The organism is Micromonospora sp. WMMD754 (assembly GCF_049315235.1).
Lineage (GTDB): Bacteria > Actinomycetota > Actinomycetes > Mycobacteriales > Micromonosporaceae > Micromonospora > Micromonospora sediminicola.
In genome coordinates, this window is sequence record NZ_CP186058.1 from 2304792 (window position 1) to 2360991 (window position 56200).

A 56200-nucleotide genomic window follows, 5' to 3' on the forward strand; every position below is an offset into this window, starting at 1 on the left:
CGGCGTGACCGACCTCGCCGGCGAGCACGGCGGTGAGCTGCGGGCCGTGCTGTCCGAGCTGTCCACCAACCGGGCCCGGCAGGGATTCAGCGCCACCGAGACCGCGATCAGCGTGTTCGCGCTCAAGGACGTCCTGCTGGAGCTGATGGAGGAGGGGCGGGACGACAACACCCTGCGCGACTTCGTCGCCTTCTCCGCGCTGATCGACCAGATGGGGCTGTTCACCTTCGAGACGTTCGTCCGCGCCCGGGAGAGCCTCATCGCCGACCAGGCGGAGCAGTTGCTGGAGCTCTCCACGCCGGTGGTCAAGCTCTGGGAGGGCGTGGTCGCCGTCCCGCTGGTCGGCACGCTCGACTCGGCCCGCGCCCAGGTGGTGATGGAGCGGCTGCTGCAGACGCTCGTCGACACCGGCTCGCCGTACGCGATCATCGACATCACCGGCGTCCCGGCGGTGGACACCCAGGTCGCGCAGCACATCCTCAAGACCGTGGTCGCCGCCCGACTGATGGGCGCCGACTGCATCATCTCCGGCATCCGGCCGCAGATCGCCCAGACGATCGTCGCCCTCGGCATCGAGTTCGGTGACATCGCCACCAAGGCGAGCCTGGCCGACGCGCTGCGGCACGTGCTGCGTCTGACCGGGGTCGAGACCACCGCCCGCCGCGCACGCCGGGAGGCGTGATGGAGCGGGTGCCGATCCTCAAGATCGGCGACATCCTGCTGGTCTCGATCCAGGTCGACATGTCCGACCAGACGGCGGTCCAGCTCCAGGAGGACCTGGCCGAGCGGATCGTCGCCACCGGCTGCCACGGCGTGATCATCGACATCACGGCGCTGGACATCGTCGACTCGTTCGTCGGCCGGATGCTCTCCACCATCGCGTCCATCTCTAAGGTGCTGGACGCCGAGACGGTGGTCGTCGGCATGCGTCCCGCCGTCGCCATCACCCTGGTCGAGCTGGGCCTGTCGCTCAACGGCATCCGTACCGCGCTGAACGTCGAGCGGGGCATGGAGCTGATCGCGGCCAGCCGCGCCGACGACTGGGACGAGGCGCCCGGCGACGAGGACGCCGAGACGACGGCGACGCCATGACCACGGGCGTCGACCTGGGGGTGCCGGCGACGCAGGCGATCCGTAGCGACGAGGACGTGGTGCGGGTACGGCAGTTGGTGCGTACCACCGCCGTCGCGGTCCGGCTCTCCCTGGTCGACCAGACCAAGCTGGTCACCGCCGCCAGCGAACTGGCCCGCAACACGCTGATCTACGGCGGCGGGGGCAGCGCCGAGGTGAGCACCGTCTCCGACGGCCGCCGGCGCGGGGTCCGCATCGTCTTCGCCGACCAGGGCCCGGGCATCCCCGACCTCGACCTGGCGCTCACCGACGGCTACACCACCGGCGGCGGCCTGGGACTCGGCCTCAGCGGCGCCCGCCGGCTCGTCGACGACTTCGACATCCGGACCGCCGTCGGCGAGGGCACGACGATCACCGTCACCAAGTGGTCGCGATGACCGCCGACGTGGTCCCCGACCACGGCGTCTGGTTCCGGGTCGACAACGGCGCGACCGCCGGTGGCGTACGCCGGGCGGCCGAGCGCCTCGGTCGCCAGCTCGAACTGAGCGCGGACCGCGTCGCGGACCTGGCCATCATCACCGCCGAGATCACCAGCAACCTGGTCAAGCACGCCCGCGAGGGCACGCTGCTGCTGCGCCCGGCGCGCCGCAACGGGCGGGCCGGGGTGGAGCTGGTGGCCATCGACGCCGGCCCCGGCATGGCCGACCTCACGCTCTCCTCGACCGACGGTCACTCGACGGTCGGCACGCTCGGCATCGGCCTCGGCGCCATCGTCCGGCAGGCGAGCCGGTTCGACGGCTATTCGCTCAGCGGCCGGGGCACCGTCCTGACCGTTCAGGTGTGGGACGGGCCGCCGCCGGAGCCGGACTGGGCCGCCGGGTTGGCCCGGCCGATCACCGGCGAGCAGGACAGCGGCGACGGGTACGCGGTGCGCGAGGTCGACGGCCGCCGGCAGGTGCTGGTCTGCGACGGACTGGGGCACGGGCCGCTGGCCGCCGCCGCCACCGGAGCCGCGGTCGCCGCGTTCCGCTCGGCGCCGGTCGGACCACCGGACGTCGTGGTGCGGCACCTGCACGCGAGCATCTCGCACACCCGGGGCGCGGCGCTCGCGGTGGCCGAACCGGACCCGGCGACCGGGCTGCTGCGCTACGCCGGCCTGGGCAACATCGCCGCCATGATCGTCGCGTCGGGCGAGCGGCGGCGGGGCCTGGTCTCGCTGCCGGGCATCGCCGGCCACCAGCGTCCGGCGGTACGCGGGTACGAGTACCCGTTCGCGCCCGGGTCGACCCTGGTCATGCACAGTGACGGCGTGGTGGACCGCTGGGACCTGGACGACTACCCCGGGTTGGCCGGGCGGGCGCCGCTGCTGGTCGCCGCCACCCTGCTCCGGGACGCCGGGGTCCGCCGTGACGACGCGTGCGTCCTGGTCGCCCGGGGCACGGCATGAGCGAACGCACCGAGCGGAGCGAGGGCCGTGAGGCCATGCCCGGTCGGCTCGGCATGAGCGAACGCACCGAGCGCAGCGAGGGCCGTGAGCGCATGCCCGGTCGGCTCGGCATGAGCGAACGCACCGAGCGCAGCGAGGGCCGTGAACCTCTTCTGCACCTGGCGCTCCGGGTCGAGCAGGACATCTTCCTGATCCGCCAGCGCGGCCGGGAGGTCGCCGCGGCCGTCGGCCTGGAACACCAGGACCAGGTACGCCTCGCCACCGCGCTCAGCGAGGTGGCCCGGGAGCTGCTGCGCGGGGTCGACGGCGCGGACGTCACGTTCGCGGTCGACCGGGACGTCGCCACCGGTCGGCGGGTGCTCCGGGTGGACCTGGCCCCGGTACGCCCGCTCCCCGACGGCCGGTACGAGCCGCAGTCCGGCGCGGTGGCGCGTCTGGTGGACACGTTGCAGGTGGTGACCGTCGAGAGCGATACCGTCGTGAGGATGTCCAGACGAGTACCGGACCACGCCGAGGAGCTGACGCCGGACCGCGTCGCCCAGCTCCGCGCCGAGCTGGCCGAGCGCGCTCCGGGCTCCGCGTTGGACGAGTTGGCCGCGCAGAACGCCCAGCTCATCGCCGCGCTGGACGAGGTGCGCAGCCAGCGGGACGAGCTGGCGGTGCTCAACTCCGAGCTGCAGGAGACCAACCGGGGCGTGATGGCGCTCTACAACCAGCTCACCGAGGAGCTGGAGGAGACCAACCGCGGCGTGGTGGCGCTCTACGCCGAGCTGGACGAGAAGTCCGCCCAGTTGCGGGCCGCCAGCGAGTCGAAGAGCCGGTTCCTGGCCAACGTCAGTCATGAGCTGCGCGCCCCGGTCACCGCGATCATCGGCCTGGGACGGCTGCTGGCCGACTCCGCCTCCGACCCGCTCACCGGTGAGCAGGCCCGCCAGGTGGGCCTCATCCGGTCCTCCGCGGGCGACCTGCTGGCCCTGGTGAACGAGCTGCTCGACCTGGCCAAGGCCGAGTCGGGTCGGATCGAGCCGGACTGGTCCGACGTCGACCTGCGCGCCGTGTTCGGGCAGTTGCGCGGCACGTTGCGGGCGCTGGCCACCCGGCCGGAGGTGGAGCTGGTGGTCGAGGAGCCGCCGGCGCCGGCGACGGTCCGCTCGGACGAGGTGCTCCTGGCCCAGGTGCTGCGCAATCTGCTCCACAACGGCCTGAAGTTCACCGAACGCGGCGAGGTGCGACTGCGCGCCGAGCGCCGCGACGGCATGTGGTCGCTGTCGGTCACCGACACCGGCGTGGGCATCCCGGCGGAGCTGCACGATCGGGTCTTCGAGGAGTTCTACCAGGTCCCGGGCACGACGCGGGTCGGCGGCACCGGCCTCGGCCTGCCGTACGCCCGGCGGTTGGTCGCCCTGCTCGGCGGGACGCTGGAGCTGACCAGCGAACCGGGCCGGGGCAGCACGTTCACCGTCGTCCTGCCCGTGGGCGGAGCGTGACGGTGGACGGCGGGCCGGCGACGGTGCTGGTGGTCGACGACAGCGGCCCCAAGCGGTACCTGCTGGTGAACTGGCTGAACCGGGCCGGCTTCGTCACCGTCGAGGCCGAGAACGGCACGTCGGCGCTGGACCTGGTGGCCCGGAAGTCGGTCGACCTGGTGGTGCTCGACGTCCGGCTGCCGGACATGAGCGGGTTCGAGGTGTGCGAGCGGATCAAGGAGGCGCACCCCTCCACCCCGGTCATCCACGTCTCGGCGCACGCGGTGGACGTGGTCGACCGGGCGCAGGGGTTGACCCGGGGCGCGGACGCCTACCTGGCCGAGCCGATCGAGCCGGAGGAACTGATCGCCACCGCGCACGCGGTGCTGCGCTACTACCAGGCCCGGCGGCGGGCCGAGCAGCTCGCCGAGCGGCTCGCCGCGCTGGCCGACGCCACCGTGGAGATGCACGCCGCACCGAACTTCGTCCGGCTGCTGGAGGCAGCCGCCAGTGGCGCCGCCCGGATCTTCCGGGCGCCGGCGGCGGTGGTCGCCGAGACGTTCGACGGGGACTGCCTGGCGGGCGTGGCCGCCGACCCGCACACGCCGGCCCGGATCGTGCCGTGGGTGGTGGACGACACCGGCGTGCCGATCGGCACCCGCGTGCGGGTCGACGAGCCGGGCGTTTGGGCGCTCGCCGACTGGCCGGACGGCGACACGGTGACCGTGGCCGCCTCCCGGCTGCGCGATGACCGGGCCCCGCTCTACGTGGTGGTGCCGACCGCCACCCAGACCGTCCGTACGCCGGTGTTGGTGCAGCTCGCCCAGGCGGTCGCCTCGGCGGTGGAGGCGCAGCGCTCCTTCGACGAGGAGCACCGGATCGCGGTGACGCTCCAACGCAGCCTGTTGCCCCGGCGGCTGCCCGAGGTCGCCGGCCTGGACCTGGCCGTCCGCTACGAGCCGGCGAGCGCGCAGACCGAGGTGGGCGGCGACTTCTACGAGCTGGTGATGCTCGACGGGCACCTGCTGGTGGCGATCGGCGACGTGGCCGGTCACTCGCTGCACGCCGCCACCGTGATGGCCGAGTTGCGGCACGCGGTGCGCGCGTACGCGGTGGAGGGGCACCAGCCCGGCGTGATCCTGGACCGGGTCAACGAGCTGATGCGCACCCTGCTGCCGACCGAGCTGGCGACGATCTGCGTGCTGCTGCTCCACCCGCCCACCGGGCTGGTCCGGCTGGCCAGCGCCGGTCACCTGCCGGCGTTGCTGAGTCGGGACGGGCGGGTGGAGTTCGTGACCCAGTCCGCGCCGCTGCTCGGCGTCCGCGCGCCGCGCCCGCCCGACCTGGAGTTCGTGCTGCCGCCCGGGGCCACGCTGGTGCTCTACACGGACGGCCTGATCGAGCGGCGGGACGCGACCATCGACGACGGCATGGCGGCGCTCGGCGTGGTGGCCACCCGGGTCGACGACAACCTCGACGACTTCTGCCAGCGGCTGCTGGTCGAGCTGGCCCCGCCGGAGATCCACGACGACGTCGCGGTCGTCGCGGTCCGCCGCCGCTGAGGCGGTCACCCGGCGGGCGTCACCGCCGGGCGGTGGCCAGCGAACGGGCGTACGCCGCGGGGGAGACACCGGCGACGGCGGTGAACTCGCGGACCAGGTGCGCCTGGTCGGCGTACCCGAGGTCGGCGGCGACCCGCGACCAGTCCAGCGGCCCGGCGGTGGCCTGCTCGATCGCCTCCTGGAGCCGGTAGCGACGGATCACCCACTTCGGACCGACGCCGACGTGGTCCAGGAACAGCCGCTGGAGCCGGCGGGTGGAGACGGCGTGCCGCCGGGCGAGGTCGGCCACCCGCAGCACGCTCCGGTCGGCGCGGATCTCCTCGGCCAGCGCGGTGACCTCGGCGGTGAGCGGGTCCGGGGCCGGTGACGCGGCGGCCAGCAGCTCGTCCAGCCGGCGGCACCGCTCGTCGTCGGTGCCGGGGCAGACCGGCCCGTCCGGCCCGGGCAGGTGCGTCGCGGCGAGCGGGACGCGGCGGCCGGTCAGCTCGGCCACCGGGCGCCCCCACAACGGGCGGAAGCCGCCGGGACGGAACTGGACGCCGGTGACCCGCCCGGCGCCGTGCAGGGTGACGGTGAACAGGCCGGTGTCCACACCGGCCACCACGCCGTGCTCGACCCCGCCCTCCTGCGCCTGGAACACCAGGTTGACCGCCGGGTGCGGCACCACCCGCTGGTCGAACGGCTCGGCCAGGTCCCAGTCGATCAGCCAGTAGTGCTCCACCCAGGGGCGCAGCGCCGGGGCGGGCAGTCGGCGCCGGAACCGGACCTGCCGCAGCAGCCGGTCGGGATCGAGGATCCCCCGGCTGTCCCGCCGCGGTTCGTGTCGCATTTCTTCAAGACCGTCCTCATACGCTGGCCCTATGAGCACGAAGACTAGTGAGCTGCTGTCCGTCGCGTCGCCGGGCACGACGGCGGTGGTGCGTGGCCTCGCCGACGACCAGCTGGACCTGCCCACCCCCTGCCCCGACTACACCGTGCGCGACCTGCTGAACCACGTGACCGACGTGGTGGTCAACTTCCAGGCGATGGCCCGGCGGGAGGAGGTCGACTGGTCGGGCAAGACCGACCACCTGACCGAGGGCTGGCGGGACCGGTTCGCCGCCGAGGCGGCGCGGCTGGTCGAGGCGTGGTCGGACCCGGCGGCGTTGGAGGGTGTCTCGCCCGGCCTGGGCCTGCCGCAGGAGACGGTCGGGCTGATGGCCCTGATCGACCTCACCGTGCACGGCTGGGACCTGGCCCGGGCCACCGGGCAGGAGCTGGTGGTGGACCCGTCCGTGGTGGCGGCGGGGCACGACTTCATGGACCGGATGGGCGACATGGGGCAGCGGATGGGCGCGTTCGGCGCTCCGGTGCCCACCGACGCGGCCCCGACCACGCTGGCGGCGCTGCTCGCCCGCACCGGGCGCGACCCGGCCTGGGCACCTCCTGCTTGACGGTCCTATTCACTGAGTGAATAGTAAGGGCGTGTCCACCCAGCACGTCCTGCTCGGGCTGCTCGCCGCCGGCCCACGCCACGGCTACGAGCTGAAACGCGCCCACGACGAGCGGCTGCCCCGGGCCCGGCCGCTCGCCTTCGGGCAGGTCTACGCGACGCTGGCCCGACTGCACCGGGACGGCCTGGTCGCCCCCGCCGGCCAGGCCCGCGAGGGCGGCCCGGACCGCACCGCCTACGCGCTCACCGGCGCGGGCCGGGCCGCGCTCGACCAGTGGCTGGCCACCGTCGAACCGCCGATGCCCTACGTGGCCAGCACGCTCTTCGCCAAGGTGGTGGTCGCGCTCCTGGTGGCCGACGCCGACCAGGCGCGCGCCTGGCTGGTCGCCCAGCGCCGCGCCCACACCGAGCGGCTGCGCGAGCTGACCGCGGTCAAGAGCGCACCCGGTGCCCGCCTCGACGAGGTGGTCGCCGCCGACTTCGCCATCGCCCATCTCGACGCCGATCTGCGGTGGCTGCACACCACCCTGGACCGGGTCGCCGACTGGCACCGGGAGGTGCACTCGTGACGTTCCTGCAAGCGCGCGGCGTGGTCCGGGCTTACGGCCCGACACCGGCACTGCGCGGCGTGACGCTCGACGTGGCCGAGGGCGAGATCGTGGCCGTCACCGGCCCGAGCGGCTGCGGCAAGTCGACACTGCTGCACTGCCTCGCCGGCATCCTGCGCCCCGACGCCGGTCAGGTCACCTGGCGCGGCGAACGGATCGACCAGTGGTCGGAGGCGGCCCGGTCCCGGCTGCGCCGCACCGACTTCGGGGTGCTGTTCCAGTTCGGCCAGCTCGTCGCCGAGCTGACCGCGGCGGAGAACGTCGCCCTTCCGTTGCTTCTCGCCGGCACGGGGCGGCGAGCGGCACGGACGGCGGCGCTCACCTGGCTGGAACGGCTCGGCGTGGCCGAGGTCGCCGACGCCCGACCGGGCGAGATGTCCGGCGGCCAGCAGCAGCGCTGTGCGCTGTCCCGGGCGCTGGTCACCGAGCCGCGGGTGCTCTTCGCCGACGAGCCCACCGGCGCGCTCGACACGCTCGCCGGCGAGCAGGTGCTCACCCAACTGGTCCGGCTGGCCCGCGACCAACGCACCACGGTCGTGCTGGTCACCCACGAGCCGCGGATCGCCGCGTACGCGGACCGGGAGGTGAGCCTGCGCGACGGGATGGTCGACCACACCGGGCTGGGCCTCGACCCGGCGGTGCCGGGCGGCACGCGGTGAGGCCGGCGACGCTGCTGCGACTCGCGCTCGCCGGCACCCGCACCGATGGCGCGCGGGTGGCGTTGACCGCGGTGAGCGCCGCGCTGGCGACGCTCGCCGGGCTGGCCGCGCTCACCGTGCTGGCCGTGGCCAAGCCGCCCGGCCACGCCTGGGTGAACTCGGACCAGTACACCAACGCCCTGCTGCGGGAACCGGGCCTGCGCCCCGGCGTCGCCTTCGCCCTGCTGCTGCTCTGCATACCGGTGCTCGGGCTGGCCGGGCAGTGCGCCCGCCTCGGCGCGCCGGGCCGGGACCGGCGGTTGGCCGCGCTCCGGCTGGTCGGCGCCACGCCCGGCCAGGTCACCCGGATCGCGGTCGCCGAGACCGGCGTGGCGAGCCTGCTCGGCACCGTCACCGGCCTCGCCGTCTTCCTGGTCGGGCGCCGGCTGCTGCACCGGCCCGACGCCACCGGCCGGCTGCCCCTGCCCACCGACGTGCTCCCGGCCCCGGCCGCCACGACCGCCGTCGTGCTCGGCCTGCCGCTGGTCGCCGCGCTGGCGAGCGCACTGCTGCTGCGGCGGGTCACCACCACCCCGTTCGGCGTCGTGCGCCGGGTCCGCACCCGCGCCCCCTGGCCGTGGCCCGGCGTGCTCATCCTGGCCGCGCTGGCCATCTTCGCGGCGATCCGCCCGGTCCTGCTCTGGTATGAGCGGCGCGACGTCGTCGAACCCGACTGGGTGGCTCCGCTGATGCTGATGGCCGGCGGGCTGACCGCGATGATCGGCGTGGTGTCCGGCACCGGCTGGATCTCGTACCAGACCGGGCAGGTGCTGCACCGGTACGGCCGCGGCGCCGCCGCGCTGCTCGCGGCGCGCCGGCTCACCGCCGACCCGTGGGCCGGCAGCCGCACGTTCGCCGCCCTGCTCGCCGCACTGATCGTCGGCGCCGGCGCCGCCGGGATCCGCGCCGACTTCCTGGCCCAGGCCGAGCTGACCCGCCGCACCGGCGCGGGGCTGTCCGACCCGGACTTCTACCTCAACGCGATGGGCCTGGTCGACCTGGCGATCGTGGTGGCGATGGCGATCGCCGGCGGTGGACTGCTCGTCGCCGTGGTCGAGGGCATCACCAGCCGGCGCCGGGCGTACGCCGCCCAGGTGGCCACCGGCGTGCCGCGCGCCACCATCGGCCGGTCGCTGCTCTGGGCGTCGCTCGCCCCGGCCGTGCCGGCGGTCGGGCTCGCGCTGACCGTCGGATACCTGCTGGTCCGGGGACTGCTCCCCGACCCGAGCGGCGGCGGCTACCGGACCACGGTCTGCGACGCCGGTCCCGACCTGTGCGGCGATCCGGCCACCAGCGCCCGCTACGCCCGTACCGAATGGGTGCCGGAGGTGGTCGTCCGGCCGGACGTGCCGTGGGAGCAGCTGGCCTGGCTCGCGGCGGGTGGGCTGGCGGCGGTGCTGGCCACCGTCGCCGCCGGCCTGCTGGTCCTGCGCGCCAGCACCTCGGTGGAGGAACTGCGCACCACCTGACGGCGGTCAGCGCCCGCCGAGCAGACCCGCGGACCCGGCCACGGCCAGCCCGATCACGGTGGAGCAGCAGCAGACCGCCAGCGCGGCGGCGACCACCAGGAGGATCAACCAGGTCGGCCCGCGCCGCGCCGCCGGCTGCTCCTCGTCGGTCATCCCGGCAGTCTAGGTGCGGGCAGGATGGTGCGATGGAGCTGATCACGATCGCTGACGTCCGGACCGCCGCCGACGACCTGACGGGCACCGTGGTGCGCACCCCGCTGCTGCCGGCGCCCTGGGACGAGGAGCTGTGGCTCAAGCCGGAGAACCTGCAACCGGTGGGGTCGTTCAAGCTGCGCGGCGCCACCCACGCCGTGGCCCGGCTCGACCCGGACGTCCGGTCCCGCGGCGTGGTCACCCACTCCTCCGGCAACCACGGGCAGGCGCTGGCGTACGCGGCCCGCGCGTTCGGAGTGCCCTGCGTCGTGGTGGTGCCCTCGGGCGCGCCCGAGGTCAAGGTGGCCCGGATGCGGGCGCTCGGCGCGAACGTGCGGACGGTGCCGCCGGCCCACCGGCTCGCCGAGGCGGAGCGGATCGCGGCGGAGACCGGGGCGGCGCTCGTGCCCCCGTTCGACCACCCGGCGGTCATCGCCGGGCAGGGCACCGTCGGGCTGGAGATCGTCGCCGACCTGCCCGACGTCGACGTGGTGCTGGTGCCGGTGGGCGGCGGCGGTCTCGGCTCGGGCGTCGCCACCGCGGTCAAGGCGCTGCGCCCGTCGGCCTCCGTCATCGGGGTGGAACCGGAGCTGGCCGCCGACGCCGTGGAGTCGCTCGCCGCCGGCGAGGTGGTGGTCTGGGATGTCGACCGCACCTACCGGACCTGCGCCGACGGGCTGCGGACCAACCTGTCCGCGCGGACGCTGGCCCACCTGCGGGAGCGGCTCGACGGCATCGTCACGGTGACCGAGGACGAGATCATGGCGGCCACCGGACGGGTGCTGCGGGACGCGCGCCTGGTGGCCGAGCCGAGCGGCGCGGTCGCGCTGGCCGCCCGGCTGTTCCACCGCGACGAGCTGCCGGGCGGGCGTACCGTCGCGGTGGTCACCGGCGGCAACGCCGACCCGGCAGTGCTCGCCGCCGCGCTTGCGATGTAAGGAAGGGCCCCTTCTTAACGTCTCCGGTAGAGGAAGGGCCCCTTGTTAACAGGCGCCTGGGCTGTTAACAAGGGGCCCTTCCTTGCACGGAGGGTCAGGCGCGGCCGAGGCGATCGAGGGTCCAGGCGTTGACGAACGCCTCCTCGCGCCAGGCGTCGTACCGGCCGCTCGGCCCGCCGTGCCCGGCGCCCATCTCGGTCTTCAGCAGGTAGTCGCCCTGCGGCGCGAGCGCGCGCAGCCGGGCGACCCACTTGGCCGGCTCGTGGTAGAGCACTCGGGTGTCGTTCAGGCTGGTCACGGCCAGGATCGCCGGGTAGTCGGCGGAGGTCACGTTCTCGTACGGGGTGTACGACTTCATGTACGCGTAGACCTCGGGGTCGTCGAGCGGGTTGCCCCACTCCTCCCACTCGGTCACCGTCAGCGGCAGCGACGGGTCGAGGATCGAGGTCAGCGCGTCCACGAACGGCACCTGCGCGACGATCCCGGCGAACGCGTCCGGGGCGAGGTTCGCCACCGCGCCCATCAGCAGACCACCGGCCGAGGCGCCCCGGGCGACCAGCCGGTCGCTCGCCGTCCAACCGGCCTTGACCAGGTGCCGGGCGCAGGCCACGAAGTCGGTGAAGGTGTTCTTCTTGGCCAGCAGCTTGCCCTCGTCGTACCAGCGCCGGCCCAGCTCGCCGCCGCCCCGGATGTGCGCGACCGCGAAGATGACGCCACGGTCGAGCAGGCTCAGTCGGGCGATCGAGAACCAGGGGTCCATGCTCGCCTCGTACGACCCGTAGCCGTAGATGACCGCGGGCGCGGAGCCGTCGCGCGGGGTGTCGCGGCGGCAGACCAGCGAGATCGGTACGCGGGTGCCGTCGTCGGCCAGCGCCCAGTCCCGGTGCTGCTCGTAGTCGGCCGGGTCGTACGCCCGCCCGTCCGGCCCGGGCCGTACCGGCTTCTGCCGGCGCAGCGTCAGCTCCCGGGTGACCAGGTCGTAGTCGTAGACCGAGTCGGGGGTGACCAGCGAGGTGTAGCGCAGCCGCACCGTGCCCGTGCGGTATTCCGGGTTCGCGTCCAGCCCGACGCTGTAGATCGGCTCGGGAAAGTCGATGTCCCAGCTGTCGTCGCTGCCGACCGGCAGTACGCGCAGCCCGGTCAGCCCGTTGGCGCGCAGCGAGACCACGAGATGGTTCTCGAACGCGTCGACCGCCTCCAGCCGGGTGCCCGGGGTGTGGGGGATCAGCGGCGTCCACTCGCCCGGCGCGTCCGCCGAGGTGTACGCCAGCGCGAAGTCCTCCGCACCGTCGTTGTGCAGGATCAGGAAGCGGTGGCCGTGGTGCTCCACCGCGTACTCGACGCCCTGACGCCGCGGGGCCACGACGGCGGGTTCGCCGGTCGGGTTCGCGGCCGGGATCACCCGGACCTCGCTGGTGATCTTGCTGTGGATGTCGACGACGACGAAGCGCTCGGACCGGGTCAGCTCGACGCCCACCCAGAACCGCTCGTCGTCCTCCTGGTGCACCACCACGTCCTCGCTCGACGGGGTGCCCACCGTGTGCCGCCACACCCGGTTCGGCCGCCACGCGTCGTCGACCGTCACGTAGAACAGCGTCGAGGCGTCGGCGGACCACGCCGTGCCGTAGAACGTGTCCGGGATCTCGTCCGGCCGCACCTCGCCGGTGACCAGGTCCTTGATCCGCAGCGTGAACCGCTCGTCGCCGGAGAAGTCGGTGGAGTAGGCCAACCAGCGCCCGTCCGGGCTGACGTCGAACGCGCCCAGGGAGAAGAAGTCGTGTCCCTCGGCGAGCTGGTTGCCGTCGAGCAGCACCTCCTCGCCGTCGAGCGGGGCGCCGTCCGCGCTGACCGGGGGCGCGGTCTCGTCCGGGCGGACCGCCCGCCGGCAGTGCACGCCGTACTGCTGCCCCTCGACGGTGCGGGTGTAGTACCAGTGGCCGTCCTTGCGGGTCGGCACCGACAGGTCGGTCTCCTGGGTGCGCCGGCGCGTCTCCTCGAACAGTTCCGCGCGCAGCCCGGCCAGGTGCGCGGTGCGCGACTCGGTGTGGGCGTTCTCGGCGTCCAGGTAGGCGATCGTATCCGGGTCGTCCTTGGCGGCGAGCCACGCGTACTCGTCGACGACCGTGTCGCCGTGGTGGGTCCGCTCGGCCGGAACGCGCTTGGCAACAGGTGGTGGGGTCGTGGTCACGGCGCCACGTTACCGGTCGGCGGGCCGCCGCCGGGCTAGCGCGCCGCACCGATCCGCCACCAGGTCTTTCGAACATGTGTACGATAACCGCCATGGCGGCTGCTGCACGTTCCACCGACCGACCCGGAGCCCTCGACATCACCCGGAAGCTGGCCGAGATCTGCGGTCCGCCGTTCGCCCGTTTCGCCGGGCCGGCCGACGAGGTGGCCGGCCGCACCGCCCGTTGGGTGGCCGTGCCGGGCGGCCCGCACGCCGCGGCCGAGGTGCTGCGGCTGGCCGCGGCGCACGAACTGACAGTGGTCCCGCGCGGCGCCGGCACGAAGATCGACTGGGGCGCCGCCCCGGGCCAGGTCGACATCCTGCTCGACACCGGCCGGCTCGCCGGGGTGTGGCACGAGCCGCAGGTCGCCACCGTGGCCGAGATTGGCGCGGGCACCCCGTTGCGGGCGGTCCAGGCCGCACTCGGCCGCACCGGCCGGCGGCTCCCGGTCGACGCGCCCTCGCCCGGCGCGACGCTGGGCGGCGTGCTCGCCGCCGACGAGGCCGGCCCGTTGCGCCACCGGCACGGCAGCCCGTGCGCGCAGCTCGTCGGCGTTCGCTACCTGGATGCCGACGGCGAACTGGTCAGCGTCGGCGAGTCCGGCACGGCGCGGCTCGGGCGGGCGGCGCCGGCGGGCGCCTTCGACGTCGGCGGCGGTGGCCCGCTCGCCGGAGGTTCGCCCGGCGGCGGCGGGGGGCCATTGGCGGGAGGCGGCGCGCTCGGCGAGGGTTCGTTCCGGGGTGCCGGGCCGGTGGCCGGCGGTGGCTCGCTCCGGGGTGGAGGTGCACCGGCCGGGGGTGGCCCGTTCGGGGGCGGTGGTGCCGGTGCCGGCGGTGATGCCGTGCTCGGTCGGGGTGACCTGGCGGGGCTGGACGTGGCCCGGCTGCTCTGCGGCTCGCAGGGTGGGCTCGGCGTGCTGGTGTCGGCCACCATGCGGGTGCAGGCGCTGCCGGCCGGCCGGCTCTGGGTGTCCCGTCCGGTGTGGACCCCGCTGGAGGTGCACGACCTGGTCCGTGCGGTGCTCGCTGCCGGCGTCGAGCCGGCCGCCGTGGAGCTGGACCTGCCGGTGCCGGTGCCCCTGCCCCGTCGTCGGATCCCGGCGAGCCACCCCTCGGTCGCCGGTCGACCCGACCACCCGGCGGTGACCGGCCGCCCCGCGGCGGGCAGCCTGGTGGTGCTGCTGGAGGGTGGTCCGGCCGACGTGACCGAACGGGCCCAGCGACTGACCGCCGTGCTCGGGGCCGAGGCCGTGGTCAACCACCACGCGCCCGAGTGGTGGGGGCGCTACCCGTTCGCCCCGGGCGACACCGCGCTGCGCATCGAGGTGCCGATCAACGACCTGCACGCCGCCGTCTACGCGCTGCGCGACGCGGCCGGCACACCCGTGCCGGTACGCGGCTCCGCCGGCATCGGCACCGTGCACGCCGCCCTGCCCGGCGCGCTGCCGCCGGGGCGGGTCGCCTCCATCCTCACCGCGGTCCGCAGCGTGCTGATCGCCCGGCAGGGCCGGTGCGTGGTGGTGGCGGCGCCCGCGCCGGTGCGCCACGCCGTCGACCTCTGGGGCGAGTTGCCGGCGCTGCCCCGGCTCCGCAGCGCCAAGGCCCACCTGGATCCGCACCACCGCCTCGCCCCCGGTCGGCTCCCGGGCGGCCTCTGATCACCGTGCTGCGTGCTCGACGGCCGCCCCGGCCTGCTCTCCTCCCGTGACCCGGCGAACGACCGCCCCACCCGCTCTGGGTGCCATCGACGTCTCGACGCACGTCAGTGGTGGTGGCGGGCTGACGCCACTCCGGCGGGGTGGTGGCACGCGCACGGTCGGCGGTGGTGGTCGCGCTCGCCGGGCCGGTGGTGCTGGTCGCGTGCGCCCGCTCAGTTCGGCGGTACTGGTCGCGTGCGCCCGCCAGTTCGGCGTGGTGGCGGTGTCCCGATGGTGGAGATGCCGCCGCTTCGGCGAAGTGGTGTCGGCTCGCGCAAGTTCGGTGAGGGCGGGCGGGTCGGACAAGAAGAGGTCCCTGGGTTCGGGGACCTCATGACGCTCGGTCTGGTAACCCGCAGATCGGCCGGAGCGCCGCCAACCACGGCTCGCACCCGCCCAGCCGCCCCCCGTGCCCCTTCCGCTCCTCCTCCCAGGACCGTGTTGATCAAGGAGTTCGCGTCAGCTTTTCGCGCCGTCCAGGACACAAACTCCTTGATCGGCAGGGCGGCCGGGTGTGAGCGCCCGGCGGGTCGTGCGGGGACGAAAGGGGCGATTCATGCGGCTAACTTCATGATCGACCGGCAGGGCTGGGTTGGGGCGGGACCGGGTGGGGTGGGCGGGGAGTGGGGCTGGTCAGGGGGTGTCGTTGCGGAGGACCAGGACGGCTATGTCGTCGCGGGGTGGTTCCACCGAGAACGCGATGGTGGCGGCGCGCAGCCGTGCCGCGACCACGTCGGCCGAGTAGCCGGCCAGCGGCGCCGCCGACTCGCGGAGCCGCTCGGTGCCGAACAGCTCCCGGCCGCGCCGCCGCTCGGTGACCCCGTCGGTGTAGAAGATCAACGAGTCACCGGGCTTGAGTGCCAGTTCGGCGGTGGGGGTGGTGATCGTGTCGAGCAGACCGAGCGCGGTGCCGCCGGTGCCGACGAACGTCGCGCCGCCACCGCCGTGCAGCAGCACCGGCCGGTCGTGGCCGGCCAGGTGCAGGGCCACGTCGAGCTGGTCGCCGTCGCCGGGCGCGACCGCCGCCAGGGCCAGCGTGCAGTAGCGCCCGCCGCCGCGTTCGACGAGTGTCTCGTTGAGCCGGCCGAGCACCTCCGGCAGGGGTTTGCCGTCGCCCACCAGGACCCGGATCACGTCCCGGACCAGGCCGGTCACGGCCGCCGCCTGCACGCCCTTGCCGGACACGTCACCGACGACCACCAGCCAGCGGCCGTCCGGCAACGGCACCACGTCGTAGAAGTCGCCGCCGACCTCGGCGTCGTCGCCGGTCGGGACGTACTCGGCGGCGAACCCGATGCCCTCGACCACCGGGAGCACCGGCGGCAGCAGCGACTGCTGGAGCGTCTGCGCGACGCGGCGGCGTTCGGCGTGGATGCGCGCGTTCTCGATGGCCAGCGCGGCCCGCCGGGCCACGTCCTCCAGCACCGAGACCTCGTCCGGGTCGTGCCGGTGCCGTTGGTGCCGGCCCACCGCCAGGGTGCCGAGTCGCTGGCCACGGGCGATCAACGGTACGGCGATGCCGTCCACCGGCCCGCCCAGCGGCACCTGCGCGGCGCTGCGGGACGCCTCGCGCAGCCGGGACTGGACCGAGTCCGGGCCGGTCTCCTGGAGCACCCGGTGCAGGTGGGGCAGCATCGCCTCGTCGGCGTGGCTGGACGCGGCGAGGCGCAGCCGCCCCCACTCGTCGGTGGTGTGCACCGCGCACCACTGGCCGAGCCGGGGCACCACGAGCTGCGGGACGAGCGCCATGGTCAACTCGACGTCCAGGGACTGGGCGAGCAGCTCGCTGGCCTCGGCGAGGAACGTGAGCCAGGCGGAACGGCGTACGTCGGCCCGGCGCAGCCGGTCGTTCTCCAGGTGCAGCGAGAGCCGCTCGGCGGCGAGCACGGCCAGCGGCCGGGCGTACGTCGACGGCGCCGCGTCCAGTTCCAGCTCGCCGGCGTACGGGCGGTGCACCGCGAGCGGGACGCGGAGCAGTTCGTTGCCCTCCCGGGGTTGCCGGCCGTAGCGGGCGAAGACCTGGGTGCCCAGCCCGTCGCCCCGGTCCAGCCGCACGGTGCCGCCGGCGGCGCCCACCATCTCGGCGACCCGGGTGAGCAGTCCGGTGGCGAATTCCGGCAGCGGGTCGTCGGCGTACGGGTCGGGGGTGGTCTGCATCAGCTCGCTCATGGCCGCGGCGCTCGGCGTACCGTCGTCGGACCGTTCCGACCCGGCGGTCGCCACCCAGGCCCGGGCGCCGGCCGGCCGGCCGGGTCCGCGCGGGCCGGGGCGGTCGAGCCGGAACCAGACGCCCTTGCCGGTGGGGAGGTAGGTGGTGCCCCAGCGGCTGGCGAAGTGGTCGACCAGCAGCAGGCCACGTCCGCGCGCGGCCACCTCGGTGATGTCGGAGGTGGTGTTGCGCACACCGACGGTCAGCTCGTCGACCGGCCCGGAGGCGAAGTCGGTGACGGTCACGGTGAGGCCGGCGCGGTCGGCCTCGACCTCGATGTCCAGTTCGGTACGCGCGTGTTCGACCGCGTTGGTGGTCAGCTCGGTGGTGAGCAGCAGGGCCTCGTTGAGCAGTTCGGGCAGACCGGCCTCGAGGAGCATGGCGCGGACCAGCGCCCGGGCGGCCGCGGGGGTGCGCCGGTCGGCGGGGAGGCGGACGCGTCGGACGTGCTCGTCCGTGCCGCCACTCAGGGTCGGCCCCACCTCCGCTGACATCTTCGTATCCTCTACCGCCGCCGCCCCGGGTGCCAAGCGCCCCGGCCGAACCGACCAGTCGGGCGAATACGGCGCGTGACGCGCTGTCGGCGGGCGGTGACCTCGACGGAACGCGCGGCACAATGATGGGATGGCCGCGTGTCGGCACGAGCCGGTGGGCCCCGAGCTGAGCGAGGAATGATGACCACGGCGAAACAGTCGGTGACCGCGGATCCGTCCGCGTCCGACCACGAGGTGCTCCTCGGCGAGCTGGTCGAGGCGCTGCAGCGGGTGGCCCGCGGTGACCTCCGGGTCCGCCTGCCCCGGCGGGCGGGTCTGTCCGGCGAGGTCGCCGACGCGTTCAACGACGTGGTGTCGATGCAGGAGCGGCAGCACCTGGACCTGCGCCGGATCAGCCGGATCGTCGGCCGGGACGGGCGGCTCACCGAACGACTCGACGACGAGGGGCTGGACGGCTCCTGGGCGGAGGGGCAGCGGGCGATCAACTCGCTGATCGACGACCTGGGTCGGCCGACCACCGAGATCGCCCGGGTGATCGTGGCGGTGGCCGACGGCGACCTCTCCCAGCACATGGCGCTGGAGATCGACGGGCGCCCGCTGCGCGGCGAGTACCTGCGCATCGGCCGGACCGTGAACACGATGGTGGACCAGCTCTCGTCGTTCGCCGACGAGGTGACCCGGGTGGCCCGTGAGGTGGGCACCGAGGGCAAGCTGGGCGGTCAGGCCGACGTGCGCGGTGTCGCCGGCACCTGGAAGGACCTCACCGACTCGGTGAACACCATGGCGTCGAACCTCACCGGTCAGGTGCGGTCGATCTCCCAGGTGGCGACCGCGGTGGCGAAGGGCGACCTGTCGCAGAAGATCACGGTCGGGGCGCGCGGCGAGGTGGCCGAGCTGGCCGACACGATGAACTCGCTCACCGACACGCTGCGGCTCTTCGCCGAGCAGGTGACCCGGGTGGCCCGTGAGGTGGGCACCGAGGGCAAGCTCGGCGGCCAGGCCGAGGTGCCGGGCGTGGCCGGCACCTGGAAGGACCTGACCGACAACGTCAACTCGATGGCGTCGAACCTGACCTCCCAGGTGCGCAACATCGCCCAGGTGTCGACGGCGGTGGCCAAGGGCGACCTGAGCCAGAAGATCACGGTGGCGGCGCAGGGCGAGATCCTGGAGCTGAAGGACACCGTCAACACGATGGTGGACCAGTTGTCCTCGTTCGCCGACGAGGTGACCCGGGTGGCCCGTGAGGTCGGCATCGAGGGGAAGCTGGGCGGCCAGGCGCAGGTGCGCGGCGTCTCCGGCACCTGGCGTGACCTCACCGAGAACGTCAACCAGTTGGCCGGCAACCTGACCAGCCAGGTCCGCAACATCTCACAGGTCTCCACCGCCGTGGCGAAGGGCGACCTGGGTCAGAAGATCACGGTGGACGCGCAGGGCGAGATCCTGGAGCTGAAGAACACCGTGAACACGATGGTGGACCAGCTGTCGTCGTTCGCCGACGAGGTGACGCGCGTGGCGCGCGAGGTGGGCACCGAGGGCAAGCTCGGCGGTCAGGCCCAGGTGAAGGGTGTCTCGGGCACGTGGCGGGACCTGACCGACAACGTGAACTCGATGGCGTCGAACCTGACCAGCCAGGTCCGCAACATCGCGTCGGTCACCACGGCGGTGGCGAAGGGTGACCTGTCGCAGAAGATCACGGTGGACGCCCGGGGCGAGATCCTGGAGCTGAAGTCCACGGTGAACACGATGGTGGACCAGCTGTCGTCGTTCGCCGACGAGGTGACCCGGGTGGCGCGCGAGGTGGGCACCGAGGGCAAGCTCGGCGGTCAGGCCCAGGTGCGCGGCGTGGCGGGCACCTGGCGCGACCTGACCGACAACGTGAACTCGATGGCGTCGAACCTGACCGCGCAGGTGCGGAACATCGCCCAGGTGTCGACGGCCGTCGCGAAGGGCGACCTGTCGCAGAAGATCACGGTGGACGCGCAGGGCGAGATCCTGGAGCTGAAGTCCACCGTGAACACGATGGTGGACCAGCTGTCGTCGTTCGCCGACGAGGTGACCCGGGTGGCCCGTGAGGTGGGCACCGAGGGCAAGCTCGGCGGTCAGGCCCAGGTGAAGGGTGTCTCGGGCACGTGGCGGGACCTGACCGACAACGTGAACTCGATGGGGTCGAACCTGACCAGTCAGGTCCGCAACATCGCGTCGGTCACCACGGCGGTGGCCCGGGGCGACCTGGGTCAGAAGATCACGGTGGACGCGCAGGGCGAGATCCTGGAGCTGAAGAACACCGTCAACACGATGGTCGACCAGCTGTCGTCGTTCGCCGACGAGGTGACCCGGGTGGCCCGCGAGGTGGGCACCGAGGGCAAGCTCGGCGGTCAGGCCCAGGTGAAGGGCGTCTCCGGCACCTGGCGCGACCTCACCGAGAACGTCAACCAGCTCGCCTCGACCCTGACCACGCAGTTGCGCGCCATCGCGCAGGTCTCCACGTCGGTGACCCGTGGCGACCTGACCCAGCGGATCAACGTGAAGGCGCAGGGCGAGGTCGCCGAGCTGAAGGACAACATCAACCAGATGATCGTCACCCTCCGGGAGACGACCAAGAAGAACGCCGAGCAGGGCTGGCTCGACTCCAACCTGGCCCGCATCGGCGGCCTGTTGCAGGGCCAGCGGGACCTGGGCGAGGTCTGCCGCATGATCATGCAGGAGGTGACGCCGCTGGTGGACGCGCAGCTCGGCGCGTTCTTCCTGGCGGACAGCTCCGAGGGCAGCATGCGGCTGCGGCTCACCGCCTCCTACGGGTACGTGGCCCGGGGCCACGACGTCACGTTCGGCCCCGGCGAGGGGCTGGTCGGGCAGGCCGCGCTCTCCCGCCGGACCATCCGGGTCAAGGCCCAGCCGGACGGGCGGCTGGTGGTGCGCTCCGGGCTGGCCGACACGCCGCCGGCGGACCTGGTGGTGCTCCCGGTGCTGTTCGAGGGCGAGCTGCTCGGCGTGATCGAGTTCGCCGGCGTGGCCACCTTCTCCGAGCTGCACCTGGCGTTCCTGGAGCGCCTGGTGCTCACCATCGGCGTCGCGGTCAACACCATCCAGGCCAACCGGCGTACGGAGGAGCTGCTGGCGCAGTCGCAGCGGCTGGCGCACGAGATGCAGGACCAGTCGGCGGAGTTGCAGCGCACCAACGCCGAGCTGGAGGACAAGGCGAAGCTGCTGTCGGAGCAGAAGGCCAACATCGAGACGCAGAACCGGGAGATCGAACTGGCCCGGCTCGGCCTGGAGGAGAAGGCGCAGCAGCTGACCCGGGCGTCGGCGTACAAGTCGGAGTTCCTGGCCAACATGAGCCACGAGCTGCGGACGCCGCTGAACTCGCTGCTCCTGCTGGCCCGGCTGCTGGCGGAGAACCCGGAGCGCAACCTCAGCGCGAAGCAGATCGAGTTCGCCCGGACCATCCACGGCGCCGGGTCGGACCTGCTGTCGCTGATCGACGACATCCTCGACCTGTCGAAGATCGAGGCGGGTCGGATGGACGTGGAGCCCACCGAGATCCAGTTCGCCGAGATCCGTGGCTACGTCGAGCAGGCGTTCGCGCCGCAGGCCGAGGAGAAGGGCCTGGACTTCCAGGTCCGGGTCAGCCAGGACCTGCCGCCGGCGCTGGTCACCGACGCGCAGCGGTTGCAGCAGATCCTGCGCAACCTGCTCTCCAACGCGGTGAAGTTCACCGACAACGGCGCGGTGACGTTGCGCATCGGTCCGGCGGCCGACAACGCGGTCTTCGACGTGCCGGCGTTGACCAACGCCCAGCGGGTCATCGCGTTCACCGTGATCGACACCGGGATCGGCATCTCGGACGACAAGCTGTCGCTGATCTTCGAGGCGTTCCAGCAGGCCGACGGCACGACCAGCCGCCGCTACGGCGGCACCGGCCTCGGCCTGTCGATCAGCCGGGACCTGGCCCGCCTGCTCGGCGGCACGATCACCGTGTCGTCCGCGCCCGGTCAGGGCTCGACGTTCACCCTCTTCGTACCGGACGTGCTGGCGCCGGACGCGGTGGTGGCGCCGGCGCCGCCGTCGCCGAGCCGCGCGGGCCTGCCGTCGTCGCTGCTCATGCCGATGGAGCTGCCGCAGCCGCAGGAGACGCCGACGACCCGGCGGCTGGACGGTGTGACCGTTCTGATCATCGACGACGACGTGCGGAACGTGTTCGCGCTGACGTCCGCGTTGGAACTGCACGGGATGACCGTGTTGTACTCGGACAACGGGGTGGACGGTGTCCGCCAGCTCGCCGAGCATCCGGAGGTGGACATCGTCCTGATGGACGCCATGATGCCGGACCAGGACGGGTACGAGACGACCGCGCAGATCCGCCGCAACCACCGCTTCGCGGACCTGCCGATCGTCTTCCTGACCGCCAAGGCGATGCCCGGCGACCGGGAGTCGGCGCTCGCGGCCGGCGGCAGCGACTACATCACCAAGCCGGTGGATCTGGACGAGCTGATCGAACTGATGGCGTCCTGGATCGGCCGGAGTCGAGGCGAGGAGAGCGCGTGACGCAGACGGCCAAGGCCCTGCTGGTGGACGACCGGCGGGAGAACCTGATGGCGCTGGAGGCGATCCTCCAGGGTCTCCCGGTGCAGTCGGTCGCGGTGGAGAGCGGGGAGGCCGCGCTCAAGCAGCTCCTGGTGGACGACTTCGCGGTGATCCTGCTCGACGCCCAGATGCCGGACATGGACGGCTTCGAGACCGCCACCCACATCAAGCGGCGGGAGCGGACCCGGCACGTGCCGATCATCTTCCTCACCGCGGCGGACAAGGACGCCCAGCTCGCGCTGCGCGGCTACGCGGTGGGCGCGGTCGACTACCTGACCAAGCCGTTCGACCCGTGGGTGCTGCGGGCCAAGGTGTCGGTCTTCGTCGAGCTGTGGGTGAAGACCCGGCAGCTCGCCGCCCAGTCGGACCTGGTGCGGGAGCGGGACCTGCAGTGGCGGCACCTCACCGACGCGGTCGACGAGGCGACGACGCTGCTGCGGACCGACGACGACCCGGCGACCCGGGAGCGCGCGGCGGACCTGCTGGAGCAGGCCCGCTGGGGCAACACCCGCTGAGGGCTCAGCCCTCGGCCGGGCCGCCGTGCCCGGCGGCGGCGCGTCGGGCCCGCCACCGGTCGCCGAGGGCCTCCACCTCCTCCTGGACGAAGAGGAAGAAGTCGCGCATCTCGGCGACCCGCTCGCCGGCCGGGGTGCTCCGGCCGCGCAGCGCGTCCACACCTCCGCCGGCGATGTCGATGAAGGTCTTGTAGAGCGTGGTCTTGGTGATGGTCGCCTCGTACCAGGGGTTGTCGGGCATCCGGTAGCGGTCGCGCCGGGAGCCCTTGACCGGCTCGCGGACCAGCATGGCGAACTGGGTGAGGTAGCGCACGGCGCCGCTCACGGCCGCCGCGCTCACGCCCAGTCGTTCGCCGATCTCGCCGGCGGTGAGCGGGTCGTCGGCGCTCATCACGGTGAACAGCACCCGGGCGGCCATCCGGGGGAAGCCGACGTCGGCGAAGGCCATCGCCATCCGCTCGACGAAGAGGTGGACCTCCTCCTCGTCGTGGTGCGACGGCTGGCTCATGGTCGTCTCCTCGGCGCTCATCCCCGCGATCGTCTCTCACGTCTCACTGTCTTCACAAGTTTATGAAATGAGCGTAGCTTCCGAAGCATGGAAACCACAATCGAGGTGTCCGGCCTGGTGAAGACGTTCGGCCGGACCCGGGCGCTCGACGGACTCGACCTGACCGTCCGCACCGGGGAGGTGCACGGCTTCCTCGGCCCCAACGGGTCCGGCAAGTCCACCACCATCCGGGTGCTGCTCGGTCTGCTGCGGGCGGACGCGGGGGCCGTCCGACTGCTCGGCGGTGACCCGTGGCGGGACGCGGTGGCCCTGCACCGCCGTCTCGCGTACGTGCCGGGCGACGTCACGCTCTGGCCCAACCTCAGCGGCGGCGAGGTGATCGACCTGCTCGGTCGCCTGCGCGGCGGGCTCGACCCGAAGCGCCGCGCCGAACTGCTGGAGTCGTTCGAGCTGGACCCGCGCAAGAAGGGCCGCACCTACTCCAAGGGAAACCGGCAGAAGGTCGGCCTGGTGGCCGCGCTCGCCTCCGACGTCGAACTGCTCATCCTGGACGAACCGACCTCCGGGCTCGACCCGCTGATGGAGGAGGTCTTCCAGCACTGGGTCCGCCGGGCCCGCCAGGACGGCCGCACCGTGCTGCTCTCCAGCCACATCCTGGCCGAGGTGGAGGCGCTCTGCGACCGGGTGACGATCATCCGGGCCGGCCGCGCGGTCGAGTCGGGCACGCTCGGCGACCTGCGTCACCTGCACCGCACCGCGATCGACGCCGAGGTCGCCGCCCCGCTCGACGGCCTGGCCGACCTGCCCGGCGTGCACGACCTGCGGGTGGACGGGCAGCGGGTGCGCTTCGACGTGGACGCCGCCGCGCTCGACGCCGCGCTGCGCCGCCTCACCGAACTGGGCGTCCGCAGCCTGGTCAGCACGCCACCGACGCTGGAGGAACTGTTCCTGCGGCACTACGAGACGACGCCCGAGGGGGTGGCCCGGTGAGCACGCTCACCGGGACCCGCCACCTGGCCCGGCTGATCCTGCGCCGGGACCGCGTCCTGCTGCCGCTCTGGGTGCTGGTCCTCGCCGCGCTGCCGATGTCGTACGCGGCCAGCTTCTTCGAGCTGTTCCCGACCGCGGCCGAGCGGGCCGCGTACACCGAGGGCACCGCCCGCAACCCGTCCATCGTCGCGCTGCTCGGCCCGGTCTACGGCGACAGCGTGGGCGCGCTGACCGCCCAGCGCAGCGGCTTCCTGCTGGTGATCGTCGGCCTGGCCAGCCTGCTCACGGTGATCCGGCACACCCGGACCGAGGAGGAGGCCGGCCGACGGGAGCTGCTCGGCGGCAGCGTGCTCGGCCGGTACGCCGGACTGACCGCCGCACTGCTGGTCACGTACGCGGCCGACCTGCTGCTCGGCCTGCTCACCGCCGCCGGCCTGGCCTCGGCCGGGCTGCCGGCCGCCGGCTCGTCCGCGTACGGCCTCGCCGTGGCGCTGACCGGGATGGCGTTCGCCACGCTCGGCGGACTGGCCGCGCAGCTCACCGAGACCGCGGGCGGGGCACGGGGGATCGGCATCGCGGGTCTCGGCGCCGCCTTCGGGCTGCGCCTGGTCGGGGACACCGCCGGCAACGACTGGCCGAGCTGGCTGTCGCCGCTGGGCTGGGCGGCGCGGGTGCGCGCGTACGAGGGGGACCGGTGGTGGGTGCTGCTGCTGCCACTGGCCGCCACGGTGCTGCTCGCCGCGCTCGCGTACCCGGTCTCGGTCCGCCGCGACCTGGGCGCGGGGGTGCTCCCGCCCCGGCTCGGGCCGGCCGCCGCGGGCGGCGCGTTGTCCGGCCCGTTCGGCCTGGCCTGGCGGCTGCACCGGGGGCAGATCCTCTGGTGGTCGGTCGGGTTCGGCCTGCTGGGGTTGATCCTCGGTGGCGCCGCCGAGGCGGCCGGCCGGTCGGTGGAGGGCAATCCGCAGCTGGAGCAGATCATGGCGCGGCTCGGTGGGGCCTCCGGGCTGGCGGACGCCTACCTCGGCGCCACGCTGAGCCTGGCCGGTCTGGCCGCGGCCGGGTACGGGATCCAGGCCGCGCTGCGGATGCGCGCCGAGGAGTCCGCCGGGCGGGCGGAGCCGGTGCTCGCCACCGGGACGCACCGGTCGACCTGGCTGCTTTCGCACGTGGTGTTCGCGCTGCTCGGCCCCGTGGTGGTGTTGGCGACGACGGGCCTGGCCACCGGCCTGACCTACGGGTTCAGCGTGGGTGACGTGCCCCGGCAGCTGGGCCGGATGCTCGGCGCGAGCCTGGCCCAGGTGCCGGCCGCGTGGGTGCTGGCCGGGCTCGCCGTGCTGCTCTACGGCCTGCTGCCCCGGCTCGCCCCGGCCACCTGGGCGGTGCTGGCGGTCTGCGTGCTGCTCGGCCAGCTCGGCGCGGTGCTGGAGCTGGACCAGTGGCTGCTGGACCTGTCGCCGTTCACGCACACCCCGCAGGTGCTGCGTCCCACCTGGACCGCGACGCCGTTGGCCGTGCTCACCGTCCTGGCCGTGACCCTGACCACCACCGGCCTGCTCACCTTCCGCCGCCGCGACCTCCCCGTCACGTGACACCAACCCCGCCGATCTTGCACTTGCCGCCCCGACAAAAGGGGTGAACGCCCCATGCTGGGGGCGCGAAGTGCAAGATCGGCGAGGGTTGGGGGATCGGCGAGGGCTGGGGGATCAGCGGATCATCAGGGCGCTGCGGAGGCCGGTGATGTCCAGGACGCGCAGCAGGAAGTCGCCGACGTTGGTGAGGATCAGCAGGCACTGCGTGTGGCTGGCCTTGCGGCTGAGCACCACGAGCGTGCCGAGGCCCTGGGAGTCGCAGAAGGTGACGCCGCCGAGGTCGAGCACGATGCGCGGGGGCGGATCCGCCAGCACCTCGTTGACCACCGTCGAGAGCTGGGCGGCCGTGAGCATGTCGATCTCACCGGCCAGGCGAAGCACGGCTTCGTCACCCGTCCGGTGTACGGTGATGGACAGTTCGGCACGATCCACCCGGTCAGCCTATCGCGATCTCGACGACCGGGCCTGTCGAGCGGTCCGCCGGTCGGTCCTCCACGCCGGCCCGACCAGGCGTGAGCCGGGTAACCCCCGTTGCGGGGTGGCTGCCGGCCACCGGCCGGGCGCTGACACAATGGCCACATCGTGACCGAGACCTTTTCCGCCGGATCCGGCCGTTACCCGGCCGACGCCCCGGCCTCCGAGGCCCTGTTCGACCGCGCCAAGGCCGTCGTGCCCGGCGGGGTGAACTCCCCCGTGCGCGCGTTCCGAGCCGTCGGCGGCACGCCGCGCTTCATGGTCCGGGGGGAGGGTCCCTGGCTCTTCGACGCCGACGGTCGCCGTTACGTCGACCTGGTCTGCTCCTGGGGTCCGTTGATCCTCGGCCACGCCCACCCGGCCGTGGTGGAGGCGCTGCGCGAGGCCGCCGCGCTGGGCACCAGCTTCGGCACGCCCACCCCGGGCGAGGTCGACCTGGCCGAGGAGATCATCGCGCGCACGCCGGTCGAGCAGGTGCGCCTGGTCAACTCCGGCACCGAGGCGACCATGTCGGCGATCCGGCTGGCCCGGGGCTTCACCGGCCGCGCCAAGATCATCAAGTTCGCCGGCTGCTACCACGGCCACTCCGACGCGCTGCTCGCCGCCGCCGGCTCCGGCGTGGCCACGTTCGGGCTGCCCGACTCGCCCGGCGTCACCGGCGCCGCCGCCGGCGACACGATCGTGCTGCCGTACAACGACCTGCGCGCGGTCGAGGAGGCGTTCGCCGCCGAAGGCCCGCACATCGCCGCGGTCATCACCGAGGCCGCCGCCGGCAACATGGGTGTGATCGCCCCGCGCGACGGCTTCAACGCCGAGCTGGCCCGGATCGCCCACGCGAACGGCGCGCTGCTCATCGTCGACGAGGTGATGACCGGGTTCCGGGTCTCCCGCGCCGGGTGGCACGGCCTCGACGCCTCCGACGCCGACCTGTGGACGTACGGGAAGGTCATGGGTGGTGGCCTGCCCGCCGCGGCGTTCGGCGGGCGCGCGGAGATCATGGCGCGGCTGGCCCCGGCCGGCCCGGTCTACCAGGCCGGCACGCTCTCCGGGAACCCGCTCGCCTGCGCGGCCGGGCTGGCCACGCTGCGGCTGGCCGACGACGCGCTCTACCGCCGGCTCGACGAGACGTCCGCGGCGCTGGGCAAGCTCGCCACCGAGGCGCTGTCGGAGGCCGGTGTGCCGCACCGCCTCTCCACCGCCGGCAACATGTTCTCGATCTTCTTCACCGACGCCGACGTGCGCGACTACGACAGCGCCCGCACCCAGCAGGTGCCGGCGTTCAAGGCGTTCTTCCACGCGATGCTCGCCGCCGGCGTCTACCTGCCGCCGAGCGCGTTCGAGTCGTGGTTCGTCTCGGCGGCCATCGACGACGCCGCGTGGGAGCAGATCGCGGCCGCCCTGCCGGGGGCGGCGCGGGCGGCGGCAGCGGCCGGACACGGGGGGTAACCAATGGCGGAGACGGTGGTACACGTGCTGCGGCACGGCGAGGTGCACAACCCGGACGGCATCCTCTACGGCCGGCTGCCCGGGTTCCGCCTCTCCGAGCTGGGCGTGCAGATGGCCAAGGCCGCCGCGCAGGCGCTGGCCGAGCGCACCGTGGTGCACGTGGTGGCCAGCCCGCTGGAACGCGCCCAGCAGACCGCCGAGCCGATCGCCGCCCAGTTCGGCCTCTCCGTCGGCGTCGACGAGCGGCTGATCGAGAGCGCGAACTGGTTCGAGGGCAAGAAGGTCTCGCCCGGCGACGGTTCCTTCCGCGACCCGCGCAACTGGTGGGTGCTGCGGGACCCGGTCACCCCGTCCTGGGGTGAGGCCTACCAGGTGATCGCCGAGCGGATGTTCGCCGCGCTGCACGCCGCCCGGGTGGCCGCCGAGGGGCGCGAGGCGGTGCTCGTCTCGCACCAGCTGCCGATCTGGACGCTGCGCCGGCACGTCGAGCGCAAGCGGCTCTGGCACGACCCCCGCCGCCGGCAGTGCGGTCTGGCCAGCCTCACCTCGTTCCACTTCGACGGGGCGAAGATCGTCGGCATCGGCTACTCCGAGCCGGCCGCCCACCTGATCGCGATCTCGCCGACCGCCCGGACGGCCAAGGGGGCCTGATGCTCACCCGGAGGCTCGCCGCCGCCCTGCTCGCCGCCGTCACCGCCGGTACGGCGCTGGTCGGCTGCTCCTCCGGCACGCAGGAGAGCCGGTGCACCGCCGACGGCTCCGTCGTCACCTGCGCCCCCGACCAGCGGTCGAAGACCCCGAAGGTCAGCGGTGAACTGCTCACCGGCGGCAGCTACGACATCTCCCAGGACCGGGGCCAGGTCGTGGTGGTCAACTTCTGGGGCTCCTGGTGCGCGCCCTGCCGGGCCGAGGCGGACGACCTGGAGGCCACCTACCAGGCCACCAGGGCCGCCGGCGTGACGTTCCTCGGCATCAACGTGCAGGACAGCAAGGACAAGGCGATCGCGTTCGAGGAGGGGCGGGTCACCTACCCCAGCGTCTTCGACCCGCCCAGCCGCCAGGCGCTCAACTTCGACATCCCGCCGAACACCACGCCGGCGACGGTGGTGCTCGACCGCGACGGCCGGATCGCCGTGGTGATCCGGCGCGCCGTGACCCGGGACGAGCTGCGGCCGATCGTGGAGAAGGTCGCCGCCGAGCGGCCGGCGCCGAACGGCTCCCGCTGATGGGCGAGACGTTCGCTGAGCTCGCGTCGTCCGGGCCGTTGCTGCTCGCGGTGGGTGCGGCGGTCCTCGCCGGCCTGGTGAGCTTCCTCTCCCCGTGCGTGCTCCCGCTGATGCCCGGCTACCTCTCCTACGTGACCGGCCTGGCCGGCTCCGACCTGGAGGGTGCAAGGAAGGGCCCCCGCTCAACGCCTCCGGTAGAGGAAGGGGCCCCGCTCAACACCGGCGCCGGCACCGGGGTGGGCGTCGTGGAACGGGCGCCGGAGCGGACCACCGCCGCCGTCAAGGGGCGGGTGCTCGCCGGCACGCTGCTCTTCATCGCCGGCTTCACCGCTGTGTTCGTCTCCACCGCGATCCTCTTCTCCGGCGTCGGCCGGCTCTTCTTCCGGTACGAGCGCACGCTGGAGATCGTCATCGGCGCGCTGGTGGTGGTGCTCGGGCTCGGCTATCTCGGCCTGGTCCCCGGCATGCAGCGCGAGTTCCGGATCCGCTGGCTGCCCGCCGCCGGTCTGCTCGGCGCGCCGGTCCTCGGCGCGGTCTTCGCGCTCAGCTGGCTGCCGTGCACCGGCCCGACGCTCGGCGCGGTGCTCGGCATGGCGGTCACCGAGGGCGGCACCGACCGGGCCGTGGTGCTCGCCGTGGCGTACTGCCTCGGGCTGGGGGTACCGTTCGTCGCCTTCGGGCTGGGCTTCCAGCGCCTGCTCGGGGTGTTCCGCGCCGTCCGGCGCAACAGCCGCTGGGTCACCCGGATCGGTGGCGCGCTGCTGATCGTGATCGGCCTGGCGCTGGTCACGGGCGGCTGGCAGAACGTGGTGATCTGGTTGCAGACGCACGTCGGGGTGGGCGAGGTGAGCATCTGATGACGACCGTGGACGACCGGCCGGCCACCCCGCCGGCCGAGGCGCCCCGACGACGGGTCAACCCGGTGCTGGCCCTGCTGCGCAACTCGTGGCGGCAGCTCACCAGCATGCGTACCGCCCTGATCCTGCTGTTCCTGCTCGCGGTCGCCGCGATTCCCGGCTCGGTGCTGCCGCAGCGCGGGGTCAACCCGGAGAAGGTCAACGAGTGGTTCGCCGACCACCCCGACCTGGCGCCCCGGCTGGACCAGATCGGCATGTTCGAGGTCTTCGGCTCGGTCTGGTTCTCCGCGATCTACCTGCTGCTGTTCACCTCGCTGATCGGCTGCATCCTGCCCCGGGCCCGCGACCACGTGCGCGCGCTGCGGATGCGCCCGCCGGCCGCCCCGAAGCGGTTCGACCGGCTGCCCCAGCACGCGGTGCTGGAGGCCCCGGCCGCCGCCGATCCCGAGGCGATCGCGGCGGTGCTGCGCCGCCGCCGGTGGCGGGTCACCGTCCGGGGCAACGAGGTCTCCGCCGAGAAGGGCTACCTCAAGGAGACCGGCAACCTGCTCTTCCACGTGTCGCTGGTCGCCGTCCTGCTCGGGGTGGCGCTCGGATCCTGGTACGGCTGGCACGGCAACCGGATCCTGGTCGCCGGCGCGGACAACGCGTTCTGCAACACCCGCCAGCAGTACGCCGAGGCGTCGCTCGGCCCCCGCGTGGACAGCGCCGACCTGCCGCCGTTCTGCCTCACGCTGGAGAAGTTCGAGGCCGACTACCTCGACTCCGGGCAGGCGTCCCGCTTCTGGGCCACGGTGTCGGTGGACGAGCCGGGCCGGGACGCGCGGAGCGCCGGTTTCTCGGTCAACTCGCCGCTGCGGCTCGGCTCGGCCAACGTCTACCTGCTCGGCAACGGCTATGCGCCGGTGTTGAAGTACACCGACCGGTACGGCAAGAGCCAGACCAGCGACGAGCCGTTCCTGCGCACCGGCGACCCGAACGCGACCGAGGAGGGGGTGGCGATCTTCCCGGACGCGAACATCGATCCGAAGACCGGCACCCGAGCTCCGGACCAGCAGGTCGCCTTCGACGGCCTCTACCTGCCCACCGCGCCGGAGAGTGCGCCGTTCGTCGCGTCGCGGTTCCCGGCCGAGCGGGACCCGGTGGTGAACCTGACCGCCTACCGGGGCAATCTCGGGCTGGACGCCGGCATCCCGGGTTCGGTCTACCAGCTCGACCAGCGGCAGGTCGCCAACGGCAAGCTCAAGCAGATCGGCACCAAGCTGCTCCGGCCGGGCGAGACGTGGACCCTGGACGACGGCAGCACGCTGGAGTTCGTCGGCACCGAGCCGTACGTCACGCTCGCCGTCCGGCACGCGCCCGGGCAGACGCTGCTGCTGGTGGCCAGCGGCACACTGCTGCTCGGCCTGATGGGCTCGCTGTTCGCCCGCCGCCGCCGGGTCTGGTTCCGGGTTTCGCCCCCCGAGGGTGGATCTCCGACGAGCGGTAGTAGTTTGGTGGAGGCCGGTGGGCTGCCGCGCACCGAGCACCCAGGGTTCGCCGACGAGTTCGCGCAGCTCGTCGCCGCGGTCAGCGGCGGCGGGTCGGACGACCGGCGGGCGCGAGAAGGAGACGAGTGATGTCCGCACTCTCCGACCAGCTGGTCACGTTCGCGATCCTGGCGTACCTGGTCGCGATGATCAGCCACGCCGTCGAGTTCGCGGTGGGCAACGCCCGCAAGGTGGTCGCGGCCTCCCCGGCCCGGGAGCTGGTCGGCGCGGGCGTCGGCGGCGCCGGTGGGACGGTGGACGAGCCGGTCGCGCCGCAGCGCCCCGACCGCTCGGCCGCGCGGGCCGCCCTGGCCGGGCGGATCGCCGCCTGGCTCACCACGCTCGCCGCCGCGCTGCACCTGGGCGCGGTGGTCACCCGGGGCCTCGCCGCCGAGCGGATGCCCTGGGGCAACATGTACGAGTTCGTGCTGACGGTCACCTGGATCGGGGTGGCCGCCTGGCTCGTGGTGCTCTGGAAGCAGCCGTCGTTGCGCCGGCTCGGGCTGTTCCTGACGCTGGTGATGGTGCTGCTGCTGGCGTTCGCCGAGCTGAAGCTCTATGTGCAGGTGCAGCCGCTGATGCCGGCGCTGCAGTCGTACTGGTTCATCATCCACGTCTCGACGATCATCTTCGCCTCGGGCATCTTCCTGCTGGGCGTGGTGCCCGCCGCCGCGTACCTGATGCGGTCCGGCTGGGAGCAGGGGCGGCGCAGCTTCCCGTACACCCTGGCCCGCCGGCTGCCGGCGGCGGCCGGCCTGGAGCGGCTGACCTTCACCCTGCACGCCTTCGCCTTCCCGATCTTCACCTTCGCGGTGATCGCCGGGGCGATCTGGGCCGAGGCGGCCTGGGGCCGGGCCTGGGGTTGGGACCCGAAGGAGACCTGGGCGTTCATCTCCTGGGTGGTCTACGCGGGTTACCTGCACGCCCGGGCGACGCCGAGCGTGCGGCGCAACGTGGCCACCTGGATCGCGATCGTGGGCTTCCTGACCGTGCTGATGAACCTGTTCGGGGTCAACTTCTTCTTCACCGGCCTGCACTCGTACGCCGGCGTGAACTGATCCCGCTCAGCACCTCGTCCACCCGGCGGGTGACCTGGTAGGCCACCTCGGGCAGGTCGGCCAGGTCGAGGCGGTCGGCCCGCAGCGCGAACTGGGCGTGCAGCTCGCGGGCCACCGCGTCGCGGATCTCGGCCTGGAGCGGGGTCAGGCCGTCCGGATCTCCCACCACGTACGCGTCGTCCATCCGTCCATTCGGCGCCCGCTCCGGACCGGCGGTCAAGGGGCGGAGGATTTCCTCACCCGCCGAACCAGCCGGGGACGTCGAGGCGGAACACGTCGGCCGGGACCATCCGGCGCAGGTCGTCCTCGATGGCCGTGACCCGGTCGGCGCCGAGCGTGGCGGCCCACCGCCCGCGCAACTGGTCGAAGACGGCCGCGGAGCGGTGCAGCCCGTCGCGGCCCTTCGCCGTCACCCGGACCAGTTTGCGGCGCGCGTCCGCCGGGTCGTCGCCCCGTTCCAGGTAGCCGAGCGCGACCAGCCGGTCCACCGTCTTTCCGGCGGCCTGCTTCGAGACGCCGAGGCGTTGCCCGAGGTCGGAGGCGGTGGTGCCGGCCGGGCCGACGGCCTGGAGCACGAAGCCGTGCGCCGGGCGCAGGTCGGGGTGCCCCTGGCGGGCCAGCTCGGCGTGCAGGTCGTCGACGAGCGTGCGGAAGCCGGCGAGCAGGAGCAGTGGCAGCGCGAAGCCGGGCCGGTCAGGCGTTGTCATGTTCGACAACCTCGTTTACTATTTCGTCAACCACGTTGACTATCTTACGAGAGGGGCCCTCCGATGTCCCACTTCACCGCGTACGAACTCGACACCGCGCCCGACGCCGCCCGTCCGGTGATGGCCGGCGTCCGCCGCGCCCTGGGCCACCTGCCCGCCGCCGTCGGCCTGATGGCCGGATCGCCCGAGCTGCTCAAGGGCTTCCTCGCCGCCAACGCGGCCTTCGAGGCCACCGACCTCGACCCGGTCGCCCGGGAGGTGGTCGTGCTGACCGTGGCCACCCGCAACGGATGCCACCTCTGCGTGGCCATGCACACCGCGACGCTCACCCGGCACGACGCCGCGCCCGAGCTGGTCGAGGCGCTGCGCGACGGCACGACGTTGCCCGAGCCCCGGCTGGAGGCGCTGCGCCGCTTCACCGTCGCCGTGCTCGACCACCGGGGCGCGGTCGCAGACGCCGAGCTGGACGCACTCCTCGCCGCCGGCTGGCAGCCCCGGCACGCGCTCGACGTGGTGCTCGGCGTCGGCACGTACACCATCTCCACGTTCGCGAACCGGCTCACCGCCGCGCCACTCGACGAACCCCTTCAGGAGTACGCCTGGACGCCGGCCGCCTGAGCCGGGACCGCTGCCCCGGCACTGACCTGCCCGGGCGCTCGTCAGCCCCGCAGGAAGGGCAGCAGCAGGGCGGCGAGCTTCGCCGGTTGCTCCTCGAAGAGCCAGTGGCCGCACTCCTCGACCACCTCGCCGGTGACCCTGTCGGCATAGCGGCGCACCTGCTCGGCCACCTGCCCGCCGAGGCTGGCCTGGGCGCCGACGGCGAGCACCGGCATCGGCAGCTTCGTGGCCCGGTACGCCGTGTTGTCCGCGACGTCCTGCCCGAAGGCGCGGAAGTAGGCGAAGCTGGCCCGCAGGTGCGCCTCGTCGCGCAGGTGGCCCGCGTACTCCTCGACGTCGTCCGGGCCCAGGCTGCCCTTGTTGACCATGATGGAGTCGGTGAAGCGGTCGACCCAGAGCGCCTCCCGGCCGGCGACGAGCTGCTCGGGCAGGCCGTTAAGGACGGTGAAGAAACCGAAGTTCCACACCGCCGGGCCGGCGGCGGTCAGCGCGGGGATCGTGTAGATGCTCTCATCGGGGATCGGCGCCTCGCTGAGCACCAGCCGGGCGACGGAGTCGGGGTGGGCGGCGGCGTAGGCGTACGCGACCATGGTGCCCAGGTCGTGGCCGACCAGCCGGATGTCCCCGGCCAGGTCGAGCCCGGTGAGCAGCCCGTGCAGGTCGGCGGCGACGGTCTTCTTGTCGTACCCGCCGGGCGGAGCGTCGCTGTCTCCGAAGCCGCGCAGGTCGGGGGCGATCACCTCGTACGACTGCGCCAGATCCGGCAGCAGGTGCCGCCACATGCGCCAGCACTGCGGATAGCCGTGCAGCAGCACCAGCGTGGGCCCCCGACCGCCCCGGACATAGTTCCAGGTCACCTCGCCGACCCGTACCTGCTGCTCGGTGAAGCCTGCTGGCACCCGTTCCCCGCCCATGCCGCGGACTACCCGGCTGACCCCCGTCCATGCGGTCGGGGTGTTAAGAGGGGGCCCCGCCTCTACCGCAGGCGTTAAGAAGGGGCCCTTCCTTGCACCTCAGGGAGGTGGGGGAGGATGGAGGTATGGCGCGTGGCTTCCCGTACACCGATCTCAAGGACTTCGTCGCGGCGCTGGAGCGCGCCGGGGAACTGCGGCGGGTGAGCGTCCCGGTCGACCCCACGCTGGAGATCAGCGAGGTGGTCACCCGGACCGTCCGCGACGGCGGGCCGGCGCTGCTGTTCGAGCGCCCCACCCGGGGCGAGATGCCGGTGGTGATCAACCTGTTCGGCACCGAGAAGCGGATGGCCATGGCGCTCGGCGTCGAGCGGCTCGACGAGATCGGCGAGCGGATCGGCGAGATGCTCAAGCCGGAGCTGCCGCAGGGCTTCGCCGGCATGATGGGCGGGCTCGGCAAGGTCATGCAGCTCAAGTCCATGCCGCCGAAGAAGGTGAAGACCGCCCCCTGCCAGCAGGTCGTCTACCGGGGCGACGACGTCGACCTGAACCGCCTGCCCGGGCTCCAGGTCTGGCCGGGCGACGGCGGCATCTTCCACAACTTCGGGCTGACCCACACCAAGCACCCGGAGACCGGCAAGCGCAACCTCGGGCTCTACCGGCTCCAGCAGCACTCGCGCAACACGCTCGGCGTGCACTGGCAGATCCACAAGAACTCCACCGCGCACCACGCGGTCGCCGAGCGGCTCGGGCAGCGGCTGCCGGTGGCCATCGCCATCGGCGCCGACCCGGCCGTCGCGTATTCGGCCAGCGCGCCGCTCCCCGCCGACATCGACGAATACCTGTTCGCCGGCTTCCTGCGCGGTGAGCGGGTCGAGATGGTCGACTGCCTCACCGTGCCGCTCCAGGTGCCGGCGCACTCGCAGATCGTGCTGGAGGGCTACCTGGAGCCGGGCGAGCGACTGCCCGAGGGGCCGTTCGGCGACCACACCGGCTTCTACACGCCGGTGGAGCCGTTCCCGGTGCTGCACATCGAGTGCATGACCACCCAGCGCGACCCGGTCTACCACTCGATCGTCACGTCCCAGCCGCCGCAGGAGGACCACGGCCTCGGCAAGGCCACCGAGCGGATCTTCGCGCCGCTGCTGCGCTTCCTGATCCCGGACATCGTCGACTACGACCTGCCGGCCGCCGGGGTCTTCCACAACTGCGCGATCGTGTCGATCCGCAAGCGCTACCCGAAGCACGCGCAGAAGGTGATGAACGCGATCTGGGGCGCGCACATGATGTCGCTGACCAAGCTGATCGTGGTCGTCGACGAGGACTGCGACGTGCACGACTACCAGGAGGTCGCCTTCCGCGCCTTCGGCAACGTCGACTACGCCCGCGACCTGATGGTCACCGAAGGGCCGGTGGACCACCTGGACCACGCGTCCTACCAGCAGTTCTGGGGCGGCAAGGCGGGCGTCGACGCGACCCGCAAGCTGCCCGAGGAGGGCTACTCCCGAGGCTGGCCGGAGGAGATGCGGATGTCACCCGAGGTGGTCTCGCTGGTCGACAAGCGCTGGAAGGAGTACGGGATCCGATGACGGCGGCAGTGCAGGAGCGGCCCGGCCGGATCTCGTCCTTCCTCAAACTCGTCGCCATCGAGCACTCGGTGTTCGCGCTGCCGTTCGCGTACCTGTCGGCGCTCACCGCGATGCGGCTCGACGGCGGGCGGGTGCGCTGGGGAGACCTGCTGCTGATCACCGTGGCGATGGTGGGCGCGCGGACGTTCGCCATGGCCGCGAACCGGATCCTCGACCGGCGGATCGACGCGCGCAACCCGCGTACGGCGAACCGGGAACTGGTCACCGGGGCGGTGAGCGTGCGGACGGCCTGGACCGGCGCGGCCGTCGCGCTGGTGGTCTTCCTGGCCGCCGCCGCCCTGCTCAACCCGCTGTGCCTGGCACTCGCCCCGCTGGCCGTGGTGCCGCTGGTGGTCTACCCGTACGGCAAGCGCTTCACCAACTGGCCGCACGCCATCCTCGCGGTGGCCCAGGCGGTCGGCCCGGTCGGCGCCTGGCTGGCGGTCACCGGCACGCTCGCCGGCTCCGGGCCGGCGTGGCTGCTCGGCGCCGCGGTCGGCCTGTGGATCGGCGGCTTCGACCTGATCTACGCCTGCCAGGACTCCGAGATCGACCGGCAGATCGGCGTGCACAGCGTCCCCGCCCGGTACGGCCGGCGGTTCGCGCTGCACGCCTCCACCGTCGCGCACGTGGTGACGTTCGCGTTGTTCATCTGGTTCGGCGCGCTGGTCGGCTTCGGCTGGCTCTGGTGGATCGGACTGGCGCTCACCGCGGTCGCCTTCGCCTACCAGCACCTGGTGGTCAGCCCCACCGACCTGAGCAAGGTCAACCGGGCGTTCTTCACCGCCAACGGCTTCGTCGGCATCGCGCTGTTCGTCCTCGCCCTGCTCGACCTCGTGGTGCGGCTCGGCCTGCGTCCGTGACCCGGCCGGCCGATCGACGGGTGGCTCAGGTCGCCACGGCGGCCGGGTAGCGGGCGCTCTCCAGCGTCCAGTCGATGGTGCCGCGCACGGCGGCGGCCACCCCGTCGAGATGGGCGGTGACCGCCTCGTCCAGCGCCGGGCCGAACGACGGGACCGCCGCGCGCAGCGCGCTGAACCGGCTCATCTCGGCACGCCAGTGACCCGCCACCAGGTCGACCGCCACCGGCAGCGGCACGCCCCGCTCGACGGCCACCGCGAGCACCAGGTTGTGCCCGCCGCCGGTGGCGCGGTCGCGTTCCAGCGAGGCGATGTCGTTGAACCACGACAACAGGTCGTTGGCCAGTTCGGCGAGGCGGCGCAGCGCCGGGTGGTGGTAGACCGCGTCGGGCAGCGGTCGCCGGGCGGCGAACTCGATCAGCGGGTACGACACGAACGCCGCCGAGGTGGCCCGGCGCAGCCGCACGTACTCGGCGACGCCCGGCGGCCGGCCCGCGGTGGTGGCCGCCGACTCCCGGGCGACGCCGTCGAGGTGGTCGGCCACGGCGTCGGCGAACCGCAGCCGCCAGCGCGCCGGCATCCGGCGACGCGGCTCGCGCCAGGCCTGGACCAGCAGCCGGCGCAGCGGGCCGGAGAAGCCGGGATGACGGGCCCGGGGACCCTCGCGCAGCAGCGCCAGCGTGCCGTCACGCAGCGCCCGGATCTGCTCCGGCGTCAGCCGGTCCGGTCCGTCGCAGGCGTCGTCGACGAGGAAGAACCAGGTGAACAGCGCGGTCAGCACCCGCAGGTCGGGCTCCGTGGCGTCCGGGTAGAGCCGGCCGGCGTAGCGGGCGAAGCCGGCGCGGACCAGCCGCTGCCGGGTGGCCGGGTCCAGCGGCAGGCCGAGCCGGTCGAGTTGACCGACCAGCCAGCCCTGCACGACGTCGGCGTGCGGCGAGATCCCGGGCGCGATGGGGCAGTCGGAGCGCAGCGCCCGCAGCACCGCCGCCGTCATCACCGGGCCCTTCCATGGATGTGGATCGCCGATCAGAGAATCCCATGCCGTGGAAAGGTCCGCCGACCCGGTGGACATCCGGGCCGGGCACGCCGAAAGCGGGACGGTCCGGGCCGCCGTTCCGGGGCCGCCTTCCGGCGGTCCCCGGCGACCAGGCAGGCTTGACGGCATGCGCGAACCATGGGTGGTGGGCGTCTCCGGCGCCTCCGGCACACCGTACGCGGCGGCGGTCGTGCGGGGCCTGCTCGACGCCGGCCAGGCGGTGGACCTGATCGTGTCGCGGGCCGCCCGGCTGACCGTCCTGGACGAGACCGGCCGGCCGTTCCGGGACGCGCACTGGGCCGAGGACCTGGCGGCCTGGCTCGACCGCGACCTCACCGGCTCGGACCTGCGGCACTGGCCCGCCGGTGACCTGGCGGCCGGCCCGAGCAGCGGCTCCTACCCGGTACGCGGGATGGCGGTCGTGCCGGCCAGCACCGCGGCCTGCGCCGGCATCGCGATCGGGCTCTCCAAGGACCTGCTCCAGCGCGCCGCCGAGGTGAACCTGAAGGAACGCCGGCCGGTCGTGGTCGTGCCCCGGGAGACCCCGGTGACCCGCAGCCACCTGGAGCACCTGATCGCGCTGCACGACGCCGGCGCCGTGGTGCTGCCGGCCAGCCCGGGCTTCTACGGCGCCGGGGCGGCGGCCTCCGCCGCGCAGCTGGTCGACTTCGTGGCCGGCAAGGTGCTCGACGCGCTCGGCGTCCCGCACACACTGTTCCGGCGCTGGTCCGGTGAACTGGCCGCGGCCCGGCGGGACGCCGACCCGGCCTGACCGACCCCGCGGACACCGGACGGGGCGCGGCCCGGCCCACCGGCCGCACCGCGCCCCGCTCGTTCAGTACATGCCGGCGTTCGCCGGGCCGGGGCCGGTGGAGGCGGTCGGACCCATGTTGCGGGCCTTGCCCATGTCGTCCGCCTCGTCCAGCATGCCCTCCCCTTCCAGCAGGGCTCGCACCTCGGATTCCCGAAACCGGCGATGCCCGCCTGGAGTCCGGATGCTGCCTATCCGGCCGGCCGCTGCCCATCTGGTCACGGTCTTCGGGTCAACCCGAAACAGCGCAGCGACCTCACCCGGTGTCAGCAGGCGATCTCCAGTGTCCACAGCCCCCTCCTCGCGTCGACGAAGCCCCCGGCTGAACACACTGCCCCCGGCCGGTGCGAGCCCAGAGCCGTCATGAGGGACGTATGGCAATTACAGCACCAGCGACCGGGCGTGTCCGCCAAACGCGAAAAACGCACACACTGAGAAGTTAGTAAATGGTACCGGCGTAGAACCCCCGTGACCGCACGTTTGTGAATGGCGACGTGACGTCATGTTCAACGGGTGCCGACCGCGTCCGGTGACGCCCAAACGGATAGGGTCACTCTCCGTGGACACGATCGACCTGAGCCTCGTGGAGCTGCTGCGGGGCAACGCCCGCCTGTCGTACGCCGAGCTGGCCCGGCAGGTCGGCCTCTCCGCCCCGGCCGTGCACGAGCGGGTCGGCAAGCTGGAGTCCAGCGGGGTGATCCGGGCCTACCGGGCCGAGGTCGAGCCGGAGGCGATCGGGCTCGGCGTGACCGCGCTGATCGGCATCATCGAGGACTCCGACGCGGACACCGACGACGTGCTCGACGCGTTCCGGCAGATCCCCGAGATCGAGTCCTGCTACTTCATGGCCGGCGTCGAGTCCTTCCTGCTCAAGGCCCGGGTGGGCACCATCGCCGAGTTGGAGCAGCTGATCGTCCGGCTCAACCGGACCCCGGGCGTCGCCTCCACCCGCACCGGCATCGCGCTGTCGACGAAGTGGGAGAACCGCCCGCAACCACTCGAACCGCCGCCCGCCTGACCGCCACCCCTGGCCCGGAGGCGGTGCGGACGGCTACGGTGCGCCGATGACGACCTCGGGGCGGGGCGCCGCCGTGGTGACCGGGGCGGCCGGCGGGCTGGGTCGGGCGACCGCCGCCGCGCTGCACGCCGACGGCTGGCGGGTGCTGCTCACCGACGTGGACGCCACGGCCGTGGCCGCCGCCGCCGAGCCGCTGGGCGGCTGGTCCCACCCCCTCGACGTACGCGACGAGGCCGCCTGCGCGGCGGTCGCCGCCGAGGCGGCGGACGCGCCGGGTGGCCTCGCTCTGTGGGTGAACAACGCCGGCATCCTGGTCACCGGCCCGTCCTGGGCGCACGACGCGCCGACCCGCCGACGGGTGGTCGAGGTGAACACGCTCGGCGCGATGAACGGCACCCAGGCGGCGCTGGCGGTCATGCGGCGGCAGGGCCACGGGCACGTGCTCAACATCGTCTCGCTGGCCGGGCTGATCGCCGCGCCCGGGGAGACGGTCTACGCGGCCAGCAAGCACGCGCTGCTGGCGTTCAGCCTCGGCACCCTGGCCGACCTGCGGATGGCGGGCGTCCGGGGCGTACACGTGTCCTGCCTGTGCCCGGACGGGATCTGGACGCCGATGCTGCACGACAAGCTGGACGACCCGGGCGCGCTCGCGTCCTTCACCGGCGCGCTGCTCACACCGGAACGGGTGGCCGCCCGGGCCGTACGGCTGGCCCGCCGGCCCCGCCCGGTGGTCAGCCTGCCGCGCTGGCGCGGCGCGCAGGTCCGTCTCCTCGACACCTTCCCCCGGTTGGCCCTGGCCCTCACCCCGGTGGTGCGGGCGGCGGGTCGGGCCGGCCAGCGGCGGCAGGCCCGCCGGGTCCCGGCCGATCCGAGCCCACCTCGCTTGTAACGTTGCCGGCGTGACTCATCTCGACCGGTGCGACGAGGCCAGCCGGCGCTGGGTGACCGAGGCGATCGCCGCGGTCGAGGCGGACGCCAACCGGTCCGCCGACACCCACCTGTTGCCCTTCCCGCTGCCGCGCGAGTGGGGGATCGACCTCTACCTCAAGGACGAGTCGGTGCACCCCACCGGATCGCTCAAGCACCGGCTGGCCCGCTCGCTGTTCCTCTACGGGCTGTGCAACGGCTGGATCGGCCCGGACACCACCGTCGTCGAGGCGTCGTCCGGTTCGACGGCGGTCTCCGAGGCCTACTTCGCGCGGATGCTCGGCCTGCCGTTCATCGCGGTCATGCCCGCCTCCACCTCGCCCGAGAAGATCGCCCAGATCGAGTTCCAGGGCGGGCGCTGCCACCTGGTCGAGGATCCGGGCAAGGTGGTGATCGAGGCGCGTTGGCTGGCCGAGGACGCCGGCGGCCACTACATGGACCAGTTCACCTACGCCGAGCGGGCCACCGACTGGCGGGGGAACAACAACATCGCCGAGTCGATCTACGCCCAGCTCGCGCTGGAACGGCACCCGGTGCCGGCCTGGGTCGTGGTGGGAGCCGGCACCGGCGGCACCAGCGCGACCATCGGCCGGTACGTCCGCTACCGCCGGCTGCCCACCAAGCTCTGTGTGGTGGACCCGGAGAACTCCGCGTTCTATCCCGCCTGGCAGGCCCGCGACTGGTCGGTACGCACCGACCGCGGCTCCCGGATCGAGGGCATCGGGCGGCCCGGCGTCGAGCCGTCCTTCCTGCCCAGTGTGGTCGACCGGATGGTCCAGGTGCCGGACGCCGCGTCGCTGGCCGCGATGCGGGCCGGCTCGACGGTGCTCGGCCGCCGGGTGGGCGGCTCCACCGGCACCAACCTCTGGGGCGCCTTCGGGCTGATCGCGGAGATGCGCGCCGCCGGCCGCACCGGCTCGGTGGTCACGCTGATCTGCGACCCGGGCGACCGCTACGTCGACACCTACTATTCCGACCGGTGGGTGGCCGCGCAGGGGCTCGACCTCGCCCCGCACCTGGCCACCATCGACCGGTTCCTGGCCGACGGCGTGTGGCCGGCCTGACCGCTCAGCGCGGGTCGGCCCGCTCGGCGAGCCCGGGATAGCGCACCACGAAGCCCTCCGGGTCGACCTCCAGCTCGGCGGTGAAGCCGTCGCCGGCGTACCGGACCCGGCCCGGACCGAGCGAGGTGTAGACCTGCTCGGCGGGGATCACGGCCAGGGAGGGCAGCAGCACCCACGCCACCTTCACGCCGGTGGCCAGGTCGGCGGGGAGCCGGCCCAGCCCGATCCGGCGGATCGGCAGCGTGTTGGTCAGCGGGGAGCCGCCCAGGTCGACGTCGAGCGCCTCGGCCAACCGGCCCGGGTCGTCCGTGCCGGGCAGGCCCGCCGTGGGATGCCCGGCCGCGCGCAGCGCCGCGTCCAGGTCACCCTCCTCACCGGTGCGCACGCGCCACCCGTCGCCGGCCCGCTCCAGGCGCACGCTCCGCGACCAGCCGGCGCCGTCGGCGTCGACCTCCAGCCGGCTGGTCGACCAGTCCGGCGCGAGCGTCAGGCGGTAGCGGCAGGTGTAGGGGATCGGGTCCACGGCCAGCGCCACACCGTGCGCGGTCAACCCCTGACGCTCGTCGAGCACGACGTGCTCGGAGCCGGCGGTGTCGGTCCGGACCCAGAAGAGCGACTTCGGCATGCTCCGGACGTTACGCGAGCCGGCCGGCACCGGCAGCGGATGCGCCAACGCCGCCGCCGAGCGGGTGCTCGACGGCGGCGTTCGCGGTGGTGTCGGTCGTCAGTGGGTGCGGGCCGGCGGGCGCCCGCCGAATCCGCGCCGGTCGTCGCGCGGCCGGTCGTCCCGACCCCGCCCCTCCGGCCGGAATCCGCCCCGACGCTCCGCCGACCGGAAGTCGCCCCGGTCGCCGTAGCGCCGTTCGCCCTGGCCGTCCCGGTCGCCGAAGCGCCGCTCGCCCTGCGGGCGGTCCTCGTGGCGGCGGTCGCCGAAGCCGTGCCCACCGCTCGGCCGGTCGTCACGCCGCCGGTCGGTGCGGGCGTCCCGGTCGTAACCGGGCCCGCCCGCCGGACGGTTCCGGTCGCCGCCGAACGGACGGTCGCCGCCGGCCCGGCCGCGCTCCGCCCGGTCGCCGAAGCGCCGGTCGTCGGACTGCCGGGCGCCGAACCGGTCGTCGGGCCGCCGATCGCCGAAGCGGCGGTCGTCGCGGGCGGGCCGGTCGCCGAAGCGCCGGTCGTCCCGACCCTCGGTCCGGTCGAAGCGGCGGTCACCGCCGAAGCCGCGCTCGCCGGTGGAGCGGTCGTCGTAGCGCCGCTCACCGGTCGGCCGGTCGCCGTAGCGTCGCTCGCCCGTGGGCCGGTCGCCGTAGCGTCGCTCGCCCCGCCCGTCCCGGTCGCCGGCACCGCGGTCGAAGCCGCGTCCGTCGCGATCGCTGCGGCCGAAGCCGCGCCCGTCGCGGTCGCCCCGGTCGAAGCCGCGTCCGTCCCGGTCGCCGAAGCGGCGCGGGCCGCCCCGCCGCGGCTCCGGCTCCTCCCGGACCGGCACGCCGCTGGGCTCGCGGGCGCCGGTCAGCTCGGCCAGCGCCGCGTCGCCCGCGCGGACCCGGGTCTGGGCCGGCTCGACGCCCGCCTTCTCCAGCATGGCCAGCGTGGTCCGGCGCTGCTTCGGCAGCACCAGCGTCGCCACCGCGCCCGACTCACCCGCCCGGGCGGTGCGGCCGGCCCGGTGCAGGTAGTCCTTCGGGTCCTTCGGCGGGTCCACGTGCAGCACCAGCGTGACGCCGTCGACGTGGATGCCGCGGGCCGCCACGTCGGTGGCGACCAGCACGTTCGTCCGGCCCTCGCGGAACTCGGCGAGCGTCTTGGTGCGCATCCGCTGGGTCTTGCCGCCGTGCAGCCCACCGGCCCGCACACCCACCGCGGCGAGCTGCTCGACCAGCCGGTCGACGCCCAGCTGGGTGCGGGCGAAGAACATGGTGCGTCCCTCGCGGGCGGCGATGGCCGCGGTGACCGCGAACTTGTCGTGCGGCGGGATCAGCAGCAGGTGGTGGTCCATGGTGGACACGGCGGCGGTCGCCGGGGCGGTCGAGTGGGTGACCGGGTCGGTCATGAACCGCTTGACCAGCGTGTCGACGTCGTTGTCCAGAGTGGCCGAGAAGAGCAGCCGCTGGGCGTCCGCCGGCGTCTTCGCCAGCAGTTCGGTGACCTCGGGCAGGAAGCCCATGTCGGCCATCTGGTCGGCCTCGTCCAGCACCGTGATCTCGACGTCGTCGAGCCGGCAGACGCCGCGCTGGATCAGGTCGCCGAGCCGGCCCGGAGTGGCCACCACGATCTCCACGCCGCGGCGCAGCGCATCGATCTGCCGGTCGTAGGGCACGCCGCCGACCGCGGTCTTGAGGAAGATGCCGACCGCCTTGCCGAGCGGCATCAGCGCGTCGTTGACCTGCATGGCCAGCTCACGGGTGGGCACCAGGACCAGCGCGCGGGGGTGCAGCGGCCGGGCCCGGTTGCGGTCGGCGAGCCGCGCGATCACCGGCAGGCCGAAGGCGAGCGTCTTGCCCGAGCCGGTCTGGCCCCGACCGAGCACGTCGCGGCCGGCGAGCGCGTCCGGCAGCGTGGCCCGCTGGATCTCGAACGGGGTGGTGATGCCCTGGCGGGCGAGCGCCTCGACCACCGGCCGGGGCAGGCCGAGGGAGGCGAAGTCGGTGACCTCGAGGATCGGGTCGGTGGACGGGGACGTGCCGGGGGCAGCGAAGGTGGTCAAGAAATGCCTTTCGAGCGGGGCGCATCTTCGCGATGGCCGCCGCGGCAGTCATGCCGTCGAATCGCCCGCAAGATCGCCCATGGGCGCGCAGTCGGTCGCGCCGGGTCAGTGATCCCGACAAGTGTACGGCGCTCCGCCGAACCGGCCACCTCGACGCGAGGTGGTAGTGGGCGGACTCACCCCCGGGGTCAGCCGGTCAGCCCGCTCAATGCGTCGTTGGCCAGGAAGACCACGAGCAGGCTGATCGCGATCAGCATGGTCAACGCGACGGCCAGCACGATGATGACCTTGGTGTTGCTGGCCCGGGTGGTCGGGGAGTCCTCGGCCCAGCCCTGGGCCAGGATGTGCCCGGTCAGCGAACCGGAGGTCTCCGTGGGACCGCCCTGCGGCAGCGAGACGGTGGCGAAGCCGGGGCCCTCGGTGCCGCCGTACACGGTCGAGGCCAGGTCCTGAACACCCGACTGCTGGCGCACCGGACGGGTCGGTGCGGCCTGGTGGGCGGCCGGCGGCGGCCAGGTCGGCAGCGCCGGCGCCGGCACCACCGGCGACGCGGCGGGTGGTGGCGGCGCCGACACGGGCGCGACGGCCCAGGCCGGCTGCGCGCCGGCCATGGCGGGCGGCGGCGGGAACGGCGGCGCGGGCATCGGGCCGGGCGGCGGCGGGGGCGGAGGTACGGCCGGCCCCGGCGGCGGCGTCGGCGGCCCGGGGAGCGGCGGGACCGGTCCGGGCGGGTTCGGCCCCGGAACGGGCGGCGCGGGCACCGGCGGCACCGGCGGCGCGGGCGTGGGCGCCGGGGGTGCGGGCAGCGGCGGCTCCGGACGCAGCGGCGGCTCCGGCTCGGGCCCGGGCGGCGCGGGCGAGGGAGGCGTCGGACCCGGTACCGGGGTCGGCGCCGGCTCGGGCTCCGGGCCGTGCGGTGTCGGGGGCTCCGCCGGCTCCGGCGGCTGTGCGGGCTCCGGCGGTTCCGGGTTGACCGGTCCCGCCCGGTAGATCCGCGCGGCGGCGGGAGCGGCCGCCACCGAGGCCGCGGCCTCGTCGGCCGAGACGGGACTCAGGCCGGGCACCGAGACGCTGGCCCGGGCGTGCGCGACGCCGGTCGCCGGCGGGGCGGTGGGGCCGGCGGGCGACGGGGCCGTGGGGCCGGCGGGCGGCGGGGCCGTGGCGGTGGGGCCGGCCGGCTCGGGCGACGGGTCGCGTCCGGCCGGCACCTCGGCGTCGGCGGAGGTGGCCGGTTCGGCCGGCCGGTCGGCGGCACCCCCGGCACCCGCCGGGCCGTCCCCCGCGCCCGGGCCGCCGGTCGGGGTCTCCGTCCGCGGCGCGGGCACCCGGGCCGAGGCGGAGGCCCGCGGTGGCGGGACGGCGGCGGGCGGGTCGTCGGGTGTGCCGGCCGGGTCGGCGGGCGGCTGGTCGGCCGACTCGGTGGGCGTGGCCGGGCGGTCGGCCGCCGCGAAGGCGGACCAGCTGGACGGCGGAACCGTCGCACCGGGGCGGCGCCGGTCCAGGGGCGGCGGCGCGTCCGCCGGGGCGCCGGCCCGGTAGGTGGTGGCGGTGGCCGGCGGCGCGGGCAGCTCCTCGTCCGGCGGCGGCACGGCCGAGCCGGCGACGCTCACCCGGGCCCGGGCGACGGCCACCTGGCCCGGCTGTGCCCGTTCTGCCTGGTCAACGGCGGGGTCGGGCGTGGATCCCGGGTGGACCGTCTCCGCCGGAACCTCGTTATCGCCCATCTCGCCCTCCGCACCCGCGCTCGGCCCCGACCATGGCGTCGGCCGGAACTGCCCGGATCTCACCGTGCCACATTCCGGCCCGGGAGCACAGCCGGAGTGGACGGTTGGGTCAGTCGGCGCTGCTCGGGCTGGCGGATCCGCTGCCGGACACGGTGCGCGACGGCGCGACGCTGCTCGTGCTCGGTTCCGCCGCGCTGCCGGTCGGCTCGGCCCCGGCGGTGCGGCTCGGCGTCGGGCTCGGCGAGTCGGACGGGCTGGCCGGCGGCGTGGTGCTGGTCGACGGCGTGGGCGACGGGCTGGAGGTGGTCGGCGTCGGCTTCGGCGTGTCGGTGGGCTTGGGCGAGCCGGTGGGCTTGGGCGAGCTGGTCGGCTTGGGCGTCGCCGTCTTCGTCGGCTTCGGCGTCGGGGTGGGTTTGGCCGGGGTGGTCGGCGCCGTCGGCACGGTCGGCGGCGGCACGGGCGTGGCCGGGGCGGGCACCGCGCCGACCACGCGGGTGGCGGCGTAGAGCCGGGACCAGCGGACCACCGAGATCTTGACGACGTCGCCGGTGCGCGGCGCCTCGACCATCTTGCCGTTGCCGACGTACATGGCGACGTGGTGGATGCTCGTCCAACTGCCGCTGGAGGCGAAGAAGAGCAGGTCACCGGGGAGGAGGGCGTTCGGGTCGACGGTGCGGGCGCGGGTCGCGAAGTATTGGTCCCGGGAGACCCGGGGCAGGCCGCGGTAGCCGGCCGACTGGTAGGAGGCGAGCACCAGGCCGGAGCAGTCGAAGCGGTCCGGTCCCTCGGCCGCCCAGAGGTAGGGGTCGCCGAGCTGGGCCAGCGCGTAGCGCACGGCGGCGAGCGCCCGCGGGTCGGCGACCATGCCGGCGATGCTCTGGTTGACCACGTACGAGTTGCCGAGCCGCTGCTCGGCCACGTCCTCGCGGCGCTCGATGTCCAGCAGCTTGGCGGCGTTGTCCCGGCGGAGCTTGAGCAGCGCCGCCTCCTGCTTGTGCAGGTCCGTCTCGACCTTGGTGTATTCCGCGGTCTTCTCGGTGACCCGCCGCTGGACCGCGTCGTGCGCCTCGCGGGCGACCTGCTCGGCGGTGGTGGCCCGGAGCAGCTCTCCGGTCACCGACGTGGTGGCCGCGCCCTCGGCCCGGTCGCCCCGGGTGATCCGCTGGAGGTTGGCGAACTCACGCAGGCTGCTGCCGAACTCGCCGGGCGGCAGCGCCGCGTCGGCCTTGACCGCGTCGGCGGCGGCGCTCTTGGCGTTGTCCCGGGCGCGCACGAGCGCGTCCTGCGCCTCCTTGAGCCGGCCGGCGGCGGCGGTCAGTTCGGTCTGCGCGGCGTCGCGCTCACCCTTGACCCGCAGGAGGTTGTCGCCGAGCTGGGCGACGAGCGCGTCAACCTGGTTGATCTGCGCGACGAGCGGGCCGTCGGCGGGATTGGTGACGCCGGTCGTGGCGCCCGGGAGGCCCGGGGTGCGGCCCGGGCCGGTGGCGCCGGGCAGGCCGGGAACGGCGCCGGGCTGGCCCGGAACCGCGCCGGGCGCGGTGGGCAACTGGAGCGTGCCGGTGACCTGAGGCCGGGAGCCGGTGCTGGGCACGGTGTCGGGGAGCGGGTCGGCCCAGGCGGGGGTGGCGAGCGCCGCGGCCGCGACCGCCCCCAGGAGGGCGGACCAGAGCGCCGGGCGCAGGACCGGTGAGATCACCGGCTGCCGACCTCGTCGCCGTCGGGCCTTGGTGCTGTCGACCATTCCGCTCCCCGTCCGGTCTGGTGCGCGCCACGCGTCGTGGGCGTGTTGGGACAGGACGGCCCCGGTGTGTGTTCCGCCCCACCCTGTCTTACCTCACCGACGCAGCGATGTCGATGTGCGGAGGGTGACGGGAGGTGAACCGGGTCGCTGCCGCCGACCGCGTGGGCGGTCCGTCCGACCCGCGACGTACGCTCGATCGGTACCCCAGGTGGAAGGACGTGGCTTTCGGATGGACGCCGGACTCAAGCGCGAGCTCGAAGCGAAGGTCTACGCGGGGGAGCGCCTGACCCGCGAGGACGGCATCGCCCTCTACGAGAGCGACGACCTGACCTGGCTGGGCCGGCTCGCCCACCACAGGCGTACGGAGCTCAACGGTGACCGGGTGATGTTCAACGTCAACCGCCACCTCAACCTGACCAACGTCTGCTCCGCGTCGTGCGCATACTGCTCGTTCCAGCGTAAGCCGGGCGAGAAGGACGCCTACACGATGCGGATCGACGAGGCGGTGCGCAAGGCCAAGGAGATGGAGGACGAGCAGCTCACCGAGCTGCACATCGTCAACGGCCTGCACCCGACGCTGCCCTGGCGTTACTACCCCAAGGTGCTGAGCGAGCTGAAGGCCGCGCTGCCGAAGGTCAACCTCAAGGCGTTCACCGCGACCGAGGTGCAGTGGTTCGAGAAGATCAGCGGGCTCACCGCCGACGCGATCCTCGACGAGCTGATGGACGCCGGCCTGGAGTCGCTCACCGGCGGCGGCGCGGAGATCTTCGACTGGGAGGTCCGGCAGCACATCGTCGACCACGCCTGCCACTGGGAGGACTGGTCGCGGATCCACCGGCTCGCCCACTCCAAGGGCATGAAGACCCCGTCGACGATGCTCTACGGCCACATCGAGGAGCCCCGGCACCGGGTCGACCACGTGCTGCGGCTGCGGGAGCTGCAGGACGAGACCGGCGGCTTCCAGGTCTTCATCCCGCTGCGCTACCAGCACGACTTCGTCGACTCGGCGGACGGGAAGATCCGCAACCGGATCCAGGCCAGCACCACGATGGCCTCGCCGGCCGAGTCGCTCAAGACCTTCGCGGTCTCCCGGCTGCTGTTCGACAACGTCCCGCACGTGAAGTGCTTCTGGGTCATGCACGGGCTCTCGGTGGCCCAGCTCTCGCTCAACTTCGGCGTGGACGACCTGGACGGCTCGGTCGTCGAATACAAGATCACTCACGACGCCGACTCGTACGGCACGCCGAACACCATGCACCGGGACGACCTGCTCCACCTGATCTGGGACGCCGGCTTCCGGCCGGTGGAGCGGAACACCCGCTACGAGACCGTCCGCGAGTACGACGCCGCGCCGTCGATGGCCGAGCGTCGCTCCGAGCCGCAGCAGGTCTGGGCCTGACCCGGCGATGAGCACGCCGGAGCAGCAGCGCGCGTTTCCCCGGCGGGACGCCGAGGGGCGCATCCTCACCCTCGGCGACCTGCTCGGGGTGACCCTCGCCGGCCTGGTGATCGGGCTGCTGGCGCTGCTGCTCTTCGAGTGGGCGTTCGCCACCGTGGGCGCCGGCGGTTTCGGGCGCACCAACGGGTGGCTGGCGGTGATCCTGCCGCTCTGGCTGTTCTGGGACGACTTCCGGGCGTGGGAGTTCGGCGCGGCCCGGGTGCTGGCCGCGCTGGTCGGCATCGCGGTCGGCGTCCTCGCCGGTCTGCTGGTGGCCGGGCTGGCCGCCGGCCTGCCGGCGCTGTTCACCGGCGCGCTGGCCGCGGCGGTGTTCACCGTGGTCTACGCGGTCATCTGGTTTCATGGCGTGCACTGGTTGGCCCGGCGGACGGGCTGAGGCGCGGAGAGAGTGGGAATTGCGGGCATGAGCGCGGCGGTCAAGTACACGCTGGGCCGGATCGGGCTGTTCGTCGCCGTGCTGGCAGCCCTCTGGTTCGTCGACATGAACATGTTCCTGCGGCTGATGCTGGCGTTGGTGTTCTCCGCCGCGCTGTCGTTCTTCCTGCTCAAGGGCTGGCGGGACCAGATGGCCGGGGAGATGGCCGACGCGTCGGAGCGTCGCCGCGCGGAGAAGGACCGGCTGCGGTCCGCGCTCGCCGGTGACGACCAGGCCGCGCCGGAGGGCGAGCGCCGGGACGGCTGACGCGCCGCCCGCCCGGAAACGGGGCAGCGGCTGCCCGACCCGGCCGCTAGGGTCAGCCGCCGTGAGTTTCCTGAACAAGATCGACGGATGGCGGACCAAGGTGTTCGTCTGGATCGGCCTGCCGGTGATCGCCGGCATCGGGCTGATGATGGGTGCGACCGACCTCCTGCCCACCTGGCAGGCGCACAACGGTGGCGGCACGGCGGGCACGTTCACCGCCGTGTACGAGGACTGCGGCCGGCGCAACTGCGAGTGGCGCGGCACCTTCGCCGCCGACCAGGGTGACGACCGGCGCGCCGACGTCATCCTCTACGACGCCCCGGACGGCCTCGCCGTGGGCGGCACCGCCCCGGCGCGCGACACCGGCGCCCGGGCCGGGGTCTTCTCCACCACCGGCGGGTCGACGTACCTGCTGGTCACCGGGCTGACCCTGGCCGGCGTCGCCGCGCTGGTGGCGTGGGTGGTGATCATCGTGCGGACGGTGCGCAACCGCCGCGCCAAGCCCGAGGGCGAGCCTGTCTCGTTCGCCCCGTCCCTCTGACAGCGACGCACCGGGGCCCGGCGCGGGGAACGCGCCGGGCCCCGGTCCGGGTCACCAGTTGGTCGAGCCCGGGACCACCGGCCACCGCCGGTCGGTCGGCTTGATCAGGTACGCGATGCCGCCGGAGCCGGAGGCCACCGTGCCGTTGGCCCGGTAGCGCTTGGTGCGCAGCCAGATCTGCTCGAACTGCTCGCGCTGGTAGACGTTGCGGACCGCCTCGTTGGAGGAGGACGCGGGGTCGTTGACGATCACGTCACCGTCGGCGGTGAAGCCGACGATCACGAACAGGTGCCCGGAGGTGCCGTAGTTGGCCCCGTCCAGCTCGCTGGCCAGGAACGACTGCGAGGTGACCACCGGGATGCCGGCCTTGATGAAGCGCTCGGCCTCGTCCAGCGAGTGCAGCCGGGTGACCCGCCCCTCCAGCCCGGGGAAGCTCGCCGCGTACGCGGTGTTGAACGGCCAGTTGCCCGCGCCCTCGTACTCGTGGTCGTAGGTCATCCGGGCGGCGTGGTCGACGGTCGGGTCGGGGTAGGAGGGGTCGACCCAGGCGGTGTCCTCGGCCGAGGGCTTGCGACCCCAGTACTCGACCACCATCTCGGTGGAGGTGGGGGAGCACCACGCCTCGCCGCCGCCGTCGTACTCCGGGTACTCCCCGATGTGGACGTTCTGCGAGTAGCGCGGCACGGCCAGTTCGGTGCCCCAGGCGATGCCGCCCCGGCTCGGGGTGACGGTGAACCGGTCCGGCACGTTCGAGGCCATCGCGCCGACCATCCGGACCTGCGGCGCGGCGGCCTGCCCCGGCGCGCGGTAGAGGGTCAGCCGGAGCTGGTACGAGCGCAGCAGCACCCCTGCCGCAGCGTCGTCGATCGAGAACGTGTCGGTCCAGATGCTCGACCAGGGGTCACCCTGACCGTCCAGCGTGGCGCGTTTGATGTCCTGGTCGCCGGAGGCCCAGCGGCCCATGACGTACCACGGGGTCTGCGCGCCGGTGTTGTAGGTGCCGTGCAGCTCGACCTGGATCCAGGTGCCGGTCGGGGTGCTGGCGTTCCACGACGCGACCAGTTCGGTGGCGTCGAACCCGATCCGCCGCTCCGGCGAGGTCCAGGTGGCGTACTCCCAGGTCCGGGTCGTGCCGGTGTGTTCGTCGGTGAACTCGGTCGTGCCGGCGGGCCGGGCGATGGTCAGCGCGGGGTGGCGGCCCGGGACGGCCCGGGTGCCCTGGTGGGAACCGCCGCGCCAGTCGGGGTAGCGGGAGAACTCCTGGAACGTGATCTGTTCGTCGTGGGTGACACCCGGCCGGTGGCCGTGCGCCTGGGCGGGCGCGGTGGTGCCGAGGAGAGTGAGCGCGGTGAGGCCGGCGAGGGCGACCGCGCGCAGGGGTCTTCCGAACATGGCAGCTCCACAGGGAAACGGCATCGTTGCCGTTCACTGTCGCGCTTGGCGGGAAGTTTCGCCAGATGTTCAGGCATGGAAAATCATTGCCGGCGTGACGATCCGGTCGGGATGCCCCCACAAAGAGACAGATGTTGATATGACCATGTGACTCCTGGTGAAGTGTGCGGACAACGGGATCTCCCGTACCCCCAGGAGGTTGTCGATGGCCTTCCGCACATCCCCGCTCCGCCGCCGGCTGGCGCTCGCCGCCGCCGTCGGCCTGACCCTCGTCACCGCGGCCGCCGGACCGGCCGCCGCCCGCCCGGCCCCGGAGCGGTCCGGTGAACCAGCCGCCGTCGCCTACCGGGTGCTCGGCCCGCGTACCGTCGCCGACCGCAGCGCGGTCGCCCGCACCGGCGCCGCGATCGACTACTCCGAGCACGGTGTGCTGCACGTCACGGCCACCAGCGCCGAGGCCGCCGCGATCAACCGGCTCGGCTTCCGGCTGGAGGAGGACGTCGCGCCGGCACCGGCCGGCGGCGCGACCGCGTACGCCTTCCCGCCCGCCGACTCCAACTACCACGACTACGCCGAGCTGACCACGGTGGTGAACCAGGTGGTCGCCGACCACCCGAGCATCGCCCGCAAGCTCAGCATCGGCACCTCCTACCAGGGCCGGGACCTGATGGCGGTGAAGATCTCCGACAACGTCGGCACCGACGAGAGCGAACCGGAGATCCTCTTCAACGCCCAGCAGCACGCCCGCGAGCACCTGACCGTCGAGATGGCGATCTACCTGCTCAACCTGTTCACCGACAACTACGGCACCGACTCCCGGATCACCAACATCGTCAACTCCCGGGAGATCTGGATCGTCCCCACGGTCAACCCGGACGGCAGCGAGTACGACATCGCCACCGGCTCCTACCGCTCCTGGCGGAAGAACCGGCAGCCCAACAGCGGCTCCTCGTACGTCGGCACCGACCTGAACCGCAACTGGAGCTACCAGTGGGGCTGCTGCGGCGGCTCGTCCAGCTCGAAGTCGTCGGACACCTACCGCGGCCCGTCCGCCTTCTCCGCCCCGGAGACGGCGGCGCTGCGCAACTTCGTCAACGGCCGGGTCGTCGGCGGCGTGCAGCAGATCAAGGCGAACATCGACTTCCACACCTACTCGCAGCTGGTGCTCTGGCCGTACGGCTACACGTACAGCAACACCGCCACCGGGATGAACGCCGACCAGTACAACACCTTCGCCACCATCGGTCGGCAGATGGCGGCGACCAACGGCTACACCCCGGAGCAGTCCAGCGACCTCTACATCGCCGACGGCACCAGCATCGACTGGATGTGGGGCGCCCACAAGATCTGGGCGTACACCTTCGAGATGTACCCCGGCTCGGCCTCCGGCGGCGGCTTCTACCCGCCCGACGAGGTGATCCCGGCGCAGACCTCGCGTAACCGCGAGGCCGTGCTGCTGCTGTCCGAGTACGCCGACTGCCCGTACCGGGCGATCAACAAGCAGAGCCAGTACTGCTGACCTCACCACGAGGTGGGGATCCCGGTTCCACCCCCGCCGGGGTCCCCACCCACCCCGCCCGTCCGGACGATCTCCGCTGCTCGTGCGCTACCGTGGCACCGACCGTGCCACAGCGAAGCCGGTGCGAAACCGGCGCTGTCCCGCAACTGTGATGCCCCGTACGCGCGGCGTCGGCCTCCCGCCGGCGCCGACGGACGTGGGACGAGCCAGGTCGCCTGCGGCCCGGTCGCGACACGCGCTCTCGAGGAAGGGCGCCTCGCGGACGGGCCTTCCCTCCTGTCGGCGAAGCACCACGCTCCTCGACCGACAGGAGGATCGATGTCCCGACGTACCCCCCGGCTCTTCGCCGCCGCGCTCGCGGCCGGCGCGCTGCTGCTCGGCGGCTGCGCCGAGAAGACCGCCACCGACACCCCCGCCGCCGGCGGCTCCGGTGGCGCCTTCCCGGTCAGCGTGGGCAACCTGACGCTGGAGAAGCGACCCGAGAAGATCGTCTCGCTCTCGCCGACCTCGACCGAGATGCTCTTCGCCATCGGCGCGGGCAAGCAGGTCACCGCCGTCGACGACCAGTCGAACTACCCGGCGGACGCGCCGAAGAGCGACCTCTCCGGCTACCAGCCCAACGCCGAGGCGATCGCCGGCAGGAACCCCGATCTCGTGGTGATCGCCAACGACACCAACAAGATCGCCAGCCAGCTCGTGGCGTTGAAGATCCCGGTGCTGCTCGCCCCGGCGGCGAGCACGCTCGACGACACCTACCGGCAGCTCACCGACCTGGGCAAGCTCACCGGCCACCCGGCCGAGGCGGACGCCGTGGTGCGCAGGATGAAGGACGACATCACCGCGCTCACCAAGGACCTGCCCAAGCGCGCCGAGAAGCTGACCTACTACCACGAGCTGGGTCCCGAGCTGTACAGCGCGACCAGCAAGACCTTCATCGGCACCATCTACGCGCTCGCCGGCCTGGAGAACATCGCCGACCCGGCCGACGCCGACGGGAAGAACGGCGGCTACCCGCAGCTGTCCCAGGAGGTCATCGTCAAGGCGAACCCCGACTTCGTCTTCCTCGCCGACACCAAGTGCTGCCAGCAGAACGCGGACACGGTCAAGGCGCGCAGCGGCTGGGGCGGCGTCACCGCGGTGAAGAACAACCAGATCGTGGCGCTGGACGACGACATCGCGTCGCGCTGGGGGCCCCGCGTGGTCGACCTGCTCAAGGTGATCGTCGACGCCACCGCCAAGGTCCCGGCCTGACCGTGGCCCTGCGACCGGTGGACGCCGTGCCGGCCGGGACGCCCGACGCGTCCCGGCCGGGCGGCCGGCTGCCCCGACCCGGCCGAGGCGGACCACGACCCGGCGCGGTGGCGGCTCCGGCCCGGCCGGCCGGGCTGCGCAAGCGGTGGCTGCTCGCCGGCTTCGCCGCGGTCCTGGTCGCGCTGGTGGCCGGTGTCTCGCTCGGCCCGGTCAACCTGCCGCCCGGCAGCGTCGCGGCCGAACTGCTCAACCTGCTGCCCGGCGTGCACCTGGACAGCGGGCTCACCGAGCGGGAGGTCGCCATCGTCACCGAGCTGCGGCTGCCCCGGGTCGTGCTCGGCCTGCTCGTCGGCGCGCTGCTCGCCCTGGCCGGCGGCTGCTACCAGGGCGTCTTCCGCAACCCGCTGGCCGACCCGTACCTGCTCGGGGTCGCCGCCGGGGCCGGGTTCGCGGTCACCGTGGCGATCGTGCTCGGCGCCGGGGCCGGCGGCGCGCTGACCGGGCTGCCGGTCACCATCCCGCTCGCCGCGTTCGTCGGCTCGCTCGGCGCGGTCGTGCTGACGTACCTGCTCGGCGCGGCCGGCGGGCGGGACCGCTCACCGGCCGCCCTGATCCTGGCCGGGGTGGCGGTCTCGGCGTTCTTCTCCGCCGGGCAGACCTACCTGCTGCAACAGCACTCCGACACCATCCAGCAGGTCTACTCCTGGCTGCTCGGCCGGCTCGCCACCGCCGGCTGGCACGACGTACGGCTGGTCCTGCCCTACTTCGCGCTCACCGCCGTGGTGGTGCTGCTGCACCGGCGCGAGCTGGACGTGCTCTCCGTCGGCGACGACGAGGCCAGCAGCCTCGGGCTGCACCCGCAGCGCTCCCGCTACCTGCTGATCGCCGCCGCCTCGCTCGGCACCGCCGCCGCCGTGTCCGCGTCCGGCCTGATCGGCTTCGTCGGCATCATCGTGCCGCACACCGTCCGGCTGCTCGCCGGCGCCAGCCACCGGGTGATCCTGCCGCTGTCGATGCTCTTCGGCGGCGCGTTCCTGGCCCTGACCGACGTGGTCGCCCGCACCGCAGCCGCCCCCGCCGAGATCCCGATCGGCGTGGTCACCGCCGTGCTCGGCGGACCGTTCTTCGTCCTCATCCTGCGTACCGCCCGTCGGGTGGGCCAGTGAGCGCGAGGAGTGAGCCGGGTTTGCGAGCCCCGCAGTCGCGAACGGAAGGTGGCTCTGTGAGCGCGAGGAGTGAGCCGGGCTCGCGAGCCGAGCCCGCCGCCGCGGTGCGGGTCCGGGACCTGCGGGTCGAGCTGGGCGGCAGCCCGATCCTGGCC

General features: G+C 73.5%; 52 protein-coding genes, 1 pseudogene and 1 riboswitch (2 of these 54 only partly in view). Of the genes and pseudogenes, 37 read left to right on the plus strand and 16 right to left on the minus strand.

The features are described 5' to 3' along the window. The 6 genes from ACN27B_RS11230 to ACN27B_RS11255 all read left to right on the plus strand — a co-directional run. On the plus strand, positions 1–682 hold the 3' portion of the coding sequence (locus ACN27B_RS11230; RefSeq protein WP_099162976.1) for an STAS domain-containing protein. Its footprint begins 179 nt before the window's first position; the window shows 682 of its 861 coding nt (coding positions 180–861); its start codon lies beyond the left edge, outside the window; its stop codon occupies positions 680–682. Continuing rightward, entirely contained in the window at positions 682–1092 is a 411-nt protein-coding gene (locus tag ACN27B_RS11235) for an STAS domain-containing protein (RefSeq protein WP_091565353.1), read from the plus strand. The genes ACN27B_RS11230 and ACN27B_RS11235 overlap by 1 nt, the downstream gene beginning before the upstream one ends. Continuing rightward, a complete protein-coding gene (locus ACN27B_RS11240; RefSeq protein WP_098744079.1) occupies positions 1089–1508 on the plus strand; it encodes an ATP-binding protein in 420 nt (139 codons plus the stop codon). The genes ACN27B_RS11235 and ACN27B_RS11240 overlap by 4 nt, the downstream gene beginning before the upstream one ends. Continuing rightward, positions 1505–2518, plus strand: coding sequence for a SpoIIE family protein phosphatase (locus tag ACN27B_RS11245; protein WP_099164824.1), 1014 nt, complete (start codon positions 1505–1507; stop codon positions 2516–2518). Before ACN27B_RS11240 ends, ACN27B_RS11245 begins: the two co-directional genes overlap by 4 nt. A gap of 110 nt (positions 2519–2628) precedes the next feature. Beyond that, positions 2629–4005: a sensor histidine kinase gene (locus tag ACN27B_RS11250; protein WP_422745916.1), complete on the plus strand. Its 1377-nt coding sequence runs from the start codon at positions 2629–2631 to the stop codon at positions 4003–4005. A 2-nt stretch (positions 4006–4007) separates the two neighbouring features. Further along, the gene (locus ACN27B_RS11255) at positions 4008–5546 is read left to right on the plus strand and encodes a SpoIIE family protein phosphatase (RefSeq protein ID WP_422745919.1); all 1539 of its coding nucleotides are present in this window, start codon (positions 4008–4010) and stop codon (positions 5544–5546) included. 19 nt (positions 5547–5565) lie between these two features. Here the strand turns inward: ACN27B_RS11255 and ACN27B_RS11260 are convergent, their stop codons facing one another. Further along, entirely contained in the window at positions 5566–6375 is an 810-nt protein-coding gene (locus tag ACN27B_RS11260; RefSeq protein WP_422744837.1) for a DUF6597 domain-containing transcriptional factor, read from the minus strand. Between the two features lie 31 nt (positions 6376–6406). On the opposite strand from ACN27B_RS11260, the gene ACN27B_RS11265 reads away from it, so the two are divergent. Genes ACN27B_RS11265 through ACN27B_RS11280 form a run of 4 tightly spaced genes read left to right on the plus strand, consistent with a single transcriptional unit; the run spans position 6407 to position 9753 of the window. Beyond that, complete coding sequence (locus tag ACN27B_RS11265) at positions 6407–6979, plus strand: TIGR03086 family metal-binding protein (RefSeq protein WP_422744839.1); 573 nt, start codon at positions 6407–6409, stop codon at positions 6977–6979. A 31-nt stretch (positions 6980–7010) separates the two neighbouring features. Then, on the plus strand, positions 7011–7547 hold the full coding sequence (locus ACN27B_RS11270) for a PadR family transcriptional regulator (protein ID WP_098744074.1): 537 nt from the start codon (positions 7011–7013) through the stop codon (positions 7545–7547). Beyond that, positions 7544–8245 carry an ABC transporter ATP-binding protein gene (locus ACN27B_RS11275; protein ID WP_099162971.1) on the plus strand — a complete coding sequence of 234 codons (702 nt, stop codon included), beginning with the start codon at positions 7544–7546 and terminating at the stop codon, positions 8243–8245. The genes ACN27B_RS11270 and ACN27B_RS11275 overlap by 4 nt, the downstream gene beginning before the upstream one ends. Then, the gene (locus ACN27B_RS11280) at positions 8242–9753 is read left to right on the plus strand and encodes an FtsX-like permease family protein (protein ID WP_422744841.1); all 1512 of its coding nucleotides are present in this window, start codon (positions 8242–8244) and stop codon (positions 9751–9753) included. Before ACN27B_RS11275 ends, ACN27B_RS11280 begins: the two co-directional genes overlap by 4 nt. Before the next feature lie 6 nt (positions 9754–9759). On the opposite strand, the gene ACN27B_RS11285 is transcribed toward ACN27B_RS11280, so the two are convergent. Continuing rightward, positions 9760–9906: a hypothetical protein gene (locus ACN27B_RS11285; protein WP_172967869.1), complete on the minus strand. Its 147-nt coding sequence runs from the start codon at positions 9904–9906 to the stop codon at positions 9760–9762. Between the two features lie 32 nt (positions 9907–9938). On the opposite strand from ACN27B_RS11285, the gene ACN27B_RS11290 reads away from it, so the two are divergent. Continuing rightward, a complete protein-coding gene (locus tag ACN27B_RS11290; protein ID WP_422744843.1) occupies positions 9939–10883 on the plus strand; it encodes a threonine ammonia-lyase in 945 nt (314 codons plus the stop codon). A gap of 94 nt (positions 10884–10977) precedes the next feature. Here the strand turns inward: ACN27B_RS11290 and ACN27B_RS11295 are convergent, their stop codons facing one another. Beyond that, on the minus strand, positions 10978–13071 hold the full coding sequence (locus tag ACN27B_RS11295; protein ID WP_099162968.1) for a S9 family peptidase: 2094 nt from the start codon (positions 13069–13071) through the stop codon (positions 10978–10980). A 92-nt stretch (positions 13072–13163) separates the two neighbouring features. Between ACN27B_RS11295 and ACN27B_RS11300 the strand changes: the two genes are divergently transcribed. Further along, positions 13164–14768 carry an FAD-binding oxidoreductase gene (locus ACN27B_RS11300; protein ID WP_422744846.1) on the plus strand — a complete coding sequence of 535 codons (1605 nt, stop codon included), beginning with the start codon at positions 13164–13166 and terminating at the stop codon, positions 14766–14768. 672 nt (positions 14769–15440) lie between these two features. Here ACN27B_RS11300 and ACN27B_RS11305 read toward each other — a convergent pair. Further along, the gene (locus tag ACN27B_RS11305; RefSeq protein ID WP_099162966.1) at positions 15441–17510 is read right to left on the minus strand and encodes a SpoIIE family protein phosphatase; all 2070 of its coding nucleotides are present in this window, start codon (positions 17508–17510) and stop codon (positions 15441–15443) included. 180 nt (positions 17511–17690) lie between these two features. Between ACN27B_RS11305 and ACN27B_RS11310 the strand changes: the two genes are divergently transcribed. Both ACN27B_RS11310 and ACN27B_RS11315 read left to right on the plus strand, forming a co-directional pair. Further along, positions 17691–22055 carry a HAMP domain-containing protein gene (locus ACN27B_RS11310; protein ID WP_099164822.1) on the plus strand — a complete coding sequence of 1455 codons (4365 nt, stop codon included), beginning with the start codon at positions 17691–17693 and terminating at the stop codon, positions 22053–22055. Beyond that, positions 22052–22609 (plus strand): response regulator, encoded by a 558-nt coding sequence (locus ACN27B_RS11315; RefSeq protein WP_091565313.1) that lies wholly within the window; start codon positions 22052–22054, stop codon positions 22607–22609. The genes ACN27B_RS11310 and ACN27B_RS11315 overlap by 4 nt, the downstream gene beginning before the upstream one ends. A 4-nt stretch (positions 22610–22613) precedes the next feature. Here ACN27B_RS11315 and ACN27B_RS11320 read toward each other — a convergent pair whose 3' ends face one another. Continuing rightward, complete coding sequence (locus ACN27B_RS11320) at positions 22614–23138, minus strand: GbsR/MarR family transcriptional regulator (protein WP_253866024.1); 525 nt, start codon at positions 23136–23138, stop codon at positions 22614–22616. A gap of 66 nt (positions 23139–23204) precedes the next feature. Between ACN27B_RS11320 and ACN27B_RS11325 the strand changes: the two genes are divergently transcribed. Together ACN27B_RS11325 and ACN27B_RS11330 are read left to right on the plus strand one after the other, a co-directional pair. Further along, on the plus strand, positions 23205–24107 hold the full coding sequence (locus tag ACN27B_RS11325; RefSeq protein ID WP_099162965.1) for an ABC transporter ATP-binding protein: 903 nt from the start codon (positions 23205–23207) through the stop codon (positions 24105–24107). Continuing rightward, positions 24104–25696, plus strand: coding sequence for an ABC transporter permease (locus ACN27B_RS11330; RefSeq protein WP_422744850.1), 1593 nt, complete (start codon positions 24104–24106; stop codon positions 25694–25696). The genes ACN27B_RS11325 and ACN27B_RS11330 overlap by 4 nt, the downstream gene beginning before the upstream one ends. Before the next feature lie 114 nt (positions 25697–25810). On the opposite strand, the gene ACN27B_RS11335 is transcribed toward ACN27B_RS11330, so the two are convergent. Beyond that, the gene (locus ACN27B_RS11335) at positions 25811–26128 is read right to left on the minus strand and encodes an STAS domain-containing protein (RefSeq protein ID WP_091565301.1); all 318 of its coding nucleotides are present in this window, start codon (positions 26126–26128) and stop codon (positions 25811–25813) included. Between the two features lie 150 nt (positions 26129–26278). Between ACN27B_RS11335 and hemL the strand changes: the two genes are divergently transcribed. Genes hemL through ccsB form a run of 6 tightly spaced genes read left to right on the plus strand, consistent with a single transcriptional unit; the run spans position 26279 to position 32286 of the window. After that, complete coding sequence (hemL, locus tag ACN27B_RS11340) at positions 26279–27616, plus strand: glutamate-1-semialdehyde 2,1-aminomutase (protein ID WP_396820912.1); 1338 nt, start codon at positions 26279–26281, stop codon at positions 27614–27616. A 3-nt stretch (positions 27617–27619) separates the two neighbouring features. After that, entirely contained in the window at positions 27620–28267 is a 648-nt protein-coding gene (locus tag ACN27B_RS11345; protein WP_091565295.1) for a histidine phosphatase family protein, read from the plus strand. Further along, the gene (locus ACN27B_RS11350) at positions 28267–28842 is read left to right on the plus strand and encodes a TlpA family protein disulfide reductase (protein ID WP_099162963.1); all 576 of its coding nucleotides are present in this window, start codon (positions 28267–28269) and stop codon (positions 28840–28842) included. Before ACN27B_RS11345 ends, ACN27B_RS11350 begins: the two co-directional genes overlap by 1 nt. Beyond that, entirely contained in the window at positions 28842–29699 is an 858-nt protein-coding gene (locus ACN27B_RS11355; RefSeq protein WP_099162962.1) for a cytochrome c biogenesis CcdA family protein, read from the plus strand. Before ACN27B_RS11350 ends, ACN27B_RS11355 begins: the two co-directional genes overlap by 1 nt. Then, positions 29699–31318 carry a cytochrome c biogenesis protein ResB gene (gene resB, locus ACN27B_RS11360; protein ID WP_357626088.1) on the plus strand — a complete coding sequence of 540 codons (1620 nt, stop codon included), beginning with the start codon at positions 29699–29701 and terminating at the stop codon, positions 31316–31318. Before ACN27B_RS11355 ends, resB begins: the two co-directional genes overlap by 1 nt. Then, entirely contained in the window at positions 31318–32286 is a 969-nt protein-coding gene (gene ccsB / locus ACN27B_RS11365) for a c-type cytochrome biogenesis protein CcsB (RefSeq protein WP_099162960.1), read from the plus strand. Before resB ends, ccsB begins: the two co-directional genes overlap by 1 nt. On the opposite strand, the gene ACN27B_RS11370 is transcribed toward ccsB, so the two are convergent. Together ACN27B_RS11370 and ACN27B_RS11375 are read right to left on the minus strand one after the other, a co-directional pair. Then, the gene (locus tag ACN27B_RS11370) at positions 32252–32506 is read right to left on the minus strand and encodes a hypothetical protein (RefSeq protein ID WP_396820909.1); all 255 of its coding nucleotides are present in this window, start codon (positions 32504–32506) and stop codon (positions 32252–32254) included. The genes ccsB and ACN27B_RS11370 overlap by 35 nt on opposite strands. A gap of 16 nt (positions 32507–32522) precedes the next feature. Beyond that, positions 32523–32993 carry a MarR family winged helix-turn-helix transcriptional regulator gene (locus tag ACN27B_RS11375; RefSeq protein WP_422744855.1) on the minus strand — a complete coding sequence of 157 codons (471 nt, stop codon included), beginning with the start codon at positions 32991–32993 and terminating at the stop codon, positions 32523–32525. A gap of 63 nt (positions 32994–33056) precedes the next feature. Here ACN27B_RS11375 and ACN27B_RS11380 point away from each other — a divergent pair, with 63 nt between their 5' ends. Beyond that, a complete protein-coding gene (locus ACN27B_RS11380; RefSeq protein ID WP_099162957.1) occupies positions 33057–33611 on the plus strand; it encodes a carboxymuconolactone decarboxylase family protein in 555 nt (184 codons plus the stop codon). 41 nt (positions 33612–33652) lie between these two features. Here ACN27B_RS11380 and ACN27B_RS11385 read toward each other — a convergent pair whose 3' ends face one another. Beyond that, positions 33653–34525 (minus strand): alpha/beta fold hydrolase, encoded by an 873-nt coding sequence (locus ACN27B_RS11385; protein WP_422744857.1) that lies wholly within the window; start codon positions 34523–34525, stop codon positions 33653–33655. 125 nt (positions 34526–34650) lie between these two features. Between ACN27B_RS11385 and ACN27B_RS11390 the strand changes: the two genes are divergently transcribed. Further along, positions 34651–36111 (plus strand): menaquinone biosynthesis decarboxylase, encoded by a 1461-nt coding sequence (locus ACN27B_RS11390; RefSeq protein WP_422744859.1) that lies wholly within the window; start codon positions 34651–34653, stop codon positions 36109–36111. After that, positions 36087–37013, plus strand: coding sequence for a menaquinone biosynthesis prenyltransferase MqnP (mqnP, locus tag ACN27B_RS11395; RefSeq protein WP_371682307.1), 927 nt, complete (start codon positions 36087–36089; stop codon positions 37011–37013). The genes ACN27B_RS11390 and mqnP overlap by 25 nt, the downstream gene beginning before the upstream one ends. Positions 37014–37038: 25 nt before the next feature. On the opposite strand, the gene ACN27B_RS11400 is transcribed toward mqnP, so the two are convergent. After that, a complete protein-coding gene (locus tag ACN27B_RS11400; protein WP_099162953.1) occupies positions 37039–38004 on the minus strand; it encodes a terpene synthase family protein in 966 nt (321 codons plus the stop codon). 169 nt (positions 38005–38173) lie between these two features. On the opposite strand from ACN27B_RS11400, the gene ACN27B_RS11405 reads away from it, so the two are divergent. Next, positions 38174–38818 carry a UbiX family flavin prenyltransferase gene (locus tag ACN27B_RS11405; protein ID WP_099162952.1) on the plus strand — a complete coding sequence of 215 codons (645 nt, stop codon included), beginning with the start codon at positions 38174–38176 and terminating at the stop codon, positions 38816–38818. A gap of 63 nt (positions 38819–38881) precedes the next feature. Here ACN27B_RS11405 and ACN27B_RS11410 read toward each other — a convergent pair whose 3' ends face one another. Then, positions 38882–39148, minus strand: a complete 267-nt coding sequence (locus ACN27B_RS11410) for a BldC family transcriptional regulator (RefSeq protein ID WP_091565253.1) — start codon at positions 39146–39148, stop codon at positions 38882–38884. A gap of 268 nt (positions 39149–39416) precedes the next feature. Here ACN27B_RS11410 and ACN27B_RS11415 point away from each other — a divergent pair, with 268 nt between their 5' ends. From ACN27B_RS11415 to ACN27B_RS11425, 3 genes are read left to right on the plus strand one after another with little or no spacing between them, the layout of a single operon-like run. Further along, on the plus strand, positions 39417–39875 hold the full coding sequence (locus tag ACN27B_RS11415) for an Lrp/AsnC family transcriptional regulator (protein WP_091565250.1): 459 nt from the start codon (positions 39417–39419) through the stop codon (positions 39873–39875). Positions 39876–39921: 46 nt separating this feature from the next. Next, the gene (locus ACN27B_RS11420) at positions 39922–40764 is read left to right on the plus strand and encodes an SDR family oxidoreductase (RefSeq protein ID WP_099162951.1); all 843 of its coding nucleotides are present in this window, start codon (positions 39922–39924) and stop codon (positions 40762–40764) included. A 10-nt stretch (positions 40765–40774) separates the two neighbouring features. Further along, positions 40775–41866 carry a PLP-dependent cysteine synthase family protein gene (locus ACN27B_RS11425; RefSeq protein ID WP_098744057.1) on the plus strand — a complete coding sequence of 364 codons (1092 nt, stop codon included), beginning with the start codon at positions 40775–40777 and terminating at the stop codon, positions 41864–41866. A gap of 4 nt (positions 41867–41870) precedes the next feature. On the opposite strand, the gene ACN27B_RS11430 is transcribed toward ACN27B_RS11425, so the two are convergent. The 4 genes from ACN27B_RS11430 to ACN27B_RS11445 form a co-directional block, all read right to left on the minus strand. After that, positions 41871–42491, minus strand: coding sequence for a putative glycolipid-binding domain-containing protein (locus tag ACN27B_RS11430; RefSeq protein ID WP_099164820.1), 621 nt, complete (start codon positions 42489–42491; stop codon positions 41871–41873). Between the two features lie 99 nt (positions 42492–42590). Beyond that, positions 42591–44570 carry a DEAD/DEAH box helicase gene (locus ACN27B_RS11435; RefSeq protein WP_396820905.1) on the minus strand — a complete coding sequence of 660 codons (1980 nt, stop codon included), beginning with the start codon at positions 44568–44570 and terminating at the stop codon, positions 42591–42593. Between the two features lie 188 nt (positions 44571–44758). After that, on the minus strand, positions 44759–46201 hold the full coding sequence (locus ACN27B_RS11440; protein ID WP_422744864.1) for a hypothetical protein: 1443 nt from the start codon (positions 46199–46201) through the stop codon (positions 44759–44761). Between the two features lie 202 nt (positions 46202–46403). Continuing rightward, positions 46404–48035, minus strand: coding sequence for a C40 family peptidase (locus ACN27B_RS11445; RefSeq protein WP_172967868.1), 1632 nt, complete (start codon positions 48033–48035; stop codon positions 46404–46406). Between the two features lie 229 nt (positions 48036–48264). Between ACN27B_RS11445 and mqnE the strand changes: the two genes are divergently transcribed. The 4 genes from mqnE (at position 48265) to ACN27B_RS11465 (ending at position 50717) form a co-directional block, all read left to right on the plus strand. Continuing rightward, positions 48265–49434 carry an aminofutalosine synthase MqnE gene (gene mqnE / locus ACN27B_RS11450; protein ID WP_099162948.1) on the plus strand — a complete coding sequence of 390 codons (1170 nt, stop codon included), beginning with the start codon at positions 48265–48267 and terminating at the stop codon, positions 49432–49434. A 7-nt stretch (positions 49435–49441) separates the two neighbouring features. Then, entirely contained in the window at positions 49442–49870 is a 429-nt protein-coding gene (locus ACN27B_RS11455; protein WP_099162947.1) for a hypothetical protein, read from the plus strand. A gap of 27 nt (positions 49871–49897) precedes the next feature. Further along, complete coding sequence (locus ACN27B_RS11460; RefSeq protein WP_098744053.1) at positions 49898–50176, plus strand: DUF4229 domain-containing protein; 279 nt, start codon at positions 49898–49900, stop codon at positions 50174–50176. A gap of 61 nt (positions 50177–50237) precedes the next feature. Beyond that, positions 50238–50717 (plus strand): hypothetical protein, encoded by a 480-nt coding sequence (locus tag ACN27B_RS11465; protein ID WP_099162946.1) that lies wholly within the window; start codon positions 50238–50240, stop codon positions 50715–50717. A gap of 51 nt (positions 50718–50768) precedes the next feature. Here ACN27B_RS11465 and ACN27B_RS11470 read toward each other — a convergent pair whose 3' ends face one another. Further along, on the minus strand, positions 50769–52109 hold the full coding sequence (locus ACN27B_RS11470; RefSeq protein ID WP_422744868.1) for a C39 family peptidase: 1341 nt from the start codon (positions 52107–52109) through the stop codon (positions 50769–50771). Positions 52110–52314: 205 nt separating this feature from the next. Between ACN27B_RS11470 and ACN27B_RS11475 the strand changes: the two are divergent. The 4 genes and pseudogenes from ACN27B_RS11475 to ACN27B_RS11490 all read left to right on the plus strand — a co-directional run. Then, positions 52315–53625 (plus strand): annotated as a pseudogene (locus ACN27B_RS11475) (M14 family metallopeptidase); the annotation flags it as partial. A 120-nt stretch (positions 53626–53745) separates the two neighbouring features. Then, positions 53746–53839, plus strand: a riboswitch (cobalamin riboswitch). A 107-nt stretch (positions 53840–53946) separates the two neighbouring features. Further along, complete coding sequence (locus ACN27B_RS11480) at positions 53947–54879, plus strand: ABC transporter substrate-binding protein (protein WP_099162943.1); 933 nt, start codon at positions 53947–53949, stop codon at positions 54877–54879. A gap of 68 nt (positions 54880–54947) precedes the next feature. Continuing rightward, on the plus strand, positions 54948–56045 hold the full coding sequence (locus ACN27B_RS11485) for a FecCD family ABC transporter permease (RefSeq protein ID WP_099164818.1): 1098 nt from the start codon (positions 54948–54950) through the stop codon (positions 56043–56045). 104 nt (positions 56046–56149) lie between these two features. Beyond that, positions 56150–56200, plus strand: partial view of an ABC transporter ATP-binding protein gene (locus ACN27B_RS11490; RefSeq protein WP_422745923.1) — the 5' portion only. The gene runs 714 nt beyond the window's last position; the window shows 51 of its 765 coding nt (coding positions 1–51); its start codon is at positions 56150–56152; its stop codon lies off the right edge, out of view.

Bases quoted from the DNA above. Each gene is read 5' to 3' on its own strand.
- ACN27B_RS11240 (WP_098744079.1), top strand. From the start codon at position 1,089: ATGACCACGGGCGTCGACCTGGGGGTGCCGGCGACGCAGGCGATCCGT.
- ACN27B_RS11470 (WP_422744868.1), bottom strand. From the start codon at position 52,109: ATGTTCGGAAGACCCCTGCGCGCGGTCGCCCTCGCCGGCCTCACCGCG.
- ACN27B_RS11480 (WP_099162943.1), top strand. From the start codon at position 53,947: ATGTCCCGACGTACCCCCCGGCTCTTCGCCGCCGCGCTCGCGGCCGGC.
- ACN27B_RS11385 (WP_422744857.1), bottom strand. From the start codon at position 34,525: ATGGGCGGGGAACGGGTGCCAGCAGGCTTCACCGAGCAGCAGGTACGG.
- ACN27B_RS11320 (WP_253866024.1), bottom strand. From the start codon at position 23,138: ATGAGCGCCGAGGAGACGACCATGAGCCAGCCGTCGCACCACGACGAG.
- ACN27B_RS11290 (WP_422744843.1), top strand. From the start codon at position 9,939: ATGGAGCTGATCACGATCGCTGACGTCCGGACCGCCGCCGACGACCTG.
- ccsB (WP_099162960.1), top strand. From the start codon at position 31,318: ATGTCCGCACTCTCCGACCAGCTGGTCACGTTCGCGATCCTGGCGTAC.
- ACN27B_RS11285 (WP_172967869.1), bottom strand. From the start codon at position 9,906: ATGACCGACGAGGAGCAGCCGGCGGCGCGGCGCGGGCCGACCTGGTTG.
- ACN27B_RS11390 (WP_422744859.1), top strand. From the start codon at position 34,651: ATGGCGCGTGGCTTCCCGTACACCGATCTCAAGGACTTCGTCGCGGCG.
- ACN27B_RS11305 (WP_099162966.1), bottom strand. From the start codon at position 17,510: ATGTCAGCGGAGGTGGGGCCGACCCTGAGTGGCGGCACGGACGAGCAC.
- ACN27B_RS11400 (WP_099162953.1), bottom strand. From the start codon at position 38,004: ATGACGGCGGCGGTGCTGCGGGCGCTGCGCTCCGACTGCCCCATCGCG.
- ACN27B_RS11300 (WP_422744846.1), top strand. From the start codon at position 13,164: ATGGCGGCTGCTGCACGTTCCACCGACCGACCCGGAGCCCTCGACATC.
- ACN27B_RS11265 (WP_422744839.1), top strand. From the start codon at position 6,407: ATGAGCACGAAGACTAGTGAGCTGCTGTCCGTCGCGTCGCCGGGCACG.
- mqnE (WP_099162948.1), top strand. From the start codon at position 48,265: ATGGACGCCGGACTCAAGCGCGAGCTCGAAGCGAAGGTCTACGCGGGG.
- ACN27B_RS11325 (WP_099162965.1), top strand. From the start codon at position 23,205: ATGGAAACCACAATCGAGGTGTCCGGCCTGGTGAAGACGTTCGGCCGG.
- ACN27B_RS11260 (WP_422744837.1), bottom strand. From the start codon at position 6,375: ATGCGACACGAACCGCGGCGGGACAGCCGGGGGATCCTCGATCCCGAC.
- ACN27B_RS11345 (WP_091565295.1), top strand. From the start codon at position 27,620: ATGGCGGAGACGGTGGTACACGTGCTGCGGCACGGCGAGGTGCACAAC.
- ACN27B_RS11420 (WP_099162951.1), top strand. From the start codon at position 39,922: ATGACGACCTCGGGGCGGGGCGCCGCCGTGGTGACCGGGGCGGCCGGC.
- ACN27B_RS11355 (WP_099162962.1), top strand. From the start codon at position 28,842: ATGGGCGAGACGTTCGCTGAGCTCGCGTCGTCCGGGCCGTTGCTGCTC.
- ACN27B_RS11460 (WP_098744053.1), top strand. From the start codon at position 49,898: ATGAGCGCGGCGGTCAAGTACACGCTGGGCCGGATCGGGCTGTTCGTC.
- ACN27B_RS11235 (WP_091565353.1), top strand. From the start codon at position 682: ATGGAGCGGGTGCCGATCCTCAAGATCGGCGACATCCTGCTGGTCTCG.
- ACN27B_RS11350 (WP_099162963.1), top strand. From the start codon at position 28,267: ATGCTCACCCGGAGGCTCGCCGCCGCCCTGCTCGCCGCCGTCACCGCC.
- ACN27B_RS11310 (WP_099164822.1), top strand. From the start codon at position 17,691: ATGACCACGGCGAAACAGTCGGTGACCGCGGATCCGTCCGCGTCCGAC.
- ACN27B_RS11250 (WP_422745916.1), top strand. From the start codon at position 2,629: ATGAGCGAACGCACCGAGCGCAGCGAGGGCCGTGAACCTCTTCTGCAC.
- resB (WP_357626088.1), top strand. From the start codon at position 29,699: ATGACGACCGTGGACGACCGGCCGGCCACCCCGCCGGCCGAGGCGCCC.
- ACN27B_RS11245 (WP_099164824.1), top strand. From the start codon at position 1,505: ATGACCGCCGACGTGGTCCCCGACCACGGCGTCTGGTTCCGGGTCGAC.
- ACN27B_RS11380 (WP_099162957.1), top strand. From the start codon at position 33,057: ATGTCCCACTTCACCGCGTACGAACTCGACACCGCGCCCGACGCCGCC.
- ACN27B_RS11375 (WP_422744855.1), bottom strand. From the start codon at position 32,993: ATGACAACGCCTGACCGGCCCGGCTTCGCGCTGCCACTGCTCCTGCTC.
- ACN27B_RS11405 (WP_099162952.1), top strand. From the start codon at position 38,174: ATGCGCGAACCATGGGTGGTGGGCGTCTCCGGCGCCTCCGGCACACCG.
- ACN27B_RS11445 (WP_172967868.1), bottom strand. From the start codon at position 48,035: ATGGTCGACAGCACCAAGGCCCGACGGCGACGAGGTCGGCAGCCGGTG.
- ACN27B_RS11455 (WP_099162947.1), top strand. From the start codon at position 49,442: ATGAGCACGCCGGAGCAGCAGCGCGCGTTTCCCCGGCGGGACGCCGAG.
- ACN27B_RS11430 (WP_099164820.1), bottom strand. From the start codon at position 42,491: ATGCCGAAGTCGCTCTTCTGGGTCCGGACCGACACCGCCGGCTCCGAG.